This window comes from Xenorhabdus sp. SGI240, from assembly GCF_040081915.1.
Taxonomy (GTDB): Bacteria; Pseudomonadota; Gammaproteobacteria; order Enterobacterales; family Enterobacteriaceae; genus Xenorhabdus; species Xenorhabdus bakwenae.
On record NZ_JBEBMB010000019.1, the window covers coordinates 1 to 57,671 of the forward strand.

The 57,671-nt window shown below is 43.5% G+C and carries 42 protein-coding genes (1 of these 42 running past the window's edge); 28 read left to right on the plus strand and 14 right to left on the minus strand.

The annotated features are described in order from the left end of the window. Positions 1-146 precede the first annotated feature (146 nt). From ABLA76_RS04535 to ycaO, 5 genes are all read right to left on the minus strand, one after another. On the minus strand, positions 147-965 hold the full coding sequence (locus ABLA76_RS04535) for a BPSS1780 family membrane protein (RefSeq protein ID WP_348987028.1): 819 nt from the start codon (positions 963-965) through the stop codon (positions 147-149). A 429-nt stretch (positions 966-1,394) separates the two neighbouring features. Continuing rightward, a complete protein-coding gene (gene pflA / locus ABLA76_RS04540) occupies positions 1,395-2,135 on the minus strand; it encodes a pyruvate formate lyase 1-activating protein (protein ID WP_047767539.1) in 741 nt (246 codons plus the stop codon). 80 nt (positions 2,136-2,215) lie between these two features. Then, the gene (gene pflB, locus ABLA76_RS04545) at positions 2,216-4,498 is read right to left on the minus strand and encodes a formate C-acetyltransferase (protein WP_348987029.1); all 2,283 of its coding nucleotides are present in this window, start codon (positions 4,496-4,498) and stop codon (positions 2,216-2,218) included. A gap of 54 nt (positions 4,499-4,552) precedes the next feature. Further along, positions 4,553-5,410 (minus strand): formate transporter FocA, encoded by an 858-nt coding sequence (gene focA / locus ABLA76_RS04550; protein ID WP_047767543.1) that lies wholly within the window; start codon positions 5,408-5,410, stop codon positions 4,553-4,555. A 426-nt stretch (positions 5,411-5,836) separates the two neighbouring features. Beyond that, the gene (ycaO, locus tag ABLA76_RS04555; protein ID WP_348987030.1) at positions 5,837-7,600 is read right to left on the minus strand and encodes a 30S ribosomal protein S12 methylthiotransferase accessory factor YcaO; all 1,764 of its coding nucleotides are present in this window, start codon (positions 7,598-7,600) and stop codon (positions 5,837-5,839) included. A gap of 146 nt (positions 7,601-7,746) precedes the next feature. On the opposite strand from ycaO, the gene ansB reads away from it, so the two are divergent. The 11 genes from ansB (at position 7,747) to kdsB (ending at position 21,210) form a co-directional block, all read left to right on the plus strand. Continuing rightward, entirely contained in the window at positions 7,747-8,790 is a 1,044-nt protein-coding gene (gene ansB, locus ABLA76_RS04560) for an L-asparaginase 2 (protein ID WP_348987031.1), read from the plus strand. Positions 8,791-9,209: 419 nt separating this feature from the next. Beyond that, positions 9,210-10,298, plus strand: coding sequence for a 3-phosphoserine/phosphohydroxythreonine transaminase (serC, locus tag ABLA76_RS04565; protein WP_348987032.1), 1,089 nt, complete (start codon positions 9,210-9,212; stop codon positions 10,296-10,298). 92 nt (positions 10,299-10,390) lie between these two features. Beyond that, a complete protein-coding gene (gene aroA / locus ABLA76_RS04570; RefSeq protein ID WP_348987033.1) occupies positions 10,391-11,698 on the plus strand; it encodes a 3-phosphoshikimate 1-carboxyvinyltransferase in 1,308 nt (435 codons plus the stop codon). 170 nt (positions 11,699-11,868) lie between these two features. After that, positions 11,869-12,555, plus strand: coding sequence for a (d)CMP kinase (gene cmk / locus ABLA76_RS04575; RefSeq protein ID WP_348987073.1), 687 nt, complete (start codon positions 11,869-11,871; stop codon positions 12,553-12,555). A gap of 199 nt (positions 12,556-12,754) precedes the next feature. Beyond that, on the plus strand, positions 12,755-14,428 hold the full coding sequence (gene rpsA / locus ABLA76_RS04580) for a 30S ribosomal protein S1 (protein ID WP_047767555.1): 1,674 nt from the start codon (positions 12,755-12,757) through the stop codon (positions 14,426-14,428). Positions 14,429-14,502: 74 nt separating this feature from the next. Continuing rightward, entirely contained in the window at positions 14,503-14,793 is a 291-nt protein-coding gene (ihfB, locus tag ABLA76_RS04585) for an integration host factor subunit beta (RefSeq protein WP_047767557.1), read from the plus strand. Positions 14,794-15,028: 235 nt separating this feature from the next. Further along, positions 15,029-17,374 carry a ComEC family protein gene (locus ABLA76_RS04590; protein ID WP_348987034.1) on the plus strand — a complete coding sequence of 782 codons (2,346 nt, stop codon included), beginning with the start codon at positions 15,029-15,031 and terminating at the stop codon, positions 17,372-17,374. A gap of 35 nt (positions 17,375-17,409) precedes the next feature. Then, the gene (gene msbA, locus ABLA76_RS04595) at positions 17,410-19,158 is read left to right on the plus strand and encodes a lipid A ABC transporter ATP-binding protein/permease MsbA (RefSeq protein ID WP_285811685.1); all 1,749 of its coding nucleotides are present in this window, start codon (positions 17,410-17,412) and stop codon (positions 19,156-19,158) included. Next, positions 19,155-20,147, plus strand: a complete 993-nt coding sequence (gene lpxK, locus ABLA76_RS04600; protein ID WP_348987035.1) for a tetraacyldisaccharide 4'-kinase — start codon at positions 19,155-19,157, stop codon at positions 20,145-20,147. Before msbA ends, lpxK begins: the two co-directional genes overlap by 4 nt. 130 nt (positions 20,148-20,277) lie before the next feature. Further along, positions 20,278-20,457, plus strand: a complete 180-nt coding sequence (locus ABLA76_RS04605) for a Trm112 family protein (RefSeq protein ID WP_348987036.1) — start codon at positions 20,278-20,280, stop codon at positions 20,455-20,457. Positions 20,458-20,460: 3 nt separating this feature from the next. Beyond that, positions 20,461-21,210 carry a 3-deoxy-manno-octulosonate cytidylyltransferase gene (kdsB, locus tag ABLA76_RS04610; protein ID WP_285811149.1) on the plus strand — a complete coding sequence of 250 codons (750 nt, stop codon included), beginning with the start codon at positions 20,461-20,463 and terminating at the stop codon, positions 21,208-21,210. Between the two features lie 107 nt (positions 21,211-21,317). On the opposite strand, the gene elyC is transcribed toward kdsB, so the two are convergent. Then, positions 21,318-22,145 carry an envelope biogenesis factor ElyC gene (gene elyC / locus ABLA76_RS04615; RefSeq protein ID WP_348987037.1) on the minus strand — a complete coding sequence of 276 codons (828 nt, stop codon included), beginning with the start codon at positions 22,143-22,145 and terminating at the stop codon, positions 21,318-21,320. 168 nt (positions 22,146-22,313) lie between these two features. On the opposite strand from elyC, the gene cmoM reads away from it, so the two are divergent. The 8 genes from cmoM to ABLA76_RS04655 all read left to right on the plus strand — a co-directional run bounded on the left by cmoM (position 22,314) and on the right by ABLA76_RS04655 (position 34,210). Beyond that, complete coding sequence (gene cmoM / locus ABLA76_RS04620; RefSeq protein WP_348987038.1) at positions 22,314-23,099, plus strand: tRNA uridine 5-oxyacetic acid(34) methyltransferase CmoM; 786 nt, start codon at positions 22,314-22,316, stop codon at positions 23,097-23,099. Then, complete coding sequence (gene mukF / locus ABLA76_RS04625) at positions 23,096-24,418, plus strand: chromosome partition protein MukF (RefSeq protein ID WP_348987039.1); 1,323 nt, start codon at positions 23,096-23,098, stop codon at positions 24,416-24,418. Before cmoM ends, mukF begins: the two co-directional genes overlap by 4 nt. Beyond that, complete coding sequence (gene mukE, locus ABLA76_RS04630; protein WP_348987040.1) at positions 24,399-25,121, plus strand: chromosome partition protein MukE; 723 nt, start codon at positions 24,399-24,401, stop codon at positions 25,119-25,121. Before mukF ends, mukE begins: the two co-directional genes overlap by 20 nt. Further along, complete coding sequence (gene mukB / locus ABLA76_RS04635) at positions 25,118-29,581, plus strand: chromosome partition protein MukB (RefSeq protein WP_348987041.1); 4,464 nt, start codon at positions 25,118-25,120, stop codon at positions 29,579-29,581. Before mukE ends, mukB begins: the two co-directional genes overlap by 4 nt. Positions 29,582-29,740: 159 nt before the next feature. After that, positions 29,741-30,454 (plus strand): acid phosphatase AphA, encoded by a 714-nt coding sequence (aphA, locus tag ABLA76_RS04640; RefSeq protein WP_348987042.1) that lies wholly within the window; start codon positions 29,741-29,743, stop codon positions 30,452-30,454. Between the two features lie 374 nt (positions 30,455-30,828). Continuing rightward, complete coding sequence (gene ldtD, locus ABLA76_RS04645; protein ID WP_348987074.1) at positions 30,829-32,532, plus strand: L,D-transpeptidase; 1,704 nt, start codon at positions 30,829-30,831, stop codon at positions 32,530-32,532. 451 nt (positions 32,533-32,983) lie between these two features. Then, positions 32,984-33,532 carry a YcbK family protein gene (locus ABLA76_RS04650; protein ID WP_348987043.1) on the plus strand — a complete coding sequence of 183 codons (549 nt, stop codon included), beginning with the start codon at positions 32,984-32,986 and terminating at the stop codon, positions 33,530-33,532. Positions 33,533-33,577: 45 nt separating this feature from the next. Continuing rightward, positions 33,578-34,210, plus strand: coding sequence for an MBL fold metallo-hydrolase (locus tag ABLA76_RS04655; protein WP_348987075.1), 633 nt, complete (start codon positions 33,578-33,580; stop codon positions 34,208-34,210). Between the two features lie 72 nt (positions 34,211-34,282). On the opposite strand, the gene ABLA76_RS04660 is transcribed toward ABLA76_RS04655, so the two are convergent. The 4 genes from ABLA76_RS04660 to pncB all read right to left on the minus strand — a co-directional run bounded on the left by ABLA76_RS04660 (position 34,283) and on the right by pncB (position 40,014). After that, complete coding sequence (locus ABLA76_RS04660; RefSeq protein WP_348987044.1) at positions 34,283-35,473, minus strand: amino acid aminotransferase; 1,191 nt, start codon at positions 35,471-35,473, stop codon at positions 34,283-34,285. 241 nt (positions 35,474-35,714) lie between these two features. After that, on the minus strand, positions 35,715-36,869 hold the full coding sequence (locus ABLA76_RS04665) for a porin (protein ID WP_348987045.1): 1,155 nt from the start codon (positions 36,867-36,869) through the stop codon (positions 35,715-35,717). 308 nt (positions 36,870-37,177) lie between these two features. Then, entirely contained in the window at positions 37,178-38,578 is a 1,401-nt protein-coding gene (gene asnS / locus ABLA76_RS04670) for an asparagine--tRNA ligase (RefSeq protein WP_348987046.1), read from the minus strand. A gap of 221 nt (positions 38,579-38,799) precedes the next feature. Beyond that, positions 38,800-40,014 (minus strand): nicotinate phosphoribosyltransferase, encoded by a 1,215-nt coding sequence (gene pncB, locus ABLA76_RS04675; protein ID WP_348987047.1) that lies wholly within the window; start codon positions 40,012-40,014, stop codon positions 38,800-38,802. A 325-nt stretch (positions 40,015-40,339) separates the two neighbouring features. Between pncB and pepN the strand changes: the two genes are divergently transcribed. The 3 genes from pepN to ABLA76_RS04690 all read left to right on the plus strand — a co-directional run bounded on the left by pepN (position 40,340) and on the right by ABLA76_RS04690 (position 44,938). Beyond that, positions 40,340-42,958 (plus strand): aminopeptidase N, encoded by a 2,619-nt coding sequence (pepN, locus tag ABLA76_RS04680; RefSeq protein ID WP_348987048.1) that lies wholly within the window; start codon positions 40,340-40,342, stop codon positions 42,956-42,958. A gap of 258 nt (positions 42,959-43,216) precedes the next feature. Next, positions 43,217-44,227 (plus strand): quinone-dependent dihydroorotate dehydrogenase, encoded by a 1,011-nt coding sequence (gene pyrD, locus ABLA76_RS04685; protein ID WP_348987049.1) that lies wholly within the window; start codon positions 43,217-43,219, stop codon positions 44,225-44,227. A gap of 159 nt (positions 44,228-44,386) precedes the next feature. Beyond that, positions 44,387-44,938 carry a cell division protein ZapC gene (locus ABLA76_RS04690; protein WP_348987050.1) on the plus strand — a complete coding sequence of 184 codons (552 nt, stop codon included), beginning with the start codon at positions 44,387-44,389 and terminating at the stop codon, positions 44,936-44,938. Between the two features lie 327 nt (positions 44,939-45,265). Here ABLA76_RS04690 and ABLA76_RS04695 read toward each other — a convergent pair whose 3' ends face one another. Beyond that, the gene (locus tag ABLA76_RS04695) at positions 45,266-46,378 is read right to left on the minus strand and encodes a YcbX family protein (protein ID WP_348987051.1); all 1,113 of its coding nucleotides are present in this window, start codon (positions 46,376-46,378) and stop codon (positions 45,266-45,268) included. 138 nt (positions 46,379-46,516) lie between these two features. Between ABLA76_RS04695 and rlmKL the strand changes: the two genes are divergently transcribed. Genes rlmKL through pqiC form a run of 5 tightly spaced genes read left to right on the plus strand, consistent with a single transcriptional unit; the run spans position 46,517 to position 54,141 of the window. Then, entirely contained in the window at positions 46,517-48,652 is a 2,136-nt protein-coding gene (gene rlmKL / locus ABLA76_RS04700; protein ID WP_348987076.1) for a bifunctional 23S rRNA (guanine(2069)-N(7))-methyltransferase RlmK/23S rRNA (guanine(2445)-N(2))-methyltransferase RlmL, read from the plus strand. A 4-nt stretch (positions 48,653-48,656) separates the two neighbouring features. After that, on the plus strand, positions 48,657-50,567 hold the full coding sequence (locus ABLA76_RS04705; protein WP_348987052.1) for an ABC transporter ATP-binding protein: 1,911 nt from the start codon (positions 48,657-48,659) through the stop codon (positions 50,565-50,567). Between the two features lie 49 nt (positions 50,568-50,616). Further along, positions 50,617-51,885, plus strand: a complete 1,269-nt coding sequence (pqiA, locus tag ABLA76_RS04710) for a membrane integrity-associated transporter subunit PqiA (protein WP_348987053.1) — start codon at positions 50,617-50,619, stop codon at positions 51,883-51,885. Further along, on the plus strand, positions 51,872-53,536 hold the full coding sequence (gene pqiB / locus ABLA76_RS04715) for an intermembrane transport protein PqiB (RefSeq protein WP_348987054.1): 1,665 nt from the start codon (positions 51,872-51,874) through the stop codon (positions 53,534-53,536). The genes pqiA and pqiB overlap by 14 nt, the downstream gene beginning before the upstream one ends. Further along, the gene (gene pqiC, locus ABLA76_RS04720; RefSeq protein WP_348987055.1) at positions 53,536-54,141 is read left to right on the plus strand and encodes a membrane integrity-associated transporter subunit PqiC; all 606 of its coding nucleotides are present in this window, start codon (positions 53,536-53,538) and stop codon (positions 54,139-54,141) included. Before pqiB ends, pqiC begins: the two co-directional genes overlap by 1 nt. Positions 54,142-54,251: 110 nt before the next feature. Here the strand turns inward: pqiC and fabA are convergent, their stop codons facing one another. Both fabA and ABLA76_RS04730 read right to left on the minus strand, forming a co-directional pair. After that, a complete protein-coding gene (gene fabA / locus ABLA76_RS04725) occupies positions 54,252-54,770 on the minus strand; it encodes a bifunctional 3-hydroxydecanoyl-ACP dehydratase/trans-2-decenoyl-ACP isomerase (RefSeq protein WP_047768084.1) in 519 nt (172 codons plus the stop codon). Between the two features lie 85 nt (positions 54,771-54,855). Continuing rightward, positions 54,856-56,586 carry a Lon protease family protein gene (locus ABLA76_RS04730; protein WP_348987056.1) on the minus strand — a complete coding sequence of 577 codons (1,731 nt, stop codon included), beginning with the start codon at positions 56,584-56,586 and terminating at the stop codon, positions 54,856-54,858. A gap of 207 nt (positions 56,587-56,793) precedes the next feature. Between ABLA76_RS04730 and matP the strand changes: the two genes are divergently transcribed. After that, a complete protein-coding gene (matP, locus tag ABLA76_RS04735; RefSeq protein WP_047768085.1) occupies positions 56,794-57,243 on the plus strand; it encodes a macrodomain Ter protein MatP in 450 nt (149 codons plus the stop codon). Positions 57,244-57,308: 65 nt separating this feature from the next. Here the strand turns inward: matP and ompA are convergent, their stop codons facing one another. Then, positions 57,309-57,671 carry the final stretch of a porin OmpA gene (gene ompA, locus ABLA76_RS04740; RefSeq protein ID WP_348987057.1) on the minus strand. The gene runs 756 nt beyond the window's last position, so only the last 363 of its 1,119 coding nucleotides appear in the window; its start codon lies off the right edge, out of view; it ends in the stop codon at positions 57,309-57,311.

The window sequence follows — 57,671 nt, forward strand, 5'->3', positions numbered from 1 at the left end:
TCCAGAATTCGGGTTAAATTAATAACACCATAGATAATCCCCATCAGCACCGGCATACCAAGTTTGGGACAAAAAGTGTCATTGAATAGTAATAAAAAAGCGCTAAAAATAGCGCTTTTTACATATCAATATCTATTGGAAAATATTTAATTGATTAAGTGAGATTTTGTCTCTTGGCTTTTTGGCGCATAAAAAATGCTGCGATAAGTGGTATAATAGGTCGCCATAAACATAGGTAAAGTAACAAGCAAACCTAAACCAAGTGGAATTGCAGAAATAAACATCAGAATGCCCATCAGTAAGAAGAACAGAAAACCACCGAATAGATTTTTCTTTACTGCACTCAAGCTCATTGATACTGCTTCGCCAAATTTTAAATCATTAATGATAATCAGAGCAGGAGCAAACCAGCTAAATGCAAGGGCAACGATGCTAAAGAACAACACAACCAGCATTGCCAGCGTTAAAGTAGAAAGACCACCCATTATTAGCATTGGGTCTGATTCCGGTCCTGCCCAAAATATTTGAAATAGGCTTGTCCCTCCAAGTATAACAGCAGCAATGATACCAAGTACATTTATGCCGAAGGCTAGCGCACCAACAGCAACTAATGAACCGAGCTTATTTTTAAACCCATAGAAAAGTAATTCTATGTCAAAATCACCCGCTGTTCGCTGTTTTTCACTGGCAGCAATAAATCCAGCAATAAATACTGAACTAAACAAAGCAGCGACAATACTGATGGTAGGCATGAATTGCTGCAGGGCTAGCATTATAGCGAAATAGATTAAGGTTAGCAGTATCCATTTCATTGGCTTTGCTTTAAACATTTCCCAAGCATTACTAATCCACTCTGTTGCCGTTCCAGCTCTTACAGCATGACCACCAGGAATGAATGTATCCTTTTCCTTGCTCAGAGAGACGCAATTCTCTCCTGAATTGAGATTCATATCTTGAGTATCCATATTTTTCCGATTTATTTTGCTGAATAGCAATTACTGAATTGATTTTTCTCTATTTCTATTTAATTGACGCAAATCGTTATAGAAAACAGAGGGATTATCATATAAAAATTATTAATCAACAAGTATTGATTTCAATCCTTGCCGGTGGAGAAAGAGGTGTTTCTATCGGTAATAATGAATACGCGCGACTTATTTTATTAATTATTCTGATGTGATTTTGACTTAATTTCCTAATTTATCTTTACATAAAGTAAATGATTTTATTTTTGGCATCAGATATGGTGTGTTTTTAGAATAAAATATTTTACACATTGTGAGTAAGTTGTTCTGATTTAAGGTTTACTTTGATCATATCAGGTGTATCCAGCCTGATATGATCAAAGTTTGCAACGTTCATAGAGGGAACAAACAATGTAAGTGGAAATGAATCTAATAAATCACGTGGTGCCCATAACTTCTTAAAATTTCTTTTACCCGCTCCATTGTTTCTTTTGGAGGAGGTTTGACACCTTCCAGTTTATAGTCTTCTCCCATAGCAATCCATTTATGTTTACCCAGTTCGTGGTAAGGTAATAGCTCTATTTTTTCAATATTTTTCATATCTTTGGTGAACTCACCCAGTAAATGAACGGATTGATCATCATCCGACCAACCAGGAACGACAACATAACGGACCCAGGTTTTCTGATTACGTTTTGCCAGATAACGTGCAAATTCGAGGGTTCGATGATTGGATACACCGATCAATTTTTGGTGAATATCATCATTAAGTTGTTTTAAATCCAGCATAACCAGATCGGTAGCATCCAGTAGTTCATCAATCACCGGATCGTAACGGCGAACAAAGCCATTGGTATCTAGGCAAGTGTGAATGCCTTCTTCATGGCAAGCCCTGAACCAGTCACGAACAAATTCGGCCTGAAGAATGGCTTCACCACCGGAAGCGGTAACTCCACCCCCCGAAGCATTCATAAAATGGCGATAGGTCGTAGCTTCTTTTATTAATTCTTCAACTGTTACCGTTTTTCCGCCATGGGTATCCCAGGTATCACGGTTATGGCAATAGAGGCAGCGCATAAGGCAACCCTGGAAAAACGCGATAAAGCGGATACCGGGACCATCTACGGTTCCGCAAGATTCAAAAGAGTGGATACGACCAAGTACGGACATAAAAGGACTTCTCCAAAACTAGCAAGCTAATAAAGGCCCCCAGGTATTAGGGTGCCTTTATTGTCTGTCATTTTTAATAATTACATGGTTTGAGTAAATGTCCGGGTAATAACATCTCGTTGCTGTTCTTTCGTCAAAGAATTAAACCGCACAGCGTAACCCGAGACGCGAATCGTCAATTGCGGGTATTTCTCAGGATTTTCCATGGCATCCAACAGCATTTCACGGTTCATCACGTTAATGTTTAAATGCTGTCCACCTTCGATATCTGCTTCGTGATGGAAATAACCATCCATCAGACCCGCCAGATTTGCTTTACGGACTTCATCATCTTTACCCAGTGCATTAGGTACGATAGAGAAAGTGTATGAAATACCGTCTTTGGCATAAGCAAACGGCAGTTTAGCGACCGAAGTCAATGAAGCAACTGCCCCTTTTTGATCGCGTCCGTGCATTGGGTTGGCACCAGGTCCAAATGGTGCGCCAGCACGACGTCCATCAGGGGTATTCCCCGTTTTCTTACCATAAACCACGTTTGAGGTAATGGTCAGTACAGACTGAGTTGGAACAGCTTTGCGATATGTTTGCAGCTTCTGAATTTTCTTCATGAAACGTTCAACCAGATCACACGCGATATCATCGACACGCTGATCGTTGTTACCGAATTGTGGGTATTCACCTTCAATGTTGAAATCAATTGCCAGACCATCCTCATCGCGGATTGGGGAAACTTTCGCATATTTAATGGCAGATAATGAGTCAGCAGCAACAGAGAGACCGGCGATACCACATGCCATGGTACGGTGTACATCACGATCGTGCAGTGCCATTAATGAAGCTTCATAGCTGTATTTATCATGCATATAGTGGATGATATTCAGGGCAGTGACATACTGTTTTGCCAGCCAGTCCATGAAATGATCCATCCGTGCCATAACCTTGTCATAATCCAGCACAGCGTCTTTCATTGGCTCTTCTTTCGGGCCAACCTGCATTTTCATTTTTTCATCCACACCGCCGTTGATGGCATATAGCATGGTTTTTGCAAGGTTTGCACGGGCACCAAAGAACTGCATTTGTTTACCAACCACCATTGGGCTGACACAGCACGCGATAGCGTAATCATCGCTGTTGAAATCAGGGCGCATCAGGTCGTCATTTTCGTATTGCAGGGATGAAGTATCGATTGAAACTTTTGCTGCAAACTTTTTAAAGTCAGTAGGCAGTTTTTCAGACCACAGGATGGTCATGTTAGGCTCTGGGGATGGTCCCATGGTATATAGCGTATGCAGGAAACGGAAACTGTTTTTGGTGACCAGAGTACGTCCATCCAAACCCATACCTGCCAGTGATTCGGTTGCCCAAATTGGGTCACCAGAGAACAGTTCATCATATTCTGGAGTACGCAGGAAACGCACCATACGCAGTTTCATGACTAAATGGTCGATCAGTTCTTGGGCTTGTTGTTCAGTCAACTTACCTGCCTGGATATCACGTTCGATGTAGATATCCAGGAAGGTGGAAACACGACCAAAGGACATTGCAGCACCGTTTTGGGATTTAACGGCTGCCAGATAGGCGAAATAAGTCCATTGCACGGCTTGTTGGGCATTGGTAGCGGGATTGGCAATATCATAGCCATATTTAGCTGCCATCTCTTTGATTTGGCCAAGCGCGCGATGTTGTTCAACCAGTTCTTCGCGCAGGCGAATGGTCGCTTCCAAATCCTCGCCATTTTCCAGTTTTTCCTGTAGGGAAGTGAATTGGGCAAATTTCTCATCACGCAGAAAGTCGATACCATACAACGCAACGCGACGGTAATCACCGATGATGCGCCCACGGCCATAGGCATCAGGCAAGCCAGTCAATACACCAGATTTACGGCATTTCAGGATATCAGGGGTGTAGACATCAAATACCCCCTGATTATGAGTCTTACGATACTCAGTGAAAATTTGTTTCAGTGTTGGGTCCAGTTCACGGTTGTAGGCTTTACAAGAACTTTCAACCATTTTAATGCCACCAAATGGAATAATGGCACGTTTCAGGGGCGCTTCGGTTTGCAGACCAACGATTTGCTCTAGATCTTTTTCAATATAGCCCGCATCATGAGAGGTAATTGTAGACGCAATGTCAGTATCAAAGTCTAGCGGCGCATGGGTGAGGTTTTCGATTTTGATACCTTCCATGACTTTTTCCCACAAAGCTTTTGTCGCTTCTGTGGCACCCGCAAGGAATGATTCATTACCTTCATACGGGGTATAGTTTTTCTGAATAAAATCACGGACGTTGACTTCATTCTGCCAGCTACCCTCGTTAAAGCCTTGCCATGCTACTGAGAATTTTTCGTTTAACTCGGACATGATACTTCTACCTTTTAACAGTGGAATTTTTAAGAAACCTGACTTGGAGGCGAATTAATGATTTTTGCCGCCACGTAAATAAATCAACCAATAGGTCAACCCAACCAATACCGCACCACCAATAATGTTACCTATCGTGACAGGGATCAGGTTATCGGTAATAAAGCTTGAAACATTAAGTTGTGGAAATCGTTCAGGACTTGTCCCTGTTTTCAGCCAAAATTCATCGGGTGCGAAGTTTTTGATAATGATCCCGAACGGAATTAAAAACATGTTAGCGATACTGTGCTCAAAACCGCTGGCGACAAACATACCGATTGGCAGGATCAACGCGAATAACTTATCGATCAGACTGCGTCCGGCATAGCTCATCCAGACAGCAAGACATACCATCAGATTAGCTAAAATACCCAGACATACAGCCTCAATAAAGGAGTGATGCATTTTATGATCTGCTGTTTGTAATACATTTAGCCCCCAAGTACCATTGGCGACAGTATATTGGCCGGAATACCAGACCAAAGCGACGAAAAACAGGGCGCCAATTAAATTACCGATGTAGACGTTAATCCAGTTTTTGAACATTTGAGACCAGGTAATACGTCCTGTTGCTTTTGAAATGATCGTCAACACAGTGGAAGTGAAGAGATCGACGCCACATATCACCACTAACATCAAACCAAGGGAAAAACAGATCCCACCCGTTAATTTAGCTACCCCATAGGGAATGGAAGAGGTTCCTGTTGTTGCTGTAATATAAAAAACAAAAGCGATGGAAATAAATGCACCTGCCATGATTGCCGATAAATAAGTCACTGCGGGATGTTTATTGACTTTATATACACCAATATCATCAGCGATTTGTGCCATTACAGCAGGTGAAAATAAATTGAAAGGGTTGTCAGTTTTCATCCTAACACTCTCTTTATCCTTAGTTAATCATAGCACGCGTTGATAGTAACAAACGGGGATTGACCTGAATTTGATATGGATCATATTAGACCGAAAGTCTGATGAGATATGACAGCCTAAATGTGGTGATGTAAGATTAATGATATGATTTTTAAAGGAAAATATTTTTTAAAATTTATAAAAATATTTTATATAAGCAGTTTTGGCCTGTTAGATATTAAAAGTAAAATAACAGGTTAAATTGTCATTTATTTGTTATCTAAAAATAAATTGTATTTAACCTGTATTTTACTTTTTATGGTCATATACCCATCCAACTTCAAGATGCGTATTATATTTCCCCGTGCAGCGGGGAAATATAAGGCCTCGCGTCGTCTTGCGGATTGCAACTTGAAGTTTATCGCGTATAAGCGCTCATGCGATGGGTTATTTATTCGCCCAAAATTCACGTTTGGCTTTTTGCAACTTCTCATAAGCATCTAATAATGCCTGATGGGCAGGCAATGCTTTTAATTCTAAATCAATAGTCCACAGACCATAGAAGCTGTTTTCTCCGGCAATGGCAGCAGAGGCAGTATCAACAGTACCCTGACCGTACATTTTTACAAATGCCTGATAATATTGATCTGGTTGGCGATCTTCTTCTTGGGTTAACAGTAACAACGTTTGCAGGCAGCGATAATAGTTAGCTCGTTCAGTGGTGAAAACAGAAGCATTGAAATCCTGTGTCCACTCAACCCAAATCAAAGCTTGCTCCAAATCTTTACCAGCCAGTGCCAGCATAGATTTCAATTCGCCGATACGCAGGTTGCTCCAACCGTTATCTTTACCCACTGCAATGCCCAATAACTCACGGACACGGGTAAAGTCATCCAAGCCTTCATCATCTAACTGTTCGAGGAGAGCCAGATATTCTTCTGACTGCCATTGACTCTCCGGCAATGCCAGAATGGTGTCGCGCAGATGGCTCCCCATAGTGTTATTGGCAATGTGCAGATCTTCCACCGGATAAATATCTGACATACCAGGCACCAGAATGCGGCAGGCATAAACGTCAAGGTGCTCATAATCAGCAATATAAACTTCAGCATCCAGTTTATTGAAGATCTCCATCAGGGTGTCGAACTCTTCTTCTGTTGCTCCGCTGAAATTCCAGTCAACAAACGCATAGTCAGCATCTTGCTTGAATAGATCCCAACTAATTACACCGCTTGAATCAATAAAATGCGTTTCCAGATTAGTATGTTCAGACACTTCCTCATTATCAAAGCTTGGTGGGGTGAAGACATCCAGATCTTTCAGGCTCCTGCCTTGCAACAGTTCTGTGACTGTACGCTCCAGTGCAACACCAAAATCGGGATGGGCACCAAAGGAGGCAAAACACGTGCCATTATCAGGATTGAACAGGACGACGCAAATGACCGGGAACTGTCCACCCAGTGAGGCATCGTAACAATAGAGTGGGAAACCTTCTTCCTGCAACTTATTGACTGATTCAACGACGCTTGGGTAGCGATTCATAATATCTTGTGGAATTTCAGGTAGGCTGATGCATTCTGCGATAATGCGATTTTTCACATAGCGCTCGAATACTTCAGATAATCCCTGTACACGTGCTTCGTTCATGGTATTGCCAGCTGACATACCGTTTGAAACATACAGATTTCCGATAATATTCATTGGAATATAAATCGTTTGATTATCTGACTGGCGGGTAAATGGCAGGGCACAGATCCCCCGCTCTTCATTGCCCGATTGCAGATCCACTAACTGGCTGGCACAGAGCGCGTTATCTGGGTTGTAAAAACGATGCAGGCGTTCGTCTAAGATACCTTTTGGCAGAGAGTCATCTTCTGGCAACGGGAACCATTTTTCATCTGGGTAATGAACAAACTCGCCATTGGCAACGGTATTACCCAGATAAAAATCAGCAAAGAAATAGTTTGTCGACAAGCGCTCAAAATATTCTCCCAGTGCAGAAGCCAATGCCGCTTTCTTGCTGGCTCCCTTGCCGTTGGTAAAGCACAGTGGACAGTCGTGATCGCGGATATGTACTGACCAAACATTCGGGACAGGATTCAGCCATGAGGCTTCTTCAATATTAAAACCGAGGGACTTCAGTTTGTGCTGAAAGCGATTAATGGAGTCCTCTAACGCGGCGTCTTTGCCTGGGATATAGGTTTGCGTCATCGTGGTTCACTTCAAATTATGTTAAAGGCGCATATCATACGGCGTTTTTTTTATCCGCTCTATCAATTCCCAAAAATTATTGTTAATTAGAGTTTATTTATTCTTGGTTTACATAATAAAATGGCTTTTTTACAAGAGGTTGAATAATGAAAAAGACTAAAATAACAGCAATAGCCGGTTTTCTGGCTTTAGTTAGCGGTTCTGCATTCGCTTTGCCAAACGTTACTGTTTTGGCAACAGGGGGCACAATTGCTGGGGGTGGTGAATCCGCAACGCAATCTAATTATACAGCGGGTAAAGTAGGCATTGATGCTCTGCTGAATGCTGTACCGGCAATTAAAAATATTGCTGATTTGAAAGGCGAGCAGGTTGTCAGCATCGGTTCTCAGGACATGAACGATCAGGTATGGTTGACTCTGGCGAAGAAAATCAATGCAGATTGTGACAAAACCGACGGGTTTGTGATCACCCACGGTACTGATACCATGGAAGAAACGGCGTATTTCCTCGATCTGACTACCCAATGCCAGAAGCCTATTGTGATGGTTGGCGCAATGCGTCCATCTACAGCGCTGGGGGCTGACGGTCCGTTGAACCTGTACAACGCTGTGGTTGTTGCAGCTGATAAAAATTCGGCAAACCGTGGTGTGCTGCTGGCGATGAATGATTCCGTTATTCATGGCCGTGATATCGGTAAACTGAGCACAACGGAAGTTCAGGCGTTTCAGGCTGTGAATGCGGGTGCACAGGGCTTCGTTCACAATGGCAAAGTACGCTATTATTCTGCGGCACCAGTAAAAGCGAACAAAGAAGTTTTTGATGTGAGCAAACTGGATAAGTTGCCGAAAGTAGGTATTGTTTATAACTACTCCAACGCCTCTGATCTGCCAGCAAAAGCGTTCGCTGAAAATGGCTATCAGGGTATTATCAGCGCAGGTGTAGGTAACGGTAACATCTATAAATCTATTCTTGACACGTTGTCTAAAGCAGCTAAAGAGGGTGTTGTTGTTGTTCGTTCCAGCCGTATTCCTTTCGGCTACACGACCCAAAATGCTGAAGTTAACGACAGCAAATATGGCTTTGTGGCTTCAGAGCGTTTGAACCCACAGAAAGCCCGCGTTCTTCTGCAATTGGCTCTGACGCAAACTTCTGATGTAGAAAAAATTCAGGAAATGTTTAGTCAGTATTAATTCCTGATTTAACGATATAAAAAGGCGCATTTAATGCGCCTTTTTATATTCTTTTTTATTCGTATTTTTTTAGATAAATTATCTTTTATACTCGATGAACTTCAAGTTGTAATCCGCAAGACGACGCGAGGCTTTATATTTCCCCGTTGCACGGGGAAATATAACACGCATCTTGAAGTTGGATGGGTATAAATGGCTTTTTATTCTTTGGTATTAAATAAGGCTGATATTATCCAGATTGTCTTTCCTGAACGATTGTTATTTTATTTATAATTCATTGCGTTATTTATAATAAGAGAGTCTATCAGAAAGTGATACTGTCTCTTGTAACAAATGTTCAATAATTATTGCAGCGGCAGGGCGAGAATGATAAAACCAATACGTCCGATTTTATTGTATCCATTGATAGGGTGAAGTTAATGAGTCAGGTATATAATTTCAGCGCTGGCCCAGCTATGTTGCCGGCAGAAGTGTTACGACGTGCAGAACAGGAACTTTGCAACTGGCACGGCTTGGGGACATCTGTAATGGAAATTAGTCACCGCAGCAAAGAATTTGTGGCTGTTGCGGCAGAAGCAGAAAAAGATCTCCGAGATTTATTAGCAATACCTGAGAATTACAAGGTGCTGTTTTGTCACGGCGGTGCTCGTGGGCAATTTTCGGCATTACCACTGAATTTACTGGGTGATAAATCGACAGCAGATTATATTGTTAGTGGTTACTGGTCTGAATGTGCAGCGCAAGAAGCAGAAAAATATTGCACGCCAAACATCATTGATATCAGAACAGAAACGGACGGCGTCAAAAGTGTGAAGCCAATGAGTGAATGGGCCTTAAGCAGTGACGCTGCCTATATTCATTATTGTCCTAATGAAACGATTGAAGGCATTGCTATTTTTGAAGAGCCTGATTTTGGTGACGATAAAATTGTCATAGCCGATTATTCTTCAACCATCCTTTCAGCCCCTATTGATGTTAGCCGTTATGGTGTTGTTTATGCCGGGGCACAAAAAAATATCGGGCCAGCAGGGATTACCGTCGTTATTATTCGTGAAGATCTCCTGGGTAAAGCACACCCGCATACGCCATCTATTCTGGATTATACTGTGCAGGTTCAATACGACTCTATGTATAACACGCCGCCGACATTTGCATGGTATCTGTCTGGTAGGGTATTCAAGTGGTTGAAAGAGCAGGGAGGGCTACAAGAGATCAGTAAACGCAATCATGCTAAAGCGAAACACCTCTATCATGCCGTTGATAACAGCAAATTGTATATCAACCATGTTGCTCCTCAAAACCGTTCTATCATGAATGTCCCCTTCCAACTGGCTAACCCAGCGTTAGATGGTCAGTTTCTGGAGAAAGCCTATGCACACGGGTTACATGCATTGAAAGGGCACAAAGTTGCGGGTGGCGCTCGTGCTTCGATTTATAACGCTATGCCTTATGAGGGTGTGAACGCATTGGTTGAATTTATGGCTGATTTTGAACGCCGCAACGCATAATTTTTTATCGTCGGGAGGGATAAAACCTCCCGATCTCAAAATCCTCGATCTATCCTAAAAACTAAAATCATATCTGGAGATTCCTCTCTATTATGCAATCCCTGACGTTACAACCTGTTTCCCATATTAATGGAACGATTAACTTGCCTGGCTCTAAAAGCGTTTCTAACCGCGCTTTGTTACTCGCAGCTCTTGCTAAGGGAACAACCCGATTGACCAATTTGTTGGACAGCGATGATATCCGTTACATGCTCAATGCTCTGGCTGTATTGGGTATTTCCTATCGTCTTTCTGCCGATCGTACTATCTGTGAAGTCGATGGCATTGGCGGGTGCATGACGGGCAAAAATGATATTGAACTGTTTCTGGGCAATGCGGGTACAGCAATGCGCCCATTGGCTGCGGCTCTATGTTTAGGGGACAGCAGTTTGGGAGACAGTGGCATAAGCGTGGTATTGACCGGTGAACCGCGGATGAAAGAACGTCCAATTGGTCACTTGGTCGATGCATTGCGTCAAGGAGGGGCAGAAATTGATTATCTTGAACAGGAAAATTACCCGCCTTTACATATCAAAGGGGGATTTTCAGGTGGAAAAGTTACCGTTGATGGCACTGTTTCCAGCCAGTTTCTGACCGCTTTGTTGATGGCAGCGCCATTGGCAAAAAACGACACGGAAATCCACATACAAGGTGATTTGGTTTCTAAACCTTATATTGATATTACATTGGCACTGATGAAAAGTTTTGGTGTAACGGTAGACAATGAACAATATCAGGTTTTTCACATTAAAGGCCGGCAGCAATATTTGTCTCCGGGGCAGTATCTGGTAGAAGGCGATGCTTCATCGGCATCTTATTTTCTGGCTGCGGCGGCAATTAAAGGCGGGATCGTTCGTGTCACGGGCATTGGCAGAAATAGCCTGCAAGGGGATACCAAATTTGCCAATGTGTTGGAACAGATGGGGGCAACGATTCGTTGGGGGGACGATTTTGTCGAATGCGAACGCGGTACATTGGCAGGCATTGATATGGATATGAATGCTATTCCTGATGCGGCAATGACGATTGCGACAACCGCGTTGTTTGCACAGGGAGAAACTGTTATCCGCAATATCTACAATTGGCGGGTAAAAGAAACCGATCGGCTAAATGCAATGGCAACTGAATTAAAAAAAATAGGTGCCGAAGTGGAAGAGGGACATGATTATATTCGAATTTCTCCGCCAGAAAAACTTAATCATGCTGAAATTGAGACTTATAATGATCATCGCATTGCGATGTGTTTTTCGTTGGTAGCTCTGTCGGATACGCCAGTCACTATCCTTGATCCAGACTGTACAGCAAAGACATTCCCAGACTATTTCAATCAGCTTGAAAAACTCAGCCAGTACGCAAAATAAATGGAGAAGCAAAAATCGGTAGGGATAGAAATAAACGGGCTTTCCCTGTTTCTCTCATCTATTGAGCGCGTATAATAGGACAGGTTTTATTGCTTGCTAATTGAGCAATTTTTTGCATTCGGTAAATGATCTGTCTGTTATACGAATGTTATGCGAAAAGGAGGATAATGATGGCGGCGATAGCCCCAGTAATAACCGTTGATGGGCCAAGTGGTGCTGGCAAGGGAACACTATGTCAGGCATTGGCTGAAACGTTAAATTGGCAGTTGCTTGATTCAGGTGCCATTTATCGTGTATTGGCCCTGGCTGCCATCCATCATCAGGTGGATATCCAGTCTGAAGACGCACTGGTTCCTCTGGCTGCAAACCTGGATGTTCGTTTTGTACCTGCAAATGGCAAACTCCGGGTCATTCTGGAAGGCGAAGATGTCAGCAATGAAATTCGTACCGAAACCGTTGGAAATACGGCTTCACAGGCGGCAACATTCCCACGTGTCCGTGAAGCACTCTTACGTCGGCAGAGAGCCTTCCGCATTGCACCTGGGCTGATAGCTGATGGTCGTGATATGGGAACGGTCGTATTTCCTGATGCGCCGGTGAAAATATTTCTTGATGCAAGTGCAGAAGAACGCGCCCGCAGACGTATGTTACAGTTGCAGGAGAAAGGTTTTAGTGTTAACTTTGAAAATCTTTTGTCCGAGATACAAGAGCGGGATTATCGTGATCGCAATCGGGCAGTCGCACCCTTAGTGCCTGCACAAGATGCATTAATCCTGGACTCGACCAGCATGTCTATCGAAGAAGTAATTGATAATGCACTGGCTTATGCGAGAAACGCGCTGGAAATATCCGCATAATTGTTAATTTTTCAAGTACACTATTGCAGTAGTGTATCAAGAAGATGTATATAGAATTCTGGTGTATTGGTAGTGAAATATTCTGGTACACTAAAACACCTTGTAACAGGGAAAAGGAAAAAGTTGCGAGGTATGTAAAACAACCCCATTCGGCGGGAAGCTAAATGGACGTTAATTAAGAATCTTGAAGATCATAAACATGACAGAATCTTTTGCTCAACTCTTTGAAGAATCCCTACAGACTATCGAAACTCGTCCAGGTGCCATCGTCCGTGGTGTCGTGGTTGCTATCGATAAAGACGTTGTATTGGTTGACGCAGGCCTGAAATCAGAATCTGCAATTCCTGTAGAACAATTCAAAAATGCTCAAGGTGAGCTGGAAATCCAAGTTGGCGATGAAATCGACGTAGCTTTGGATGCGGTGGAAGATGGTTTCGGTGAAACTGTCTTGTCTCGTGAGAAAGCGAAACGTCACGAAGCATGGCTGATGCTGGAAAAAGCATACGAAGAAGCTGAAACTGTCACTGGTATTATCAATGGCAAAGTAAAAGGTGGCTTCACTGTAGAACTGAACGGTATCCGTGCGTTCCTGCCAGGTTCACTGGTTGACGTTCGCCCAGTTCGTGACACTGCTCACCTTGAAGGCAAAGAGCTTGAGTTCAAAGTCATCAAGCTGGATCAGAAACGCAACAACGTAGTTGTTTCTCGTCGTGCAGTTATCGAATCTGAAAACAGCGCAGAACGCGATCAGCTGCTGGAAAACCTGCAAGAAGGCATGGAAGTTAAAGGTATCGTTAAGAACCTGACTGACTACGGTGCATTCGTTGATCTGGGCGGCGTTGATGGCCTGCTGCACATTACTGATATGGCTTGGAAACGTGTTAAACATCCAAGCGAAATTGTCAATGTGGGCGATGAAATCACAGTTAAAGTACTGAAATTCGACCGTGAGCGTACTCGCGTATCTCTGGGTCTGAAACAATTGGGTGAAGATCCATGGGTAGCAATCGCTAAACGTTATCCAGAAAGTACTAAACTGACTGGTCGCGTAACTAACCTGACTGATTATGGCTGCTTCGTTGAAATCGAAGAAGGCGTTGAAGGTCTGGTACACGTTTCAGAAATGGATTGGACCAACAAAAACATCCACCCATCCAAAGTTGTTAACGTGGGTGACGTTGTGGAAGTTATGGTTCTGGATATTGACGAAGAACGTCGTCGTATCTCCCTGGGCCTGAAACAGTGCAAATCTAACCCTTGGCAACAATTTGCTGAAACGCACAACAAGAACGATCGCGTTGAAGGTAAGATCAAGTCTATTACTGACTTTGGTATCTTCATTGGTCTGGAAGGCGGCATCGACGGTCTGGTTCACCTGTCCGACATCTCCTGGAACGTTGCAGGTGAAGAAGCAGTTCGTGAATACAAGAAAGGCGACGAAATCGCTGCTGTAGTTCTGCAAGTAGATGCAGAGCGTGAGCGTATCTCTCTGGGTGTCAAACAACTGGCAGAAGATCCATTCAACAATTACCTGTCTGTAAACAAGAAAGGTACAATTGTTACTGGTAAAGTCACTGCAGTTGACGCAAAAGGTGCTACAGTTGAATTAGCTGACGGCGTTGAAGGTTACCTGCGTGCATCAGAAGCTTCTCGTGACCGCATTGAAGATGCAACTCAAGTTCTGAACGTTGGCGATGAAGTTGAAGCTAAATATGTTGGCGTTGATCGCAAAAACCGCATAATCAACCTGTCTGTTCGTGCAAAAGACGAAGCTGATGAAAAAGACGCTATCGCTTCTGTGAACAAACAAGAAGACACAAACTTTGCTAACAACGCAATGGCTGAAGCTTTCAAAGCAGCTAAAGGCGAATAATCTAAGTCAATAACGACGGGTAATATTCTCTATAATGAGAATATTACCCGAATACGGTAGTTTAGGGAGGTACCATGACCAAGTCTGAATTAATCGAAAGACTTGCAGAGCAGCAATCTCACATGCCGGCCAAAGCCGTTGAAGATGCAGTGAAAGAAATGCTTGATCATATGGCAGAAACACTAGCCGCAGGTGAACGTATTGAAGTTCGCGGATTCGGCAGCTTTTCTCTTCACTACCGGGCTCCGCGTGTGGGGCGTAACCCCAAAACAGGTGAAAAAGTGGAATTGGACGGCAAATATGTCCCCCACTTTAAACCCGGTAAAGAGTTACGTGACCGCGTGAATATCTATAGCGATAGCTAAGATATCAGTTATTACTTAATTAAACTAACGGCACCCTAGGGTGCCGTTTTTTGTATACCCAAATTTTGTTTCTCTGGTTTTTGTGAGAATAGACGTATTTTTTTGGTATCGTTTCTTCTGTTTAAACGTTAATTTGCGAAGCGATTCCACAGAAACATTTCTCGAACTGGCAGTAAGATTTACTATGTCATAATCTCTCTTGCGTGAATGGAATGTCAGCATAGAGGCATAATGGATGCAGCCGATAATATTTTCTCTTTTTACCTATTTATTTGCCATTTGGCGAAAACCGACGCCACTTATCAGTCTAAATTTGGCTGCGTTAGCCATTATATTGGGAATTTTTCCCTTATTATTCCTTGCAGAGCTTCCTCAACAAAAAGTCATCCAATATCTGGTTACCATTGCATGTTGCTTATTATTTTTTCCTTATAAAATTATACGACTAATATCATTAGGATTATGGGCGTTTATCTTCGGATGTTGGCATGGTCATCATATATTGGCACAAATCACTTATTTCAGCGAAACGTCCCGTACTGCAATTGTTATGATTGATAGTGTATCGTTGGAAAATAATACGAAAGAAGATAATAAAAAGACGCGTTATCGTATCAGGCTGATTAAGAGTGATGGGAAATATATTATTCCTGCCTTATATGCATCAGTATCATGGAACTCTCAAGAGTTGCTATGCGCTGGTCAGAAGTGGCAGATGACAATGAAACTCAGGCCTGTTCATGCTCAACTAAGCCACGGTAGTTTTGATAGCCAACGATATTCACTTTCTATTCGTCAGCCATTGAATGGAAAAATTATTGAGGCAAAACCACTCGATAAAAATTGTAATCTTCGACAAAGTTTCATGAATAAGTTGTTACCAGAAATTCAGTCATTAAAACAGGCAGGTATTGCATTAGCACTCTCATTTGGTGAAAGGACGTGGTTGGATAAATCCACTCGCTTGCTATTACAGCAGACAGGTATTGCTCATTTGATGGCAATTTCAGGGCTGCATATTGCAATGGCCAGCTTATTTGGCTGGGGTTTGGCAAGAATGACGCAATTTTTCTTTCCGGCAAAATGGATTGGGTTTCGCTTTCCATTGATCATGGGCTGGTTAACCGCAATGCTGTATGGATGGTTGTCTGGTTGGGGAATTCCAGCCATTCGGGCAATATTGGGGCTAACTTTATGGATTTATTTACGGTGCAAAAGCAGGCATTGTTTTTCATGGCAATGGGCTTTATGGAGTGCCGCCCTTATTTTATTTTTCGATCCTTTGGCAATACTTTCTGACAGTTTCTGGCTCTCATTTACTGCGGTGATGGCACTGTTATTTTGGTTTTATTGGATGCCTTTGCCAGAAAAAATACGTCATGGTTGGCAGTGGTCATGGCTGCGTGTATTGCATATGCAGCTGGGCATGTTGCTAATGTTGTTGCCGTTGCAGCTTCTGTTATTTCAGAGCGTTAATATTGCATCATTGGTGGCTAACCTGTGGGCTGTTCCGATTATCTCTTTTTTATCTGTTCCGTTGGTGATATTGGGGATAGTTTGTCTCTTTCTTCCGGTTATCCAACCGTTTTTATGGCAGCTTGTTGATTACAGCATTTTATTTGCTTTGGCCCCCTTACCTATTTTGACATATTCATGGTTTGAAACAGGGCACTATCCGATAGTCACTACGTTAGTAGGCTGGTTTTTTGTTGTGATTTGGCGCTTAGGTTGGTGGCGATCTTATAAATGGTTGTTGGGTGTTTGCATTGGTATTATTGTGTGTTACTCCAAACGTTCCAATGATTATCAATGGCGTTTTTCCATGCTGGATGTGGGGCATGGATTAGCGGTGGTCATTGACAAGGGAGGAGAAGCGATTGTATTTGATACAGGAAATCGTTGGGAAATGGGCAGCATGGCAGAAAAAGTTATTGAACCTTATTTACGTTGGCATCGTTTAACACCAGGGCAGATAATCCTGAGTCATGATCATTTGGATCATACGGGAGGAATGGAATATCTACTTGAAAAATATCCTGATATCCAAATTAGAAGCCCTTCCTTGAATCAGACTCATTTGCCTTGTATCCGTGGTGAACGGTGGACATGGCAGGGGTTAAATTTTGCCGTTCTCTGGCCACCAGAAAAGTCAGCTATTGTTGGCAATAATCAATCTTGCGTGATCCGCATTGATGATGGTAAATACAGTCTGTTATTAACAGGAGATTTAGAAAAGCAGGGCGAATACCGCTTATTGGAGCTTGATAAGAATCATCTGCATGCAACAGTACTACAAGTACCTCATCATGGGAGTAACACCTCTTCTACTTCGGTATTTATACGCAGAGTTATGCCTCAATATGCTTTGGCTTCAGTTGCACGCTATAGCCCGTGGAGGCTACCTTCGGTGAAAGTGAAACAACGCTATAAAAATGCCGGAGTTGAATGGCATAGCACAGCCGTTTCTGGTCAGATAACCGGTTATTTTTATCGTGATGACATTAAATTAGAAGGTTATCGACAACAAATAGTGTCACGATGGTATCATCAGTGGTTTGGTATTCGTGGCGATCATGAGTAGAATGATTCGCTATTTCTTTTGGTTTTGGTAACTCAATAATGAATGATAAAGACCTTTCTACCTGGCAGACCTTTCGCCGATTGTGGCCGATTGTCACTCCTTTTAAAATCGGTCTGATAGTTTCGGCGGTTGCGTTAGTTATTAATGCTGCCGGTGATACATTGATGCTTTCCTTATTGAAGCCCTTGCTTGATGAGGGTTTTGGCAAGGCAGACATTAGCGTATTGAAGTGGATGCCACTGGTTGTTATCGGATTGATGTTGTTGCGTGGCATATCCGGTTTTGTATCGAGTTATTGTCTCTCTTGGGTATCAGGCAAAGTGGTCATGCAGATGCGTCGCCGCCTGTTCAATCATATGATGGGAATGCCTGTTTCCTTCTTTGACCAGCAATCCACGGGAACTTTGCTTTCCCGTATTACATACGATTCAGAACAGGTTGCCTCTTCTTCCTCCGGTGCTTTAGTGACGGTTGTCAGGGAAGGAGCATCAATTATTGGCCTGTTTATACTGATGTTCTATTACAGTTGGGAACTCTCCCTTATTTTGATTGTTATTGCGCCGATAGTTGCGGGAGTTATTCGTCTTGTTTCCGTGCGTTTTCGTAATATCAGTAAAAATATGCAAAGCAGCATGGGAATGGTAACAACCAGTGCGGAACAGATGCTGAAAGGGCATAAAGAAGTTTTAATTTTTGGTGGTCAAAAAGTTGAAACTAAACGCTTTGACAAAGTCAGTAATCATATGCGCCAGCAGGGTATGAAGATGGTTTCTGCTGATTCCATTTCAGATCCGATTATCCAGATTATTGCTTCTTTTGCACTGGCATTTATCCTGTATGCGGCCAGTTTCCCTGAAATTATGGGTGCCTTAACTGCGGGGAAAATCACCGTTGTATTCTCATCGATGATTGCCCTGATGCGTCCATTGAAGTCCTTAACTAACGTTAATGCCCAATTCCAACGTGGTATGGCGGCATGCCAGACCTTATTTACTATCCTGGATATGGAGCAGGAAAAAGACGAAGGTAAATTGGAAATTAAAAAGGCAAAAGGCAACATTGAATTCCGTAATGTCACTTTCTGTTATCCCACCAAGGATCATCCTGCGTTGAAAAATATTTCAATGACGATCCCGGCAGGAAAGACGATTGCATTAGTTGGGCGCTCAGGATCAGGTAAATCGACAATTGCCAATCTCCTGACGCGCTTTTATGACATAAATGAAGGTGAGATAGTATTAGACGGTCATGACCTGCGTGAATATACCCTGGCTTCACTGCGTAACCAAATCGCGTTGGTATCGCAAAATGTCCATTTATTCAATGATACGGTTGCCAATAACATTGCTTACGCCAGTGAAGGATGCTTTAGCCGTGAAGAGATAGAACGGGCGGCAGAAATGGCTTATGCAATGGACTTTATCAAAAAGATGGATAATGGCCTTGATACTATGATTGGTGAAAATGGCGTTTTGCTTTCTGGAGGACAGCGTCAGCGTATTGCGATTGCCCGTGCTTTATTGCGTGATTCTCCGATCTTAATTTTGGATGAAGCAACCTCTGCATTAGATACGGAATCTGAACGTGCAATTCAGGCTGCATTAGATGAATTGCAGAAAAACAGAACTTCATTGGTCATTGCTCACCGTCTTTCTACTATTGAAAATGCCGATGAAATTATCGTCATTGAAGATGGGAATATCATAGAAAGGGGCGACCATGCGACTCTGGTGCAACATGATGGGGCATATGCACAATTACACAGGATGCAATTTGGCCAATGATTGAACGCATATGGTCAGGCCGATCATGGCTTTACATCGTATTATTACCATTATCAGCCCTTTATGGGCTGATAAGTGGCTTGCGTCGTTTAAGTTATAAGCGAGGATGGCGTCGCTCCTGGAAGGCACCGGTGCCTGTTGTTGTTGTCGGTAACTTGACAGCAGGGGGAAATGGCAAAACCCCGGTTGTGATTTGGCTGGTTGAACAGTTGCAGCAAAGAGGCTATCGGGTTGGTGTTGTTTCGCGTGGTTATGGTGGGAAGTCGGAACATTATCCGTTACTGGTTACCGATGAAGTGACAACGGCACAAGCAGGAGATGAACCGGTTTTAATTCGCCGTCGTACCGGTGCGCCTGTTGCGGCAGCACCAAAGCGAGCCGAAGCCATTCAGACATTACTGGCATATGCTCCGGTTGATATCGTCATTACCGATGATGGCCTGCAACATTATGCTTTGCAGCGTGATTATGAGATTGTGGTGATTGATGGGGTTCGTCGTTTTGGTAATGGCTGTTGGTTGCCAGCTGGCCCTATGCGAGAATTGGCAGGGCGCTTAAATAGTGTCAATGCCATCATTGTTAATGGTGGGACACCGGAAGCGGGTGAAATACCAATGACCTTAAAGGGGGATTTGGTGGTTAACTTACTGACTGGTGAAACGCGAAAAGTGACAGATCTTCCCAATGGTATTGCGATGGCTGGGATCGGGCATCCCCCCCGTTTTTTTGCAACATTGCAGCAATTAGGGGCGAGATTACAGAAAACACACGCTTTTGCTGATCATCAGACGTACGAAAAATCTCAATTATTGGCTCTGGCAACGAGTGATCAAAATTTATTGATGACAGAAAAAGATGCGGTTAAATGTTTTCAATTTGCGCAACCTAACTGGTGGTATTTACCTGTACACGCTGCATTGCCAGAAGAAAAAGGGCAAAAGGTATTGAACGATATCTGTGCTTTATTGCCAGAATTAAATACTCGTTAATAATGTTGAGCTATTCTCACCATACTAAAGAAAATAAGGGAAATTAAACAAAGCAACAAAGTTAACGGTGATACATTGCTTGTGGTATTCTGAGCCACATTAAATTTGAGGCCCGTTACTTGGGGGATATATGGATCACCGTTTACTCGAAATCATTGCTTGTCCGCTATGTCATGGCAAACTTAGTTATGATAAAGAAAACTTTGAACTGATTTGTAAGTTTGATCGTCTCGCTTTTCCTTTCCGTGATGGTATCCCTGTGTTGCTGGAGAATGAAGCACGTGTCTTGCCGCCAGAGGAAAACCAATAACCTATGTTTACCGTTATCATTCCAGCACGTTTTTCCTCAACCCGTTTACCTGGAAAACCATTGGCTGATATTCATGGTAAGCCAATGATAGTACGTGTGATGGAACGGGCTATCCGTTCTGGTGCTGATCGGGTTATTGTGGCGACAGATAATCAAGACGTGTTTGATGCAGTGATCGCCGCAGGCGGTGAGGCTTGTATGACACGCGAAAATCACCATTCAGGTACGGAGCGTCTGGCTGAGGTTATCGATAAATACCAATTTGCTGATGATGAAATTATTGTGAATGTTCAGGGCGATGAACCCCTTATTCCAGAACAGATCATCAGGCAGGTGGCTGATAATTTAGCTGGCAGTGATGCAGGAATGGCAACGCTTGCTGTACCGATCCAGGATGCCGAAGAGGCATTTAATCCTAATGCTGTTAAAGTTGTGATGGATTCACAAGGTTATGCTCTCTACTTTTCCCGCGCCACGATCCCGTGGGAACGGGATCGTTTTATGCAATCAACAGAAACGATTGGAGAGTATTTCCTACGCCATATTGGGATTTATGCGTATCGGGCTGGGTTTATTAGACGCTATATTCAGTGGGCACCAAGTCCATTGGAAAGTATCGAAATGCTCGAACAGTTAAGAGTGCTTTGGTACGGTGAAAAGATCCATGTGGCAAAAGCACTGCAAGCGCCCGGTGCGGGTGTTGATACACCGGAAGATCTGGAAACCGTCAGAAAAGTTTTTGCCACGCTCTGACCTTCTTGTCTGAAATCGGGTGAGATTTAAAAGAGAATGTCGTAACGTTTATACCGCATTCTCTTTTTTCTTGCCCGTTTCGTCACGCTTCGCTTCTAATTCTGATGTTATTTCTCATCACCTTTTTGCTGAGAGCCTTCTGATTTATCAATACGCATATCCTGACTTACCGGTTTAATAGTCTGCCAGATGCGCCCTAATGTCTCATACCAGGCACGCTCAGTGTGTGATAAATAGTAGGAAGAAGGAAGATATTTTTCCCACGAATATAAAGGCGTTGTGACAGCCAATTGATTGGCAGGACCCGCCATTGGATGCAGACCTCGTTGTGCAAAAAACTTGAGAGATCGTTCCATATGATTGGCAGAAGTGACGAGAATGAAAGGTTGTTGCCCGACGATTTTTTCAACTTCAGCAGCCTCTTCTTCTGTATCCAAGGGTTTTTTTAGTGCTATCGTGTCTTCTACAGGAATTCCCAGAGATTGTGCTACCATAGCAGCAACTTCGGCACTGCTAATGGTATTAACACCTTTACCGCCAGTAAAAATCATTTTAGCGCCAGGATTGAGATGATATAACCGAATCCCCTCAGTCACTCTGGGCAAGCTGTTATTGATAAGGTTGGCGCTGGGAGCCCATTGGGGGTTATAAGTAAATCCGCCCCCAAGAACCACAATATATTTTACGGGAGTGATAGATGTTGTGTCTGGTTCATAGCGCTGAACATATTTTCCCTCGATAGGGAGTAAGAATTTATCTGCGATAGGCTGTAAACTAAATAAAAGTAATGCCAGCCAACTGAGTGATAAAACGGTTTTTCCTGTTTTTTGCCAGCGGGTAAACCAGAGTAATAACAGAGCGGCAAAAGAAACGATAATAATCAGCGGTAAAGGCATTAATAGCGAACCGATATATTTTTTTAGCAGAAATAACATTGATTGGCCTTGGATTGGTTAAATGATAATCGCGCAATGGCAAATTTAAGGCTAAAAGTAGTTAATTAAATGATTACTGTGCCAAAATAACAGTAGTTAAAATAGCAGTAGATAGCATAATTACTCAATAGATAAATTAAACTTAGATTATAAGTGGGGCAGCTTTTCATGCGGGATCGCAATTTCGATGATATTGCAGACAAATTTTCGCGTAATATTTACGGCACAACCAAAGGTAAAATCAGGCAGGCCGTTGTCTGGCAGGATATTAACGAATTGCTGAATCATTTGCCTCAACGGCCTTTGCGCATTTTGGATGCGGGGGGCGGTGAAGGTAATATGGCCTGCCAATTAGCCGAATTGGGACATCAGGTCATACTTTGTGATCTATCAAAAAAGATGATTCAGAGAGCGGAACATAACGCCGAAGAGCGGGGTCTTCTCGATCAGATACAATTTATCCAAAGCCCGGTACAGGAAATTCACCAGCATATTGAACAGCCCGTTGATCTGATTTTATTTCATGCTGTATTGGAGTGGATCACCGACCAAAAAGGGGCAATAGAGACATTGGAAGAGATAATAACGCCCGGTGGTGCACTTTCATTAATGTTTTATAATGCTAATGGGCTGGTCATGCGTAACGCTATCTTGGGTAATTTTCATTTGGCGACACCTAATATCCAGCGTCGTCGGAAACGTTCTCTGTCGCCACAGCATCCATTAATACCGGAACAGGTATATCAATGGCTAACTGAACTTAAGATGGAAATAACAGGTAAAACAGGCGTGAGAGTTTTTCACGATTACCTGCAAAGTCGTCAATTACAAGACACAGATTTTCCAGCGTTGCTTGAACTTGAACAGCGTTATTGCAGACAGGAGCCCTATATCAGCTTGGGGCGTTACATTCATGTGATGGCACGCAAGCCTGCCTTAAAGAGCGAATTATGAGTGAATATTCCCAGACGGTTCCTGAACTTGTGTCCTGGGCCAGAAAAAATGATTTTTCAATTTCGTTACCCCCGGAACGCCTGGCTTTTTTGCTGGCTATTGCCGTGTTAAACAGTGAACGGCTTGATGGTGAAATGAGTGAAGGGGAGCTGGTGGATGCCTTTCGTGAAGTGTGTAAGGGTTTTGAGCTGACTTCGGAAGCCGTATCTGTCAGGGCGAATAATGCCATTAACGATATGGTTCGCCAGAAGTTACTTAACCGTTTTACCAGTGAATTGGCGGATGGCAATGCCATTTATCGCCTGACGCCGTTGGGAATTGGTATCAGTGATTATTACATCCGTCAGCGTGAATTCTCCACGTTGCGTCTTTCTATGCAGTTATCTATCGTTGCTAACGAATTGCACCGAGCCGCAGAGGCAGCCGAAGAAGGGGGGGATGAATTACATTGGCATCGCAATGTTTTTGCCCCTCTTAAATATTCTGTCGCTGAAATTTTTGACAGCATCGATATGTCTCAGCGCTTGATGGATGAACAGCAACACAGCGTAAAAACCGATATCGCCGCACTACTCAATCAGGATTGGCAGGCCGCTATCGCTAATTGTGAACAACTACTGTCTGAAACCTCCGGCACACTGCGGGAACTTCAGGATACGTTAGAAGCCGCGGGTGATAAATTGCAGGCTAATCTATTACGCATCCAAACCGCGAATATGGACAGCGGCGGCTCTGAATCGGTGGATAAACTGGTTTTTGACTTGCAAAGCAAACTGGATCGCATTATCAGTTGGGGGCAACAAGCCATTGATCTGTGGATAGGTTATGACCGCCATGTTCACAAATTTATCCGAACCGCTATTGATATGGATAAAAACCGCATTTTTGCCCAGCGCCTTCGTCAATCCATTCAACACTATTTTGACAGCCCGTGGACTCTGACTGTTGCTAATGCAGAACGTTTTCTGGATATGCGTGATGAAGAGTTGACTCTGCGTAATGAAGAGGTAATGGGAGAATTACCGCCAGAAATGGAATATGAAGAGTTTAGTGAAATCAATGAACAATTAGCTGAAATGGTAGAGCAGGCGCTGGCAGTTTACCAACAGGCAAAACTTCCTCTGGATTTGGGGGCTGTACTGCGCGACTACCTTGTCCAGTATCCACGTAAACGCCATTTTGATGTGGCACGTATCTTGGTGGATCAAGCCGTCAGGTTGGGTGTTGCAGAAGCAGATTTCTCTGGTTTGCCAGCGGAATGGTTAGCGATTAATGATTACGGAGCCAAGGTACAGGCACATGTCATCGACACATATTGAACAACTTATGCCAGTGAAACTGGCTCAGGCATTATCCAATCCACTTTTCCCTGAATTAGACAGCCAACTGCGGGCAGGGCGTCATATCAGTCTGGATAATCTTGATAATCACGCTTTTTTGATGGACTTTCAGGAAGAGCTGGAAATGTTTTATGCGCGTTATAACGTCGAATTAATCCGTGCACCAGAAGGTTTTTTCTATCTGCGTCCCCGTTCGACGACGCTGATCCCGCGATCTGTGCTGTCCGAATTAGATATGATGGTAGGTAAGCTCCTGTGCTACCTCTACCTTAGCCCGGAGCGCCTGTCTAATCAGGGAATATTTACCTTTCAGGAGCTGTACGAAGAATTACTGTCATTGGCAGATGAAAATAAGCTAATGAAATTAATGAATCAACGCTCGACAGGCTCAGATCTGGACAAACAGAAATTGCAGGAAAAAGCGCGCACCGCCTTAAACCGTTTACGCCGTCTGGGTATGGTTTATTTCCTGCAAAACGACAGCAATAAATTTACGATTACCGAAGCGGTATTTCGCTTCGGTGCAGATGTACGCAGCGGTGATGACCCACGCGAGGCACAATTACGCATGATCCGTGATGGTGAAGCCATGCCAGTAGAAAGGGAAGCATCGCAGGAAGATAATGAACATGAAGAAGCATCAGGGCATTCAGCAGAAGGTGCGGAGGGTGAACAGTCATGATTGAACGCGGTAAATTTCGCTCACTGACGTTAATTAACTGGAACGGTTTTTTTGCCAGAACGTTTGATCTTGACGAGCTTGTGACGACCTTATCCGGCGGTAATGGTGCAGGTAAATCAACCACAATGGCGGCGTTTGTGACCGCATTAATCCCTGATTTAACACTGCTCCATTTCCGCAATACGACAGAAGCGGGGGCCACCTCGGGTTCACGTGATAAAGGATTGCACGGTAAGTTACGGGCAGGTGTTTGCTACTCCACGCTGGATGTTGTTAACTCTCGCCATCAACGGATCATCACCGGAGTCCGTTTACAACAAGTGGCAGGACGTGATCGAAAAGTTGATATTAAGCCATTTATGATCCAGGGCGTTCCTGCGTCGATTCAGCCAACACAGTTATTGACTGACAATATCAACGAACGTCAGGCGCGGGTTCTGCCGTTAAATGAATTAAAGGAACGCCTTGATGAGATGGAAGGCGTTCAGTTCAAGCAATTTAACTCGATTACAGATTACCACGCCCTGATGTTTGATTTGGGCGTGATCCCAAAACGTTTGCGTTCAGCGAGTGACCGCAGCAAGTTTTATCGCCTGATAGAAGCATCATTATATGGCGGAATCTCCAGTGCGATTACCCGTTCATTGCGTGATTACTTGTTACCGGAAAACAGCGGCGTCAGAAAAGCATTTCAGGATATGGAAGCCGCATTGCGTGAAAACCGCATTACGCTGGAAGCTATCCGTGTCACCCAATCTGACCGTGATCTTTTCAAGCACCTTATCACAGAAGCTACGGCTTATGTGTCTGCTGACTATATGCGCCATGCCAACGAACGCCGCGTTCATCTGGATGAAGCTCTGGCTTTGCGCAGTGAGTTATTTGGCAGCCGTCGTCAACTGGTTGCTGAACAATACCGCCATGTTGAAATGGCGAGGGAACTGGCAGAACAAAGCGGTGCATCTTCTGATTTAGACATGGATTATCAGGCAGCCAGTGACCACCTGAATCTGGTTCAAACGGCGATGCGCCAGCAGGAAAAAATTGATCGCTATCAATCTGATGTTGAAGAACTAACTTACCGACTGGAAGAACAGAGTGAAGTTGTCGAAGAGGCGAGAGATCTTCAGGCGGAATATGAAGCCACATTTGAAGCGACAGAACAAGAAGTTGATGAACTGAAAAGCCAGCTTGCTGACTATCAACAAGCTTTGGATGTACAGCAAACTCGCGCTATTCAATATCAGCAAGCACTGCAAGCGTTAGAGCGTACCCGTGAACTTTGCCAGCTTCCCGATCTGTCGATAGAAAATGCCGACAAATGGCAGGAAACCTATCAGGCTAAAGCGCAGCAAGCGACAGAGACGTTACTGGCACTGGAACAGAAATTGAGCGTTGCTGACGCGGCGCATAGCCAGTTTGAACAGGCTTACCAACTGGTAAAAAATATTGTTGGTGAAGTAAGCCGCAGTGAAGCGTGGCAAGCCGCTCGTGAAGCATTGCGTGAATGGTCATCCCTGCGTCATCTGACTGAACGCGTCCAACCTTTGCGTATCCAGTTGGCCGAGCTAGAACAACGCCTGAACAGTCAGCAAAATGCAGAGCGTTTGCTGGAGGAATTTTGTAAGCGCCATAACCAGCAATATCAGCCAGAAGACTTGGAGGCGTTACGGGGAGAGCTGGAAGCTCAATTGGAAGAACTGAGCCTGGGTGCCAATGAAAGCGGTGAACGTCGTATTCAAATACGTCAGGAGCTTGAACAGCTCAAGCAAAAAATTCAAGCGCTGACAGCACGGGCACCTGTATGGTTGGCTGCCCAGGAAGCCCTGGAGCAGCTGAGTGAACAATGCAATGAAACATTCGAAAATAGTCACGATGTGACTGAATATATGCAGCAATTGCTCGAACAAGAACGCGAAATTACGGTTGAGCGTGATGATATTGCTGCACAGAAACGCGAACTGGAAAAACAGATTGAGTGTCTGAACCAACCAAGTGGTGCCGAAGATAGCCGATTGCTTGCATTGGCAGAGCGTTTTGGTGGTGTTTTATTGTCTGAAATTTATGATGACATTACCATTGATGACGCACCTTATTTCTCCGCACTCTATGGCCCTGCGCGGCACGGCATTGTCGTGCCTGATCTCTCACTGGTTCGTCAACATCTGGAAACATTGGAAGATTGCCCGGAAGATCTCTATTTAATTGAGGGAGATCCGCAGTCTTTTGACGACAGCGTATTCCATTTTGAAGAGCAGGAAAACGCCGTTCTGGTGAAATCATCCGATCGCCAGTGGCGTTATTCCCGTTATCCTGAGGTTCCGCTATTTGGACGGGCAGCAAGGGAAAGTCGTCTGGAAGCACTCAGTTTTGAGCGGGATACACTGGCAGAGCGCTATGCGACACTTTCGTTTGATGTGCAGAAAGTTCAGCGTGCGCATCAGGCTTTCAGCCGTTTCGTGGGGAAACATCTTTCTGTTGCATTTGATGATGATCCAGAAGCAGAAATTCGTCGCCTGAGTCAGCGTCGTACTGAACTGGAGCGTGAGTTATCGCAATTTGAAACGCAGGCTCAACAGCACCAACAGAAACTGGTTCAGGTGAAAGAGAGCCTGTCAGTGCTGAATCGCCTGATTCCACAAATGACGATTTTGTTGGATGAAACCCTGCTTGATCGAGTGGAAACAGTCCGAGAAGAAATGAGTGCGGCTCAGGAAGCGGCGCGTTTCCTGCAACAGCACGGCAATGCTTTGGCTAAACTTGAACCCTTGGTTTCGGTCTTGCAAAGTGATCCACAGCAACATGAGCAGTTGCAGAAGAATTATGAGGCAGCGAAACAGAGCCAGAATCAGGCTAAACAACAAGCCTTTGCCTTGACGGAAGTTGTGCAACGTCGTGCGCATTTCAGCTATAGCGACTCTGCCGGTATGCTCAACGAAAATGCCGACCTGAACGACAAACTGCGCCAACGCCTTGAACACGCAGAATCTGATCGTAGCCGTGCGCGTGAACAATTGCGTCAGCAGCAAGCACAATGTGCGCAATTTAATCAAGTATTGGCATCACTGAAAAGTTCTTATGACACTAAGCAAGATATGTTGAAAGAACTTGAGCAGGAGTTGAAAGATATCGGTGTCCAGGCCGATGCCAACGCCGAAAGTCGTGCCCGTGAACGTCGTGATCAGCTCCACGCCGCTGTGAATGCCAACCGTTCCCGCATTAACCAGCTTGAGAAACAGATCGCGTTCTGTGAGGCAGAAATGGAAAACCTCCAGAAAAAACTGCGCAAATCCGAGCGTGATTATGACCAGAAGCGTGAGCAGGTGGTCTCTTCTAAGGCGGGCTGGTGTGCAGTTATGCGCATGGTGAAAGACAGCGGCGTTGAACGTCGCTTACATCGCCGCGAGCTGGCTTATATGGATGGTGATGAGCTGCGTTCAATGTCGGATAAGGCGCTGGGGGCATTGCGTCTAGCGGTGGCCGATAATGAACACCTGCGCGATGCGTTGCGTTTATCCGAAGATCCGAAGCGTCCTGAGCGTAAGATCCAATTTTTCGTGGCGGTTTACCAACATCTGCGCGAACGTATTCGGCAGGATATCATTCGTACGGATGATCCCGTCGATGCTATTGAACAGATGGAAATTGAGCTGGCTCGTCTGACTGAAGAATTAACCTCGCGTGAGCAGAAACTGGCGATTAGTTCCAAAAGCGTGGCGAATATCATTCGCAAAACCATTCAACGTGAACAAAACCGCATTCGCATGCTTAATCAAGGGTTGCAGGCGGTTTCTTTTGGACAGGTTGGCAGCGTGCGCTTGAATGTGAATGTGCGTGAAAGCCATTCCCTCTTGCTGGATGTACTTTCTGAGCAGCAGGAGCCGCACCAGGATCTGTTCAACAGCCAGAGACTGACCTTCTCAGAAGCGATGGCGAAACTTTATCAGCGTCTGAACCCACAAATCGACATAGGGCAGCGTCTGCCGCAGACCATTGGTGAAGAGTTGCTGGATTACCGCAATTACCTTGAGTTGGAGGTTGAAGTCAACCGGGGTTCGGATGGCTGGCTGAAAGCGGAAAGTGGGGCACTTTCTACCGGAGAAGCGATTGGTACGGGGATGTCTATTCTGGTCATGGTTGTACAAAGTTGGGAAGAGGAATCACGTCGTCTGCGTGGTAAAGATATTTCACCATGCCGATTGCTGTTCCTTGACGAAGCTGCCCGATTGGATGCGAAATCCATTGCAACGCTGTTTGAGCTATGCGAACGTCTACAGATGCAGTTAATTATTGCTGCGCCGGAAAATATCAGCCCAGAAAAAGGGACAACCTATAAACTGGTACGTAAGATTTTCAATAATCAGGAACATGTACATGTTGTTGGGCTGCGTGGTTTTGGGCAGGATGTGCCGGTCATTGAACAGCCACAAAACCAGATACAGCCTATATTGCAGGAATAACTTTATCACTGCATGATATTTTTCTAAGAGGGGACATATTATGTCCCTTCCTTAGGGAGAGAGATCTTATTTGTCGCCTTGTGCAGTACGTCTCGTTTTGATGTGATAAGAAAAGTTACTATTTCGAACCGTTACTACTAATGTAGAAAAGGAATAACGATGCGTAAAGTTACTCTAGTATTCAGTGCAATTGTGCTCACTTTTGGTTTGAACCGCATGGCACAAGCAAAAATGTTTATGCCTGAGCAAGTTGATTCAGGCGTTTCTGTGGCAGAGTTGGCTCAACGTCATGCTGTGCATTGGGTATCCGTAGCACAGATTAAGCGAAGCCTGCAAAACCAACCCGCAATGGCGGTAGGTTTTGATATCGATGATACCGTACTGTTTTCAAGTCCAGGTTTTTATCGTGGTAAATCGGAGTATTCACCTCATGACAATAGTTATCTGAAAAACCCGGCATTTTGGGAAAAAATGAATAATGAATGGGATAAATTCAGTATACCCAAAAAGATCGGCATTGAATTGGTTCAGATGCACTTGAAGCGGGGGGATGATATTTATTTCATTACAGCCCGGACAAAAACTAAGACAGAAGCGGTGACCAAATACTTACAGGAAGACTTACATATTCCGGCCGATAAAATGAATGCCGTTATTTTCGCGGGAGATGAAGCAGGTAAAAATAACAAAGTCAGTTGGATGAGAGAGCATAAATTGAAGATTTATTATGGCGATGCAGATACTGATATTGCCGCCGCCCGTGAATTGAATATTCGAGGTATTCGTATCTTGAGAGCATCAAACTCTTCTTATCAGCCCCTGCCTAAAGCTGGCCGCTTTGGAGAAGAAGTCGCCATTAATTCGGAGTATTAATCTTAAAATTCAACATAATATACTCTGATTAAAGGCACTAAAGGTGCCTTTTCCTTTTTTAAGTCATAATAATTTAAATTATACCAATCCAACTTCAAGATGCGTGTTATATTTCCCCGCGAAGCGGGGAAATATAAGGCCTCGCGTCGTCTTGCGGATTGCAACTTGAAGTCTATCGCGTATATTATGATGAAAATTTTATTTTTCTTAGATTTTATTTTACCTGTTGAGATCAACTTTGATTAGGTAAGCACTCTATCTTAAGTGGAAATTATGTATATAATTAGCAGTATTCTTTCTGATAAAATAGGTCTGCGGATAATTATAATAAATCATTGGATAGCTGCATATCTAATAAGGTGAGGAGAGCTATTATGGTGAAGAACACGGTCAGGTTACTGAAAGTTTCTTTTATCTGTAGCACATTGGCGGTATCAGAAGGAACTATTGCAAATCAACAAGATGGACTGTTATCAAATGGTGTGCAACCCAAAAAAGAAGGCTCTGTTATTCTGATTGATAAGATAACTCCTAGTTCTCCGGTGAATTCTATTGATGAAAATAGAAAACAGTTACAAACTTGGTTACCACAACAAGTAAAACCGATATTTTTTGATCGTTTGACAAGTTTATATGCTAACAATAAAATGCAACCATTGTGGTCAGATAATAAAGCTATTAAGCAATTTGAAGAGCAATTAGTTGAAATGTCGCTAGCTGGTTTTCAACCTCAATTCGAAAAATGGCTGATACAACTTCATTCTCCTGAATTAAGTGAAATGGGGCGTGATGTTATCTTATCTGATGCGTTGTTAGGTTATCTCCATTTTATTAATAATGTTGATAAAAAAGGGAATTTATGGTTATATAGCAAATCCCCTTATAAGCTTGAATTACCTCCGTCCTCTTTAATTAATACATGGCAACAGCATATCAATAGCAATAGTATTTTTTCTTATATTATGCGTTTATCTCCGGATCATCCCATGTATGAAAATATGCGTAAGGAGATGCGGTCCCAATTGGCTGATCAACGGCCATGGACTGAGTTTTCATTTAAAAGAACATTAAGGCCAGGACAAAGTAGTGAAAGTGTTATTGCATTAAGGAAAATATTGGCTCGTTCAGGGATATTGGATTTATCTGCTGCCAAATCCGATAGTAGGGTTTATGATAAAGAATTAACAGCGGCTATAAAACATTTTCAAGCCTTACATGGGTTATCCGCCGATGGGGTTATCGGTAAATCCACTAAAGCATGGTTAAATACGACCCCACAAATTCGCGCTCGTATTATGGCCTTAAATATCCAACGATTACGAATTATTCCCGGAGATATTCCTACAGGTATTTTAGTTAATATCCCTGATTACTCACTATTCTATTATCTGGATGGCAAAGAAGTATTGAATTCTAAAGTCGTTGTCGGGCGTCCCAGCCGAAAAACACCTATCATGAGTAGTGAATTAAATAATGTGGTGATCAATCCTCCGTGGAATGTACCCATCAGCATGACCCGAAAAGATATTGCACCAAGGGCGATGCGTGATTCAAGTTATTTTCGTACGCGTGGTTATACGGTATTTTCCAGTTGGAGCAATGACGCTAAAGTTATCGATCCTTCTTCTATTAACTGGGGCGTAATAACACCGAGTAATTTCCCTTATCGTATTAGGCAAGCACCAGGCCCAACTAATTCATTGGGGCGTTTTAAATTTAATATGCCAAATTCAGAAGCCATTTATTTGCATGATACACCTAATCAGGCGTCTTTCAGCCGAGAAATGCGAGCGGTTAGTTCTGGTTGCGTGCGTGTTAATAAAGCACCTGAATTGGCTAATATGTTGCTGGGAGGTGCGGGTTGGGATAAAACTAAAGTTAATAGTTCATTGAAAACATGGTCAACAAAATATGTTAATATTCCTAAAAGAATTTCTGTGTTTCTCTATTATCAAACAGCGTGGGTTGATGAGGGAGGGAAACCTCAATACCGAGATGATATCTATGATTATGATATGAATGCAAGGCAGCATTCAGCATCACTTTACAAGATCTTGGTAGCCAGGAATGATTTATAATTTCTTCCGTTACCAATAAGACTTAAAGAAATAAAATTGGTGTGGATGTCTATATTGTAAACAGAGAAGAAAAAAATGTTTTCTTCTCTGTTATCTTTTATACTCGATAAACTGCAAGTTGCAATCCGCAAGATGACGCGAGGCCTTATATTTCCCCGCTACACGGAGAAATATAACACGCATCTTGAAGTGTGATTGGTATATTATTCATTATTTTAAAAGTGTTTTCTATTGTGGTTTGTTTCTAATGAGTGGTTTTTTATTGATTACAATTCTAATATTATTTCAATTATGTTAGGTAGATCACAATAATAAGGCGGTAAATTTACAGTAAAATACAAAATGATTGAAACTATTTTTTACTTTCTGATGTCTTACTAGACAATTAAGTTGAGTTATAAATGCATTTAGACAGTATTAATACATTAAAGAATAGCAGGGCATATTATCCATGAATAACATTGACCACGATCGCCGAAAGTGGCTCGGTATAAGTGTGGCCGCATTGGGATTAAGTTTATTACCTCAATCGGTTTCGGCTGCATTAACAACACCACGTCCTCGAATTTTACGTTTTGATAACCTGCATACCGGAGAAACACTCAAAGCCGAATTCTTTGATGGTCATCGGTATAATAAATCAGAATTGGCTCGCCTGAACTATTTATTCCGCGATTTTCGACAAAATAAGGTTAAAACCATTGACCCGAAATTATTTGATCAAATTTATTTATTGCAAATGCTGATGGGAATAAATAAACCTGTTCAATTAGTTTCTGGTTATCGATCCTTGGAAACAAATAATATGTTGCGTCACGCCAGTGGTGGCGTGGCAAAACATAGTTATCATACCCGTGGACAAGCCATGGATTTCCATATTGATGGTATTCATCTCACACATATTCGTAAGGCGGCACTGAAAATGCGGGCAGGGGGAGTAGGGTTTTATCCAAAGAGTAATTTTATTCATCTTGATACAGGCCCGGTCAGGACGTGGTAATCTTATTACCAACAATGAGTCTTGATTGTGGAGTGAAACAGTATGATGAAATACCACATTATCCCCGTCACAAGGGCGATGCAAAATTGTACATTGATTTGGTGTGAAGAAACTCAGGAAGCAGCGATTGTTGATCCTGGTGGTAATGCCGAACAGCTTATTGCCGAGATAGAGCGCCGTGGGCTGAAACTTACCCAAATTTTGCTGACCCATGGTCACTATGATCATGTCGGTGCTACGGTTGAAGTCGCGCAGCATTTTGGCGTGCCTGTTTATGGGCCACATAAGGGAGATGCTTTTTGGATAGAAGGCCTGGAAATTCAATGCCAAATGTTTGGTGTTGAACCATGCCCCTCTTTTACGCCCGATCGCTGGCTAGATGAAGGAGATACACTAAAAATTGGCAGTATTGAGTTATCCGTTTTGCACTGTCCGGGGCATACACCGGGGCATATTATCCTTGCTAACCATACCGATAATATCATCTCAATGGGAGATGTATTGTTTAAGGGGAGTATTGGCCGCACTGATTTTCCGGGTGGAAGCTATGATGAATTGATTCAATCTATTAAGAAAAAAGTATTACCATTGGGGGACGAGTATCAATTCATACCTGGTCACGGTCCGATGTCAACTTTAGGACATGAGCGGAAAACCAATCCATTCTTACAGGATTAATCACAAACGTTTTTCTTGCCGTAAGATAGTGTGAAGAAGATAAAGCCGCTTTGTCAGCGGCTTTTGAGAAACTCAGAGTACTGCAACGATAGCTTCACACAGAGGAACCATATTCTCCAGCGTCAGACCCGCTACGTTGATACGGCCAGAGCTAACCGCGTAAATACCATATTCTTCACGCAGACGCTCAACTTGTTCTTTAGTCAATCCGCTGAATGAGAACATACCATTTTGAGCGCTAATAAAGCTAAAGTCTTGCTTTGCACCTTTTTCTTGTAAGGTGTTTACAAACAGTTGGCGCATGCGTTTAATGCGTTCACGCATTGTTGCCAATTCCTGAATCCATTCGGCTTTCAGATCATCATTGGACAGAATGGTTGTCACAACGGAAGCACCGTGCGCTGGCGGGTTAGAGTAGTTGGTACGTACAATGGATTTTGCCTGGCTGAATGCTTTTTCGGCGGTATCGCTGTCTGCTGCAACAATGGTGCAAGCTCCGACACGTTCATTGTACAGACCAAAGTTTTTGGAATAAGAGCTGGCAACGATCAGTTCATTGTGGTTTCTGGTAAAGATACGCAGGCCTTCTGCGTCTTCATCCAATCCTTTGGCAAAGCCCTGGTAAGCAAAGTCGAATACGGGCAGCCAGCCATTTGCCGCAGATAAGTCTGCCAGTTTCTGCCACTGTTCAGCGGTTGGATCGATACCCGTTGGGTTATGGCAGCAACCATGCAGTAAAACGACATCGCCGGCTTGTGCTTCCGACAGGCTTACCAGCATGCCATCGAAATCCAAAGCATGATTTTCTGCATCGTAATAGTTGTATTCGCGGGTCTCCAGACCAGCGCTGGAGAAAACGCCTTTGTGGTTTGGCCAGGTTGGGTTACTGATCCAGACACGTTTTGCATTAGTCTGCTTAGCAATAAAATCAGCGGCAATACGCAGTGCGCCGGTTCCGCCTGGGCTTTGTACCGTACGGGCGCGTTTATCAGTGACGATAGGGCTGGTTTTACCGAAAAGCAGTTCCTGAGTGACGTGACCAAATTCAGGTAACCCACTAATTGCCAGATAATTTTTGGTAGTTTCGTTTTCCAGCAGGAACTTCTCTGCTTTTTTAACGGTAGTCAAAACAGGGGTTTTACCGGTTTCGTCTTTGTAGACGCCGATACCTAAATTGATTTTGTTTTCACGGGGATCTGCTTTAAAGCTATCGGCTAAACCAAGAATAGGGTCGGCAGGCGCTACTGTGATTTTTTCAAACATTTTTTTGATTCCAAGACTCGAGAGTTAAGCCCAAAATAAGTGATACGTTGCTCAGGGTAACCTTAAGGAACCTATTTGCCAACCACTTGTAGCGAAAAGAATAAAATCTTGTGAAGTAGTTTACGGAGTGAAAAAAAGAGCCTGAAAAAACAGAGAGGTAAAATGCAAAAAGCAGCGCCGGAGCGCTGCTTTTTCTGAGATAGACTTATTAGCTTTTCGCTAAATAGTTTATCAACAGTAATTAGAACTGATAAGTCAGACCAACACCGAATACGTTACGAGCGTTTGTATCGCCTTTTTCGTTTTTGTCTAACAGGTTGATTTTGTAATCAACGTAGGTAGACAGGTTTTTGTTAAAGTAGTAGTAAGTACCTACAGAAACGTATTTAACCAGATCAGCGTTGTAACCTTTGTTACCGTCGTTACGTTCCAGATCCTTACCTTTGGATTGAACGTAAGCCAGAGATGGTTTCAGGCCTAAGTCAGAGAACAGATATTGTGCAGTCAGTTCAATGTTTTGAGTTTTGTTAGCGATACCGCTAAAGCGATCCACTAAGCCACGGTTGTGTTCATGACCACCTTTACCTGAAGTCATGTTACGGGTTTCGCCGTACATTGCTGCCAGGTAGACATTGTTAGCATCGTATTTAGCACCGATGTTCCATGCTTCAGCACGTTCACCGTGGGCAGCAGTTTTAACCCAGTCACCGTTTGCACGAGTAGAATTAGCGTAAGAAGCACCAACAGTGATACCGTAACCTACGTTATAGGTAGTCGCCAAACCATAGCCATCGCCGTTTGCAGTACCGTTGTTATTATCGTCTTTATCAGTCCCACTGCGATCATTCTTGGTGCGCTTGCTGTTTTGACCTTGGTATTGCAGGGCAAAGTTCAGGCCGTCAACCAGACCGAAGAAATCAGTGTTACGGTAAGTCAACAGACCAGTAGCACGGCCAGTCATGTAGTTATCAGTGTGAGACATGGAGTCACCACCAAAGATTGGCAGTACGTCAGTCCATGCGTTGATATCATAGTTCACGCCGTAGTTACGGCCATAATCCAGTGAGCCGTAGTTAGCGAATTTCAAACCCGCGAAAGCCAGACGAGTTTTAGTTGCTTGATTACTGTCAGCTTCTTTGCCGCTAGCGTTCATGTTGTATTCCCAGCGACCAAAACCAGTCAGTTGGTCAGTAATCTGAGTTTCGCCTTTGATACCGATACGAACATAAGAATCGTCGCCATCTTCGCGGCTTCTTTCATCAGCGATCTGGTGACGAACGTCTACTTTACCGTAAAAATCCAGTTTGTTGCCGTCTTTATTAAAAATTTCAGCTGCGTTTGCTGTACCAGCAGCCAGCAGAGCTGGAATTACCACTGCAAGAATATTGCGTTTCATTATTATTACCCTCATTGGTGTTATCTAGACACCTGCCACTGCCAGAAATAGAACACTAAAAAATTTTGGAACTATTTGTGGGTATCGAGTGTCTTATTAGTCGGCGACCAGTGTTCCATTGGTAATGAATTTTATCTACCCTCAAAATGCTACAAAAGCACAGAATCAGTAACAAATTGAAAATAGATGTTTCAAAATGTAAATATCAGGGAACTTTTTTAGTGTGCTTTTCGCTATAAAATAAAAAAAGCCAACTTTCGCTGGCTTTTCATGGGATTGATTTTTAGCTTATTTATTGAGCTTATTCATTAGAAACTTGCGTTTCTTGGTGTCCGTGGGAATGGGATAACATCACGAACGTTGGAGACGCCAGTAACATAAGCGACCAGCCGTTCGAAGCCCAAACCGAAACCGGCATGAGGAACGGTGCCGTAACGGCGCAGATCGCGATACCACCAGTAGTCTTCTTTATTTAGTCCCATTTCTTCCATACGTTGATCCAGCCTATCCAGACGCTCTTCACGCTGGGAACCACCGATGATTTCACCGATGCCTGGCGCTAATACATCCATTGCTGCAACAGTTTTACCATCGTCATTCATGCGCATATAGAAGGCTTTAATGTCTTTTGGATAGTTTTTCATGATCACTGGCGCGTTGAAATGTTTTTCTGCCAGATAACGCTCATGCTCTGATGACAAATCCACACCCCAGAAAACCGGGTTTTCAAATTCCTGACCACAATTTTCCAGAATTTCTATCGCATCGGTGTAGTCCAACTGAACGAAATCTGAATCAACAAATTTTTCCAGACGGGTGATAACTTCGCTGTCAACTCGTTCTGCAAAGAAGGCCAGATCATCAGCACGTTCTTCTAATGCGGCCCTGAAAACATATTTCAGCATGTCTTCAGAGAGCCTGGCAATATCATTCAGATCGGCAAAAGCCACTTCGGGTTCAACCATCCAGAATTCTGCCAAGTGACGGCTGGTATTGGAATTTTCTGCGCGAAAAGTGGGTCCGAAGGTATAGATTTTGCTCAATGCACAAGCATAAGCTTCGCCGTTTAACTGACCGGATACAGTAAGGAAAGCTTCACGGCCGAAGAAATCCTGGCTGAAATCCACTTCGCCTTTATCTGTGCGGGGCAAGTTTTGCAAATCCAACGTGGAAACGCGGAACATTTCGCCAGCGCCTTCTGTATCTGATGCGGTGATCAGCGGGGAAGATACCCAGAAGAAGCCTTTTTCATGGAAGAAACGATGCAGGGCCTGAGCCAGCGTATGGCGAACACGGGCAACGGCACCGATCAAATTGGTGCGTGGGCGAAGATGAGCCACTTCGCGCAGGTATTCAATACTGTGGCGTTTAGCCGCCATTGGGTAAGTATCAGGATCATCAACCATGCCAACAACAACGACTTTAGTGGCCTGCAATTCAAAATCCTGACCTTTACCTTGCGATTCCACCACCGTACCGGTGATTTCGACAGAACAGCCCGTGGTTAAATGTAATATTTCATCCTGATAATTAGGTAAATTATTATTAACGACGGCCTGTAATGGATTAAAGCAGGAACCGTCATAGACGGCGAGGAACGAGATACCAGCTTTAGAATCTCTCCTTGTACGTATCCAACCGCGAACGGTGACTTCGTTGTCAACCGGAACCCGGCCTTGCAGTACATCGACTACAGGCGCTACGCTCATAAATTTCTCTCTTTTGTATATAGTGGATTAATAACTAGATAGATTTACCAAATACTCCCTTAATCAGGGAGCAGATCGCCTATCTTACTTGTCATCTCTCAGGAAACAAGAGGAAATTGCGGGTCTTAATGGGGAAACAGAGGGAAAAGTTGTTTTTTTATTTGCGTAACCCGCATGAAGCCGGTTACGCAAAAGATAATCAGACAGGTTATGCCGTTTTTCTATACCATTTTCTCTATATAGGGAATGTCGAACGCCCGACGTAACCTGTTGACAAACTCATCATCTTCACAGATGGTTTTTCCGGGGCTATCCGACAGTTTTGCCACGGGTTTACCATTGCATTCAACCAATTTGATAACAATATTCAGTGGCTTTATGCCCGGAATATTACAAGTCAGTCGTGTGCCAATGCCGAAAACAACATTAACTCTCTTATGGAAATGGTGATACAGCGCCAGTGCTTTTTGCAGATCCAAACTGTCAGAGAACACCAGGGTTTTCGTCTTTGGATCGATACCCAATGATTGGTAATGTGCTATGGCTTTTTCACCCCATTCAATGGGATCACCTGAGTCATGACGCAGGCCTTGGTAGGCTGTTGCTAATGGTTTGTCAAAATCTCGCAGAAAAGCATCCATGGTAATACAGTCAGTCAGGGCGATGCCTAACTGGTTTGGATACTCATTCAGCCAGGTTTGGAGTGCTGCTCTCTGGCTATTGGCAAGTTCCGGGCTAATTTGTTGGTGGGCCTGAAACCATTCATGGGCCTGTGTACCGAGAGGCGGAAGATCAAGCTGTTCTGCCAGTTGATAATTACTGGTTCCAATCAAATAAGGAAAACTATTTTTCAGCTCATTGATAATGGCATACTGCACTGCGTGTGAAAAACGACGGCGAGTACCAAAATCCATTAATTTAAAACCGGATAGGTCGATATTTTTTTCCGCAGCGTCTTTATAAAACAGCTCTACCAGTTTTCTCAGCTGAATAACGGCATCTTCCGGCGTTATTTCAGGTGAGTGATGACGATGAACCAATTCGCTGATCAGGGCAAGCAGAGGCACTTCCCACAAGATAACTTCGTGCCATAAACCGGAAATGCGGATGGCTAATTGCCCTTCATGGGTAACAGAAACTTCGACTTGTTCAGGATTAAAGCGGAATGTTTTGCACCAGTTCAGGTAATCCTCTTTGAAGAACGGAAGGCGAGAAAGATAATCGACTTCGTATTCTGTCAATGTTAAGTCTGCCATCATGTCAATTTGATGACGTAATGGCTCGGCGTATTCTCCGAGCCGTTCATCACCACGGCAACGAAATTCTGCAACAACAGGAATATTGTTGTAATGGTGGTACACTGCTTGCTGCATGTGAAACTTATAGGCATCTGTATCAAGCAGTGATTTGATAATCGGGGTAGCGTCTAAAGTCATGGCGCGTCAGGCATCCTCGCGGAGCATATTCGTGTCAGCTAAATCGATAAAGTCGGGAGAGTATACCGTGATTATTGGGTTATTAAAGCCATATAACTGCATATATTTTCCCGAATCTAAAGATTAAGGTTAATCCATTTAGAGATAATATCATGTTAAATGAGATATGAGATGACAATTAGCACGAAAGTACTAATATGCTGACACATTGTTTATACCTTTATTTAATAAGTTATTAACATCTAAAAAAGAGACTTATTGATTGAAAGGAAAGTTTCTCTATGGCAGCGTTTATGCTTGTTAAAAATAATGGAAAAGGTTCCCTATGACACAACAGCGACTCGTTAAACACCGTCTGGATTATAAAACACCAGATTACACAATTACTCACATTGATCTCGATTTTGAACTGGATGCTGAAAAAGCAACGGTGACGGCAATCAGTCAGGTAAAACGTCAGGTCAATGGCATTACCCCACTGGTTTTGGATGGAGAAAATCTCACGTTAAAAGGCATCTATATCGATGATAAAGCGTGGGAGCATTATCAGGAACAGGATGGAAAGCTGCGGATTGAACAACTTCCAGCCCGGTTTATTCTGAAAATTGTGAATGAAATTAATCCGGCCGCAAATACCGCCCTTGAAGGGTTGTATGTATCTGGCGATGCTTTGTGTACCCAGTGTGAGTCCGAAGGATTCCGGCACATCACGTATTATTTGGATCGTCCAGATGTTCTGGCGTGTTTTACTACTCGCGTTACTGCGGATAAATCCAAATATCCATTCCTGCTTTCCAATGGTAACCGTATTGAACAAGGGGAGCTGGCAGACGGGCGCCATTGGGTAAAATGGCAGGACCCATTCCCAAAACCTGCTTACTTGTTCACATTGGTTGCAGGGGATTTTGATGTCCTGCGTGACACGTTTGTGACCCGCAGTGGCCGTGAGGTTGCACTGGAGCTGTTTGTTGATCGAGGTAACCTGGATCGCGCTGACTGGGCCATGACATCGTTGAAAAATTCGATGAAATGGGATGAAACCCGCTTTGGTCTGGAGTATGACCTTGATATCTATATGATCGTCGCTGTTGATTTCTTTAATATGGGGGCGATGGAGAACAAGGGATTGAACATCTTCAATTCCAAATATGTTCTGGCAAAAACGGAAACGGCGACTGATGAAGACTATCTCGCCATTGAAGCGGTGATCGGGCATGAATATTTCCATAACTGGACTGGAAACCGCATTACCTGTCGTGACTGGTTCCAGTTAAGCCTGAAAGAGGGGCTGACAGTATTCCGTGATCAGGAATTCAGCTCTGATCTGGGTTCACGTTCGGTTAACCGTATTAAGAATGTGCGTGTTATGCGTTCTGCACAATTTGCCGAAGATGCCGGCCCTATGGCTCACCCTATCCGTCCTGATCAGGTGATGGAAATGAATAATTTCTATACGTTGACCGTCTATGAAAAAGGCGCAGAAGTGATTCGGATGATCCACACTTTATTGGGTGAAGAACAATTTCAGGCGGGTATGCAGCTTTATATCCATCGTCATGATGGTAGCGCTGCCACCTGTGATGATTTTGTCCAGGCGATGGAAGACGCTTCAAACGTCGATTTGACTCTCTTCCGTCGTTGGTATAGCCAATCCGGGACACCGGTGCTGACTGTCCGTGATGAATACGATGCAGAAAAGCAACAATATATTTTGCATGTCAGTCAAATGACATCACCAACGGCAGATCAGAAAGAGAAACAACCGCTGCACATTCCTCTGGATATTGAACTTTATGATGAACAAGGAAGAGTGATCCCGCTGCGTCGTAATGGTCAGCCTGTGCATCATGTTCTAAATGTTATTAATGCAGAACAATCATTTGTCTTTGATGAAGTTGCATCACGGCCTGTTCCTTCTTTATTGCGTGAGTTTTCAGCACCGGTGAAATTGGATTATCCATACAGTGATGAGCAGCTTTCATTTTTAATGAAACATGCGCGTAATGAGTTTTCCCGTTGGGATGCAGCGCAGGCATTGCTAACCAACTATGTGAAGCTGAATGTTGTCCGCCACCAAAAATCTCTGCCACTGGAATTGCCAATGCATGTCATTGATGCTTTCCGTGCTGTATTGTTGGATAAAGAGATCGATCCGGCTCTGGCCGCATTGATCTTGACCCTGCCATCTGAAAATGAAGTGGCAGAACTATTTACGGTAGTAGATCCGAAAGCTATCCATGATGTCATTCGTGCCATGACAAAGGCACTGGCTAATGAAATGGCGGATGAGTTTTCTGCGGTTTATCACAGTCTCCAGACAGGCGCATACCGTGTAGAGCATAAGGATATTGCGAAACGTGACTTGCGTAATACCAGCCTCTATTATCTGGCCTTTATTGATACCAAAGAGTTGGCCGATAAATTAGTGGCGGCGCAATATTATCACGCTGATAACATGACTGACAGTATCGCTGCCTTATCTGCGGCTGTATCGGCTGAATTGCCTTGCAGTTATCAATTAATGGATGAATTTGATCAGCGTTGGCATCAGAATGGTTTGGTCATGGATAAATGGTTCAGGCTGCAAGCCACCAATCCAGCCTTCGATGTACTTGAGAAAGTGCGTGACTTGATGAAACATCGTTCTTTCAGTTTGAGCAATCCAAACCGTGTTTATTCACTGCTGAGAATATTCTTTAGCAAAAATGCCGTCGCCTTCCATGCTGACGATGGCCGTGGTTATCAATTCTTGGTGGAAATGCTAACCGAACTGAATAACCTAAATCCGCAAGTCGCATCACATTTGATTGATCCATTGATTCGTCTGAAACGTTACGATGAGAAACGTCAGGCTTTGATGCGTGCGGCATTGGAGCAGTTGAAAGACATAGAAAACTTATCTGGTGATCTGTTCGAAAAGATTACCAAGGCGCTTGAAAGTTAATATGTAACATATTCTTTCGATCATTGCCGGAAATGAGATTGCTAACAAACCCCGTTGTTGTTTTAAGCGGGGTTTGTTTTTGCCTGCCCGCTTATTATAGAGAGGGCTTTTTTGTTGACTCATATAATGGTAAATTAACGCTCTCTTCCTGCTACAACAACGCAGCAATTATATATGTATGAGATTGCGTATAATTCAAAATGCACCACTGACAATTCTCACGTAAAAACAATCATAAAGAACAATAGGTTAATTTAAATGTATTACTCTCTAGTACGGAAGGCATTGTTCCAGCTTGATCCTGAACAGGCACATGAGCTGACTTTCCGCCAACTCAAACGTGTTGCCGGTACTCCTTTCGAATTTCTTATCCGCCAGTCAGTTGCCACTAAGCCCGTTACTTGTATGGGATTGTCCTTCAAAAATCCACTGGGTTTAGCCGCGGGTCTTGATAAAAACGGTGATTGCATTGATGCGTTTGGAGCAATGGGTTTTGGGTTTGTTGAAGTTGGTACAGTAACACCGCGCCCGCAAGCTGGAAATGATAAGCCAAGATTATTCCGGGTGGTTGAAGCGGAAGGGATCATCAACCGGATGGGGTTTAATAACCTTGGGGTAGATAATCTGGTTGAGAATGTTAAACGCGCAAAATATGACGGAATTATCGGGATCAATATCGGTAAAAATAAAGATACGCCGGTCGAAAATGGAAAAGATGATTATTTAATTTGCATGGATAAAGTTTATCCACATGCAGGTTATATCACTATCAATATTTCTTCTCCTAATACGCCTGGCTTGAGGACATTACAGTACGGTGATGCACTGGATGATCTCCTCTCTGCGATTAAAAATAAGCAAACTGAACTACAACAAAAGTTCCAAAAGTATGTTCCGGTTGCTGTTAAAATCTCTCCCGATCTTACAGAAGAAGAATTAATAAAAATTGCTGATAGTTTAATACGCCATCATATTGATGGAGTGATTGCAACAAATACCACATTAGATAGGAATATTATCGCGGGATTAAATCATTGCCAGCAAGCAGGGGGATTGAGTGGACGCCCTGTGCAGTTGCGTAGCACAGAGATTATCCGTCGTCTTGCTCAAGAATTAAAAGGTGAAATACCGATTATTGGTGTCGGTGGAATTGATTCACTTGTTGCTGCCAGAGAAAAAATGGAAGCAGGTGCTTCATTAATTCAGATATATTCCGGTTTTATCTATAAAGGGCCAAAACTCATCAAAGATATTGTTAATCATATCTGAATATTTGTTGCAATTGGGGGGTGGGGGTTTATTTCTGCCCTCAACTCGTCTATATTTTATCTTATAAATTAAAATTTATCATTTTTTTTAAAATTCTTATTTCGCTGGCAATGTTTATTTTTAACCAAAAAAGCTATTTTAAGCATAAAAGGGTAATCAATGAAAATTAGACCTGATGATCAGTGGCGCTGGTATTTTGATCCTGAGCATAGTCGTGTCATGCTTGATCTCGCTAATGGCATGGTTTTTCGTTCTTGTTTCCCGGCCAAAATGTTGACTGATTATGCTGTTGCAATGAAAGAAATGTCATTCTCAGTCGATGATGCCGCGTTTTTTTACACTTTTGAAGAGCATTTACGTCGTATCAATATGGCTCCTGCGTTTAGAGCTGAATTAGCGTTGAACGGGGTGGTTGCGTTACGTTTTATGAAACCACAAATGCCTAAGAGCTGGTATTTTTCCCATTTTTCTTTGGCAGAGCAACCAGAACACGGTGAAATTATTCAGCTTAAATTACAGGATAGCGGTACTGAGGCGCTGTTCATGGTCGCAGAAGTAGGTGACAATGCCAGCTTGTGTCTACTGGCCCAACAAAAGTTAGAGATGCCCGGTCGTGTCATGAATTTCTGTGATCCCATTAAGGTCATGAATGATCGCATTATGCCCTATGTCGAGCCAACTCAGTCATCGATATATGATAGGGCAATTTAGTGTCATTAGGCTGCTATGTTCATAATATTATTAACTTAAATAAATTACTTCTATCAGCATTATTGATTGTCCTTTATCATTCACCTATATTTATAGCGTCAGTCAATGGAATGTTTTTTCCATAATATATTTCCTGCTTAAAAGCTCAGTAATAAAAATCGGACAGCCAGCTTACTATACTGCCTGATTTAAATGCAAATGCTATCATTATATACCAATCCAACTTCAAGATGCGTGTTATATTTCCCCGCGTAGCGGAGAAATATAAGGCCTCGTGTCGTCTTGCGGATTGCAACTTGAAGTTTATCGAGTATATATTATCAATGTTTAATTTAATTCAATAACTAAATCATTTTGAGGTATACAGCTACATGCCAGAATTTTTCCATTATCCTTAATGGAAGTTGATTTTAGTGGCAATACATCCCCTTCAATCAGGGATACCTTACAGGAGCCACAAATTCCGGCACGACATGAATAGGGAATTTGAATACCTTGATCTTCGAGTTGTTCTAAAATAATTTGCTGATTATTGCCAATAAAACGTTGTCCATTGAATTCAATAGCAACGGACTGTTGAGCTTCTTCCTTTACAAACAAATCGGCTGCGTGTTCACCACTACCATATTCGCGTGGCGTTCTCTTTTCCAAAATGGTGACACGATCCCCAACTCGGATAATGCCGCTATTACGGGCAATGGCATTCTGCCCAAAATCAACCGCACCATTTTCTTTGGCTGTTCTGAAAGACTGTAGTGTCGCCAGTGGCTCACTCTGCGGATTTTTACGGCCTTTTTCCGGGCTGACTGTTGTCAAAATACAGCGGCTGCACGGTTTTGGCAGATCGAAAACAATATCGCCGATTTGGATGGTTTGCCAGCTATCTTCTTCAAAAGGGGTTGCACCTGTGACAATGATATTGGCACGGAATTGCTCCAATTTAATACTGGCAGGACAGCGTTGCTGTAAGGCATGAAAAGAGGCTTCATTAATAATTAAATAGGGAAAACCATCTGCGAATGATAAAGAAATATCGGGGAATTTCTTGACCCGTCGTGTTAGTTCCTCACTGAGCCAGCGTAATTGTACAGGTTTATTAAAGAAGCCACTGAGCCAACTATTCACCCTCTCAGGAGCGACTAACGCGGTAAAATGATTTCCCCAAACTTCAGTGGGGAGGCGCTCCTCTTTAAAATCATCGTAAAGTACAGTGGCGCTTTCTCCGTTTGGTGCCTGCAAGTACAGACCGTTATGGAGCATAGCTGGAGTAAATAGCAGCATCTGTGGATGTTGGCGGGCAGTAATAAAAGTCCCCTCTGTGGTGGTGATCATAAAGTTGCGATCAAACATCAGGCCACTTTCATTGACGAGAGAATGAGAGAGTTGTAATCCACGCATGGATTTGACGGGGTAGGTATAGAGGCGCGACAGAGTTAACATCTATTATCTCCCAAATATTTTTATCTTTGCCAAAGTATTTTTATCTTTATTGTGTCAGCAACTTTAGGACATGTCGAAGGTATTGGCTATAATGTGCCACAATTTTTTTGGTGGTGAACTTTTGTGGTGATTAATAAGATGAACTCTCTCTTTGCCAGCACGGCACGTGGACTGGAAGAACTGTTAAAGAACGAACTGGAAATCCTGGGAGCGCAATCCTGTAGGATTGCCCAGGGTGGGGTTCATTTTCAGGGTGATGATCGGATGATGTATAAAAGTTTGCTGTGGAGCAGACTGGCATCCCGTATCATGATGCCACTTAACGAATTTAAAGTTTATAGTGATTTGGATCTGTATCTTGGTGTCCAGTCCATTGACTGGAGCGAGATTTTCTCAGTTGATAGTACGTTTTCTGTTCATTTCAACGGCACGAACGAGGAGATCAGAAATACACAATATGGCGCATTGAAAGTAAAAGACGCGATTGTCGACAGTTTTATGCGCAAAATAAAACAACGTCCTGATGTTGCTAAACAACAACCTGATGTCCGTATCCAGGTTTTCCTGAATAAAGAGAAAGCCACCGTGTCGCTCGATTTGAGTGGAGATAGCCTGCATATCCGTGGCTACCGTGATCTGGCTGGACAAGCACCACTGAAAGAGAACCTTGCTGCCGCGATTATTTTACGTTCTGGTTGGAATGCAGGAACGCCAATGGTTGACCCAATGTGTGGCTCAGGAACGTTGCTGATAGAAGCGGCCATGATGGCAGCAGATTGCGCCCCCGGCTTGTATCGTAAGCATTGGGGATTCATATCATGGTTGCAATTCAATGAAACAATCTGGCGTGAAGTGACTACAGAAGCACAGGTCCGTTTCCGTAAGGGGCTACAGGAAACGACTTCCCGCTTTTTTGGCATAGATATTGATCGTCGTGTCATGGATATGGCACGTTCAAATGCACGTAGGGCCGGGGTGTCCCAATTGATCCAGTTCCAGCAGGGAGATGCCAGTAAACTGGAAAACCCCCTGCCGGAAGGATCAGAGGGCACGGTATTAAGCAACCCGCCTTATGGAGAACGTCTTGAAAGTGAACCTGCACTGATCGCGCTGCACAGTGTATTGGGTCGCGTGATGAAAGCCCGTTTCCCTGGCTGGCGTTTATCATTGTTTAGTGCTTCGCCTGAATTGTTGGGTTGTTTGCAATTACGCGCAGAGCGTGAATTTAAGGCTAAAAATGGCCCTCTGGATTGTATCCAGAAGAATTATTTCATCCAGAAAAGTGAACAGCTAACGGATAAACCTCAGTCACTGGATATCGGTATCGCGGAAGATTATGCTAACCGTCTGCGTAAAAATGAGAAAAAAATCAGCAAATGGGCCAAGCAGCAAGGTATTGATTGTTATCGTTTATATGATGCGGATTTACCTGAATACAATGTTGCTGTTGATCGCTATGCCGATAAAATCGTTGTGCAAGAATATGCGCCCCCGAAATCTGTGGATGTCAATAAAGCCCGTCAACGCCTGTTTGATGTGATCAGTGCAACAATGAATGTGCTCGGCTTATCATCCAACCAACTGATCCTGAAAACGCGCCAACGTCAGAAAGGCAAAAACCAGTATGAAAAAATGGCTGAGAAGCAAGAATTCTTTTTGGTCAACGAATATGGTGCGAAATTCTGGGTTAACCTGACTGATTATTTAGATACGGGATTATTCCTTGATCACCGTATCGCGCGCAAAAAATTGGGTGAGATGAGCCGAGGCAAGGATTTCCTTAACTTATTTGCCTATACCGGTTCGGCAACAGTTCATGCAGGATTGGGGGGGGCGCGTTCGACAACTACGGTCGATATGTCTCGCACTTATCTTGAATGGGCAGAGAAAAACTTACAGGCTAATGGCTTAACCGGGCATCAGCACCGCTTGATTCAAGCTGATTGCTTAGGATGGTTAGCTCAGACTCGTGAACAATTTGATGTTATCTTTATTGATCCGCCAACATTCTCTAACTCCAAGCGAATGGAAAACACGTTTGACGTTCAGCGTGATCACATCGAATTAATGAAACAATTAAAATGTCTGTTACGTCCGGGTGGAACCTTAATGTTCTCCAATAATAAACGGGGTTTTAAAATGGATTTTGCTGAATTAAATAAGCTAGGTCTGGTTGCAAACGAAATAACAGAAAAGACTTTATCTCAGGATTTTACCCGTAATAATCAGATCCATAACTGCTGGTTGCTGCATCACGTTGGCGAGGGCAAATAACATTATGTCATTGATTAATTTATCCGGTGCTTGGTTATCATTCAGTGATGCGCCGCTGTTGGATAATGCTGAACTGCATATCGAAGAAAACGAAAGAGTCTGTTTGGTTGGGCGCAATGGTGCGGGAAAATCCACATTGTTGCGTGTGTTGGCAAAAGAACAACCATTGGATGATGGTCTGGTGATTTATGAACAAGATCTGATTGTTGCGCGCTTACAGCAAGATCCTCCCCGTGACATAGAAGGTACGGTATTTGATTTTGTTGCGGAAGGGGTAAAAGAGCAGGCTGAATACATTAAAGCGTACCATCATGTTTCGCGTTTGGTAGAAACCGATCCTAGCGAGAAAAATCTCAACCATCTGGCTGAGTTGCAGGAAGTGCTAGATATCCATGGCCTATGGACATTGGATAGCCGGATTAGTGACGTATTAAAACAACTCTCCTTGCCAGCAGAAGCGAAACTCGCTTCATTGTCTGGTGGTTGGTTGCGTAAGGCGGCATTGGGCAGGGCGCTGGTTTGCTCCCCAAAAGTGCTGTTTCTTGATGAACCAACCAACCATCTTGATATTGATACTATTGAATGGCTGGAGAATTTCCTGAAAGACTTCAATGGCAGCCTTGTCTTCATTTCCCATGACCGCTCATTCATTCGCAACATGGCGACACGTATTGTTGATCTGGATCGCGGAAAGCTGACCTCATGGCCGGGAAATTACGATAAATATCTTGATGGAAAAGAAGAGGCGCTGCGGGTTGAAGAGTTGCAGAATGCCGAATTTGACAAAAAACTGGCGCAGGAAGAAGTTTGGATCCGCCAGGGTATTAAAGCACGGCGTACCCGTAATGAAGGCCGGGTAAGGGCATTGAAAGCATTACGTGTGGAACATGCTGAACGCCGCAATGTTATGGGAACGGCGAGAATGCAGGTCGAAGAAGCGACACGTTCCGGTAAGATTGTGTTTGAAATGGAAAATGTGAATTACCAGATTGGTAGTAAAACATTAGTCAAAAATTTTTCGGCTAAAGTCCAACGTGGCGACAAAATTGCGTTAGTGGGACCAAACGGCTGCGGTAAAACGACATTATTGAAATTAATGTTAGGCGATTTATCAGCAGATAGCGGGCGTATTCATTGTGGGACCAAACTTGAAGTGGCTTATTTTGATCAGCATCGTGCCGCACTGGAGCCGGATAAGACCGTTATGGATAACCTCGCTGAAGGTAAGCAGGAAGTCATGGTCAATGGACGTTCCCGCCATGTATTGGGTTATTTGCAGGATTTCCTGTTCCATCCCAAACGCGCGATGACCCCTGTACGCGCGTTGTCTGGTGGTGAGCGCAATCGCTTATTGCTGGCTCGTCTATTCTTGAAACCAAGCAACTTGCTTATTCTTGATGAGCCGACCAATGACCTTGATGTTGAAACATTGGAGTTACTTGAAGAATTAGTTGATAGCTATACCGGAACCGTGATTTTGGTCAGCCATGACCGCCAATTTGTTGATAATTCAGTCACTGAATGCTGGATTTTTGAAGGCAACGGTGAAATCAACAATTATACGGGGGGATATTACGATGCCCAGCAGCAACAGGCACAAACAGTTTCCCTGCGCCAGGCTTCGGAGAAAATAGTTAGTGCTGAAAACAAGGCAGTTAAGCCGAAACAATCACCTAAACGAACAAACAATAAGCTAAGTTACCATTTACTGCGTGAATTAGAACAACTACCATTATTATTAGAGAAATTAGAAGAAGAGATAAATAAATTACAATCTCAGGTCAGTGACCCGGAGTTCTTCAATCAACCCCATGAAATTACGCAAAATGTTCTGAATGAACTGGCAAATAAAGAACAAGAATTGGAAAAAGCGTTTGATCGCTGGCAGGAGTTGGAAATGATGAAAAATGGATAATAGCTGCCGCATAAAAGAAACTTGGGGTTTTTGCTAAAGGAGAAACACTTTGTGTTCCAATAACCACCAGCACGATAAGCTGGTTCTTTGTCCCCAGTGTGACATGCTGGTGGCTGTGCCTGATTTGGAACAAGGGAAAAAGGCGGTTTGTCCACGGTGTCATGCGTTACTGACAGCAAAGTGGCGAGAGCCGCGCAATCAACCAACAGGCTATGCATTAAGCGCATTAATCATGCTTTTTCTCGCTTGCCTGTTTCCTTTTGTTAGCATGAGTGTGGCGGGGATTGTGAGTGAAATAAAGTTGACTCAGATCCCCCAAGTGATGTTCAACGAAGACTATTCCAGCATGGCTGCGCTTTTTTTGGTCTTCGTTCAGCTTGTGCCGACATTTTGTATGGTTGCCATCATCCTCTTATGTCAGAACGCTAAAATGGCGCGCCGCTTGAAAATAGAGTTGGCGCGCATTCTGTTTAAGATGAAAACATGGTGCATGGCAGAAATCTTCCTAGCGGGCGTGTTAGTCAGCTTTGTTAAACTTATGGCACATGGTGAAATCAGTATCGGTCTGAGCTTTTTCCCTTACTGCTTGTTTTGTCTGTTTCAGGTCAGGGCATTTCAGTGCCTTGACAGGCATTGGTTTTGGAATGAAATTGCTCCGGCATCTAAAGTTTGCCATACCTTGCAGGCAGGAAAACCTGGCCTGGTGCAAGGTGTCAGGCTTTGCCAAAGTTGTACCGCCATCTTGCCCGCCCAACAATCCCGGTGCCCGCGATGCCATACCAAAGGGGGGGCGCGCCGCCGCAATAGCCTTCAGTGCACAATGGCACTCCTGATAACATCAGCCATACTTTATATTCCAGCGAATATTTTACCTATCATGGTGACCCAGGCACTGGGACAGCAAATTAATTCCACCATTCTGGAAGGCATTATTTTGCTTTGGGGCTCTGGCTCATATCCTGTTGCAATGGTTATTTTTATTGCCAGTATCATGATACCTTTATTGAAAATGCTGGCTATTGGTTGGTTATGCTGGGATGCAAAAAGTCAGACGAGCCATGATTCCGAAAAGATGCATTTTATTTATGAAATGGTGGAATTTGTTGGGCGTTGGTCAATGATTGATGTATTTGTTATTGCCGTCCTATCCGCGCTGGTTCGCATGGGACAACTGATGAGTATTTATCCTGCCCTGGGCGCAGTCTTGTTTGCCCTGGTTGTTATTTTGACGATGTTTGCATCAATCATGTTCGATCCGCGTTTAACCTGGGACAAAGCCAATCGTAAATTTGAGCGATATAAGAATGAGGAGTTATAAGGTGACGGATAAAGAAGAAGATCTGACTCAGGCCAGAATTCGTAAACTTAAGAGTTGGTCACCTGTATGGATCGTACCAATTATCACTGTGCTGATTGGGGCTTGGATACTGTTTTACCATTTCAGTCATCAGGGACCGGAAGTCACATTGATTACGTCTAATGCTGAAGGTATTGAGGCAGGTAAAACTAAAATTAAAAGCCGCAGTGTTGACGTTGGTGTTGTCGAAAACGTGTCTTTGAGCGAAAACTTGGGGCAAGTTATTATTAAAGCCCGTCTAAATGATGGAATGAGTCGCTTGTTACGCACAGATACTGCTTTCTGGGTTGTGAAACCTCAGATTGGCCGTGAAGGTGTTTCTGGTCTGAGTACATTACTGTCCGGTGTTTTTATCGAATTACAGCCCGGCACACAAGGCGAAGAAGAAAGCCGTTTTTCATTGCTTGATGCCCCCCCGCTTGCTTCCCCTGATGCAAAAGGTATTCGTCTGATCCTGACCAGTGAAAAAGCAGGACGATTAACGCTCGGAGATCCAGTGCTATTTCGGGGATATCGTGTGGGTTCAGTTGAGACAGGCACTTTTGATCCAACATCCCGATTGGTTCGTTACCAAATTTTCGTTAAATCACCTTATGACGCTTTACTGACTACAAATGTCAGATTCTGGAAAGACAGTGGTGTCACATTTGATATGTCATCACAAGGTATACGGGTTGAAGTTACTTCATTATCGACTTTGTTTGGCGGTGGTGTGAGTTTTGATGTACCAAAAGGTTGGGAACTGGGTAATTCAGTGAAGGAAAAAGAGGTCTTTAAACTCTACGATAGCGAGAAAAGTATCCAAAACGCCCTGTATGCAGAACATACAGACTTTTTACTGTTTTTCTCTGATTCTGTGCGTGGCTTACAGCCGGGAGCGCCTGTCGAGTTCCGTGGTATTCGAATAGGAACAGTAGCAAGAGTGCCTTTTTATAGTGAAGATATTAAGCAGCGCATCGACAATGACTTCCGTATTCCTGTATTGATTCATGTAGAGCCTGGACGATTTGTGAAAGAGTTAGGTAATGGATTCAACACAGATAAAGAATTGAAGGAAACTATTGCCAGAGGGTTGAGAGCTACTTTGAAACCGGGCAATTTACTCACAGGTGCGTTGTTTATTGATCTGGACTTTTTCACTAATGAGAAACTCTGGAAAGGCCCATATGAAATCTCAGGTTATAAGATTTTGCCCACAGTAAGTAGTGGCTTGGCGCAAATTCAACAAAAAATCATTACGGTGCTGGATAAGATCAACAGTATGCCGATTGAACCGGTGCTTGTTCAGGCAACACAGACGCTTAAAGAAAGTCAAACAGCAATCAAAACAGCGCAGAAAACAATGGATAAATTAAATCGCGTTCTTGCGAGTAAGGAAGCACAGGAATTACCTAAAGATATACAAAATACATTACATGAGTTGAACCGCAGTATGCAGGGGATCCAGCCAGGCTCACCCGCTTATAGTCAGCTGATGGATAATATGCAACAGTTGGAGCAGGTATTACGTGAATTACAACCTGTTTTAAAGACGCTCAATAACAAGAGCAATGCATTGGTATTTGAAGCTGAAGCGATAAAAGATCCTGAACCCAAAAAGGCACCTGACTGATGAAAAAATTGATTTCAAAATTGGCATTTTTTATTTCCGCCAGTATGTTTATTGTTGGAAGTGGGCTGATTGCAGGATGCAGCGATAGCCAGCCACAAAAAACATATTATCAGTTACCGGACCTGGCTAACTTGGTATCGCAGGAAGGCAAATTAGGGGCTAAACATGAACGGCAGTTGTGGATAAAAAGGGTTAACCTTTCTGACTACCTTGCCGCTCCAGGAATTGTGTATCAGACAGGGGAGGTGAGCTATATCAATGCATCGAACCATTTATGGGCTAGCCCATTGCAGCAACAGTTACAACAAGTATTGATTTCAGAACTGAGCGCAGCATTTCCATATCGTTTGGTTTCTCAGCAGGAATTAGAAAAAGACGCAGATGCGCTGGATATCACGATAACTGCTTTTCACGGGCGCTATGATGGTCAGGTATTGATTGAAGGCTATTGGATATTGTCTAACCCATACAGCGTGATAAGGCGGTCATTCAGTCTTAAGTTGAAGCAGGAAAAAGATGGCTACGCTGAATTAGTGCTTACATTAGCTAAGGGTTACAACCAGTTAGGCAAATCCATTGCCCGGCAACTCTCTTTGCAACGTTAACCGAGTATGCATAGGGGGATGGTGCCAGGCACAAGAAGATCGTATGTGGGTTAATCAAAAAGACGAAGCACCTCCGTAGTCGCGGAGGTGCTCAGAGAGGCTATCATTCATTAAAAGGCACTAGTATCCTTAAACAAGCCTACTTTCAAATCAGTTGCAGTATAAATCAGTTTGCCATCGACCAGAACTTCACCATCAGCCAGGCCCATAATTAATTTGCGATTAATGACACGCTTGAGATTAATGCGATAGGTCACTTTTTTGGCTGTTGGTAATACCTGACCCGTAAATTTGACTTCCCCAACGCCGAGTGCACGGCCTTTACCTTCTCCACCGATCCAGCCCAGGAAGAAACCGACAAGCTGCCACATGGCATCAAGGCCAAGGCAGCCGGGCATGACAGGATCATTAACAAAATGACAATCGAAAAACCACAGCTCAGGGTTAATATCGAGTTCAGCCTCGATATACCCCTTATTGTAAATCCCGCCGGTTTCTGTCATTTTCGTGACGCGATCCATCATCAGCATATTGCCAGAAGGCAGTGGTGGCCCATTTTCACCAAACAATTTACCCTGCCCAGAGGCTTGAAGTTCTTCTTTCGTGTAGGACTCTTGTTTTTTAAACATATTCACAGATAGCCTTATAATCGTGTAGGGCTAGAGAGTAGCGTACACTTGTACGCTCAACAACTCCGATCAGATAGTGATGGAGTTAATCTAGCCAGCGGAGAAACCAGGGAAGCCGGGGTCGTTCTTGAATATTAGCTTGTGCAATGCGTTCACATATCATAGCTAACAAGTGTTCTTTTTGTGGATCATAATAAGGGATCCCCGTTAACAATGATACAGCCTCAGAAACATGCTCAACTGGCCAAATATGAAATTGCTCATTTTTTACCGCGTCAATAACATCTTGATTTAGGCACAAATGTTGAACATTTGTGGTTGGAATAATGACACCCTGACGACCGGTTAACCCCCGGTAGTGACATATACGGAAGAAACCCTCAATTTTTTCATTAACGCCACCGATAGGTTGGACATAACCAAATTGATCTACGGCACCAGTAACGGCAATTTGCTGGTCAATAGGTTGTTGTGACAAGGCGCTGATAAGGGCACACAATTCGGCGAGTGAAGCACTGTCTCCATCCACTTCACTATAGGATTGTTCAAATACAATCGAAGCAGAGAATGGTAGTGGTTGATCTAATTTCAATTCAGAAATTAAATAAGCCTGCATGATCATCATGCCTTTTGCATGAATATTGCCGCCTAATTCAACCTTGCGTTCTACATCGATAAATTCCCCATCCCCTAAGTGTGCAACACAACTGATACGGGAAGGTTCACCCATTGGTTCAGGATGGCCAGGATATTCGAGTACGGATAGCCCATTGATTTGGCCGATAACTGAGCCTTGCGTGTGAATCAATATCTGGCCTTTCAGAATTTCATCTATGCTGCGTTCAGCCAAATAACCATGACGCCAGGTACGATTATCTTCCGCTTGTTGCAGGGAATGTTTGGTGATCTGCTTTTCCTGCTGATAATTAGCTGCGGCTACCAATTTTTGCTGTATCCATGGAAGATCCAGAGGTAACCGGAATTGATCTTCTGTGTAACGGGTAGCAAGTTTGATCAATTCAGGCCAGGCATCAGCACTTAATGGCGGCAAGTTTTGTTGCTGAATGATTCCATTAACATACTGGCACCATATTGTGAGATCATCTTCTGCATGAAAAGGCATATCCAGCTCAAATTCGCCATACAATGCATTGCTTGTCAGCTCAGGTTCAATGGCCTGTAATTCTTCGAGACTGAGCCTGTCACCGACTAAAATCAGACGCAGATCCAATTCCATTGGCGGTATCGGCAATGGCAGGGAACGATTTTCATCGTGTGACAACCAGTCAAAACGGCGCTGAATAATCATCTGCTTGAGACGCACCCACATCAATGGTTGAGAAAGCAGGGTGCGCAGAGGCAAAATTAAAATACCACCATTGACTTGATGGATAAGGCCTGGTTGTAGTTGAAGTATTCCTTGGTGCGTATAGACATTGCCAAATAATTGCTCTGGCTCAATCCACTCACGGTAAGCAACTCGTTCAGTTGGCGCAAAAATACCTTCCCCTGAAGAGTGCAAGGTGATGGTTTGGTGCTCTATCTGGTAATAACCACCGATATTAGGGCAGCTCTCCGGCAGCAGAGAGGAAACAGTATTGGATAGAAGAGACAGATAAACATCACTTTCTTCTGCTTTCAGCAGCATAAAAGGTTGACGCAGGGAGGCCTGACAAAAAAGGGATAACCCACTATGCAGCCTGGGTTGAACCACATCCATTGTAATGGGGGGCAATTCAGCGACAGAATTAAAGAGTGCCTGATAAGGCGCATTGTTTGGCTGTAATGCCTGCCAGTCTAGTTTTATATTCGTCAAGGTGATAGCTACATCATATAGTGAAAAGGGAATCATTTATTATACAAGATTAGGCAACGAACCAACATGCCAGAATTTTGAAAGAAACGACATTTGGGCCAGCGCTTTCATTGCTTGTAAGATATGCCAATATTCTGTGTTGTTATAGGCAATTTAAAGAAATAGTTGCTATGCTTGATTTAAGTTACGCTGTCACTGAGAGATGAAATGAAATATCAACAATTGGAAAATCTGGAATGTGGCTGGAAATGGGCTTATTTGGCAAAAAAACACCGTGAAGGTGAGCCGATTACTAAATACATTGAAAAAAGTGCAGCGCAAGATGCGGTCAATGAATTAATGTATTTAGAAAGCGAGCCAGTCAAGGTACTGAAATGGATTTCTTTACATATGAATCCAGATTTGTCTAACCGAATGAAGCAAACGATTAGGGCGCGACGTAAACGTCATTTTAATGCTGAACATCAACATTCGCGTAAGAAATCCATTGATTTGGATTTTCGTGTTTGGCAGCGGCTTTCAGCGCTATCCCGACGTCGTGGCAATACCCTGTCAGAAACAATCATACAGTTATTGGAAGATGCTGAATATCGGGAAAAGTATACTCACCAAATGTCGAGTTTGAAGCAGGATTTGGAAGCAATATTAGGGAAATAAGCCCACGATAGACAGATAAAAACCCCATTTAAAATGGGGTTTTTATTGACTTGATGATAACGATCTTACTGAGCCGTATTGGGTTGAGTGGTCACTTCAGTCGTGCCCTGAATATTGATATCTACACGACGATCTGGAGCCAGGCAGTCGATAAGTTTAGTGCGAACTTTAATTTTGTCACAGATAGAACCAGTAACAGGGTTGTTCTTACCGCGACCTTCAGCCTGAATGCTATCTGCTGGGATGCCTTTAGCAACCAGATAATCTACGACGGACTGAGCACGTTTCTGAGATAATGGCAGGTTGTAATTTTGGCTGCCGATGCGGTCAGTGTAACCGAGTACCAGAACCTTGCCCTGCGTTGGGTCGATTTTAGCCAGTTCGTTATAAAGGTTGTCCAGTTCTTGTTTACCTTCTGTTTTCAGTGT

Bases quoted from the DNA above. Each gene is read 5' to 3' on its own strand.
- ABLA76_RS04535 (WP_348987028.1), bottom strand. From the start codon at position 965: ATGGATACTCAAGATATGAATCTCAATTCAGGAGAGAATTGCGTCTCT.
- pflA (WP_047767539.1), bottom strand. From the start codon at position 2,135: ATGTCCGTACTTGGTCGTATCCACTCTTTTGAATCTTGCGGAACCGTA.
- pflB (WP_348987029.1), bottom strand. From the start codon at position 4,498: ATGTCCGAGTTAAACGAAAAATTCTCAGTAGCATGGCAAGGCTTTAAC.
- focA (WP_047767543.1), bottom strand. From the start codon at position 5,410: ATGAAAACTGACAACCCTTTCAATTTATTTTCACCTGCTGTAATGGCA.
- ycaO (WP_348987030.1), bottom strand. From the start codon at position 7,600: ATGACGCAAACCTATATCCCAGGCAAAGACGCCGCGTTAGAGGACTCC.
- ansB (WP_348987031.1), top strand. From the start codon at position 7,747: ATGAAAAAGACTAAAATAACAGCAATAGCCGGTTTTCTGGCTTTAGTT.
- serC (WP_348987032.1), top strand. From the start codon at position 9,210: ATGAGTCAGGTATATAATTTCAGCGCTGGCCCAGCTATGTTGCCGGCA.
- aroA (WP_348987033.1), top strand. From the start codon at position 10,391: ATGCAATCCCTGACGTTACAACCTGTTTCCCATATTAATGGAACGATT.
- cmk (WP_348987073.1), top strand. From the start codon at position 11,869: ATGGCGGCGATAGCCCCAGTAATAACCGTTGATGGGCCAAGTGGTGCT.
- rpsA (WP_047767555.1), top strand. From the start codon at position 12,755: ATGACAGAATCTTTTGCTCAACTCTTTGAAGAATCCCTACAGACTATC.
- ihfB (WP_047767557.1), top strand. From the start codon at position 14,503: ATGACCAAGTCTGAATTAATCGAAAGACTTGCAGAGCAGCAATCTCAC.
- ABLA76_RS04590 (WP_348987034.1), top strand. From the start codon at position 15,029: ATGCAGCCGATAATATTTTCTCTTTTTACCTATTTATTTGCCATTTGG.
- lpxK (WP_348987035.1), top strand. From the start codon at position 19,155: ATGATTGAACGCATATGGTCAGGCCGATCATGGCTTTACATCGTATTA.
- ABLA76_RS04605 (WP_348987036.1), top strand. From the start codon at position 20,278: ATGGATCACCGTTTACTCGAAATCATTGCTTGTCCGCTATGTCATGGC.
- kdsB (WP_285811149.1), top strand. From the start codon at position 20,461: ATGTTTACCGTTATCATTCCAGCACGTTTTTCCTCAACCCGTTTACCT.
- elyC (WP_348987037.1), bottom strand. From the start codon at position 22,145: ATGTTATTTCTGCTAAAAAAATATATCGGTTCGCTATTAATGCCTTTA.
- cmoM (WP_348987038.1), top strand. From the start codon at position 22,314: ATGCGGGATCGCAATTTCGATGATATTGCAGACAAATTTTCGCGTAAT.
- mukF (WP_348987039.1), top strand. From the start codon at position 23,096: ATGAGTGAATATTCCCAGACGGTTCCTGAACTTGTGTCCTGGGCCAGA.
- mukE (WP_348987040.1), top strand. From the start codon at position 24,399: ATGTCATCGACACATATTGAACAACTTATGCCAGTGAAACTGGCTCAG.
- mukB (WP_348987041.1), top strand. From the start codon at position 25,118: ATGATTGAACGCGGTAAATTTCGCTCACTGACGTTAATTAACTGGAAC.
- aphA (WP_348987042.1), top strand. From the start codon at position 29,741: ATGCGTAAAGTTACTCTAGTATTCAGTGCAATTGTGCTCACTTTTGGT.
- ldtD (WP_348987074.1), top strand. From the start codon at position 30,829: ATGGTGAAGAACACGGTCAGGTTACTGAAAGTTTCTTTTATCTGTAGC.
- ABLA76_RS04650 (WP_348987043.1), top strand. From the start codon at position 32,984: ATGAATAACATTGACCACGATCGCCGAAAGTGGCTCGGTATAAGTGTG.
- ABLA76_RS04655 (WP_348987075.1), top strand. From the start codon at position 33,578: ATGAAATACCACATTATCCCCGTCACAAGGGCGATGCAAAATTGTACA.
- ABLA76_RS04660 (WP_348987044.1), bottom strand. From the start codon at position 35,473: ATGTTTGAAAAAATCACAGTAGCGCCTGCCGACCCTATTCTTGGTTTA.
- ABLA76_RS04665 (WP_348987045.1), bottom strand. From the start codon at position 36,869: ATGAAACGCAATATTCTTGCAGTGGTAATTCCAGCTCTGCTGGCTGCT.
- asnS (WP_348987046.1), bottom strand. From the start codon at position 38,578: ATGAGCGTAGCGCCTGTAGTCGATGTACTGCAAGGCCGGGTTCCGGTT.
- pncB (WP_348987047.1), bottom strand. From the start codon at position 40,014: ATGACTTTAGACGCTACCCCGATTATCAAATCACTGCTTGATACAGAT.
- pepN (WP_348987048.1), top strand. From the start codon at position 40,340: ATGACACAACAGCGACTCGTTAAACACCGTCTGGATTATAAAACACCA.
- pyrD (WP_348987049.1), top strand. From the start codon at position 43,217: ATGTATTACTCTCTAGTACGGAAGGCATTGTTCCAGCTTGATCCTGAA.
- ABLA76_RS04690 (WP_348987050.1), top strand. From the start codon at position 44,387: ATGAAAATTAGACCTGATGATCAGTGGCGCTGGTATTTTGATCCTGAG.
- ABLA76_RS04695 (WP_348987051.1), bottom strand. From the start codon at position 46,378: ATGTTAACTCTGTCGCGCCTCTATACCTACCCCGTCAAATCCATGCGT.
- rlmKL (WP_348987076.1), top strand. From the start codon at position 46,517: ATGAACTCTCTCTTTGCCAGCACGGCACGTGGACTGGAAGAACTGTTA.
- ABLA76_RS04705 (WP_348987052.1), top strand. From the start codon at position 48,657: ATGTCATTGATTAATTTATCCGGTGCTTGGTTATCATTCAGTGATGCG.
- pqiB (WP_348987054.1), top strand. From the start codon at position 51,872: ATGAGGAGTTATAAGGTGACGGATAAAGAAGAAGATCTGACTCAGGCC.
- pqiC (WP_348987055.1), top strand. From the start codon at position 53,536: ATGAAAAAATTGATTTCAAAATTGGCATTTTTTATTTCCGCCAGTATG.
- fabA (WP_047768084.1), bottom strand. From the start codon at position 54,770: ATGTTTAAAAAACAAGAGTCCTACACGAAAGAAGAACTTCAAGCCTCT.
- matP (WP_047768085.1), top strand. From the start codon at position 56,794: ATGAAATATCAACAATTGGAAAATCTGGAATGTGGCTGGAAATGGGCT.